The organism is Lentzea alba (assembly GCF_047445655.1).
Taxonomy (GTDB): domain Bacteria; phylum Actinomycetota; class Actinomycetes; order Mycobacteriales; family Pseudonocardiaceae; genus Lentzea; species Lentzea alba_A.
On the sequence record NZ_JAJAEG010000001.1, the window covers coordinates 458,240 to 514,939 of the forward strand.

At 68.4% G+C, this 56,700-nt stretch carries 54 protein-coding genes and 1 tRNA gene (1 of these 55 running past the window's edge); 23 read left to right on the top strand and 32 right to left on the bottom strand.

Annotated features, from left to right (window positions below; translation table 11 throughout):
* Positions 1-62 precede the first annotated feature (62 nt).
* From LFM09_RS02220 to LFM09_RS02250, 7 genes are all read right to left on the bottom strand, one after another.
* The gene (locus LFM09_RS02220) at positions 63-731 is read right to left on the bottom strand and encodes a DUF4383 domain-containing protein (protein ID WP_414094508.1); all 669 of its coding nucleotides are present in this window, start codon (positions 729-731) and stop codon (positions 63-65) included.
* A gap of 66 nt (positions 732-797) precedes the next feature.
* The gene (locus LFM09_RS02225; protein WP_414094509.1) at positions 798-1,085 is read right to left on the bottom strand and encodes a hypothetical protein; all 288 of its coding nucleotides are present in this window, start codon (positions 1,083-1,085) and stop codon (positions 798-800) included.
* 71 nt (positions 1,086-1,156) lie between these two features.
* On the bottom strand, positions 1,157-1,588 hold the full coding sequence (locus LFM09_RS02230; RefSeq protein WP_414094510.1) for a hypothetical protein: 432 nt from the start codon (positions 1,586-1,588) through the stop codon (positions 1,157-1,159).
* A 78-nt stretch (positions 1,589-1,666) separates the two neighbouring features.
* On the bottom strand, positions 1,667-3,127 hold the full coding sequence (locus LFM09_RS02235; RefSeq protein WP_414094511.1) for a LuxR C-terminal-related transcriptional regulator: 1,461 nt from the start codon (positions 3,125-3,127) through the stop codon (positions 1,667-1,669).
* Positions 3,128-3,152: 25 nt separating this feature from the next.
* Positions 3,153-3,818 (bottom strand): SAM-dependent methyltransferase, encoded by a 666-nt coding sequence (locus LFM09_RS02240; protein ID WP_414094512.1) that lies wholly within the window; start codon positions 3,816-3,818, stop codon positions 3,153-3,155.
* 119 nt (positions 3,819-3,937) lie between these two features.
* Positions 3,938-4,009, bottom strand: a tRNA-Glu gene (locus LFM09_RS02245).
* 143 nt (positions 4,010-4,152) lie between these two features.
* Entirely contained in the window at positions 4,153-5,583 is a 1,431-nt protein-coding gene (locus LFM09_RS02250) for a PucR family transcriptional regulator (RefSeq protein ID WP_414094513.1), read from the bottom strand.
* An 82-nt stretch (positions 5,584-5,665) separates the two neighbouring features.
* On the opposite strand from LFM09_RS02250, the gene LFM09_RS02255 reads away from it, so the two are divergent.
* The 4 genes from LFM09_RS02255 to LFM09_RS02270 all read left to right on the top strand — a co-directional run bounded on the left by LFM09_RS02255 (position 5,666) and on the right by LFM09_RS02270 (position 11,138).
* The gene (locus LFM09_RS02255; protein WP_414094514.1) at positions 5,666-7,108 is read left to right on the top strand and encodes a sodium:solute symporter; all 1,443 of its coding nucleotides are present in this window, start codon (positions 5,666-5,668) and stop codon (positions 7,106-7,108) included.
* Positions 7,105-8,043: an agmatinase gene (gene speB, locus LFM09_RS02260; protein ID WP_414094515.1), complete on the top strand. Its 939-nt coding sequence runs from the start codon at positions 7,105-7,107 to the stop codon at positions 8,041-8,043. The genes LFM09_RS02255 and speB overlap by 4 nt, the downstream gene beginning before the upstream one ends.
* A gap of 93 nt (positions 8,044-8,136) precedes the next feature.
* Complete coding sequence (locus LFM09_RS02265) at positions 8,137-9,753, top strand: thiamine pyrophosphate-binding protein (RefSeq protein WP_414094516.1); 1,617 nt, start codon at positions 8,137-8,139, stop codon at positions 9,751-9,753.
* Complete coding sequence (locus tag LFM09_RS02270) at positions 9,750-11,138, top strand: aminobutyraldehyde dehydrogenase (RefSeq protein ID WP_414094517.1); 1,389 nt, start codon at positions 9,750-9,752, stop codon at positions 11,136-11,138. The genes LFM09_RS02265 and LFM09_RS02270 overlap by 4 nt, the downstream gene beginning before the upstream one ends.
* A gap of 49 nt (positions 11,139-11,187) precedes the next feature.
* Here the strand turns inward: LFM09_RS02270 and LFM09_RS02275 are convergent, their stop codons facing one another.
* Positions 11,188-13,011: a penicillin acylase family protein gene (locus LFM09_RS02275; protein ID WP_414094518.1), complete on the bottom strand. Its 1,824-nt coding sequence runs from the start codon at positions 13,009-13,011 to the stop codon at positions 11,188-11,190.
* A gap of 98 nt (positions 13,012-13,109) precedes the next feature.
* Here LFM09_RS02275 and LFM09_RS02280 point away from each other — a divergent pair, with 98 nt between their 5' ends.
* Positions 13,110-14,054, top strand: coding sequence for a zinc-binding dehydrogenase (locus LFM09_RS02280; protein WP_414094519.1), 945 nt, complete (start codon positions 13,110-13,112; stop codon positions 14,052-14,054).
* On the opposite strand, the gene LFM09_RS02285 is transcribed toward LFM09_RS02280, so the two are convergent.
* The 5 genes from LFM09_RS02285 to LFM09_RS02305 form a co-directional block, all read right to left on the bottom strand.
* Entirely contained in the window at positions 14,043-14,660 is a 618-nt protein-coding gene (locus LFM09_RS02285; RefSeq protein ID WP_414094520.1) for a hypothetical protein, read from the bottom strand. The genes LFM09_RS02280 and LFM09_RS02285 overlap by 12 nt on opposite strands.
* 13 nt (positions 14,661-14,673) lie before the next feature.
* A complete protein-coding gene (locus LFM09_RS02290) occupies positions 14,674-15,006 on the bottom strand; it encodes a hypothetical protein (RefSeq protein ID WP_414094521.1) in 333 nt (110 codons plus the stop codon).
* Between the two features lie 51 nt (positions 15,007-15,057).
* Positions 15,058-15,765, bottom strand: coding sequence for an anti-sigma factor family protein (locus LFM09_RS02295; protein ID WP_414094522.1), 708 nt, complete (start codon positions 15,763-15,765; stop codon positions 15,058-15,060).
* On the bottom strand, positions 15,762-16,313 hold the full coding sequence (locus tag LFM09_RS02300) for a sigma-70 family RNA polymerase sigma factor (protein ID WP_109637237.1): 552 nt from the start codon (positions 16,311-16,313) through the stop codon (positions 15,762-15,764). Before LFM09_RS02300 ends, LFM09_RS02295 begins: the two co-directional genes overlap by 4 nt.
* 123 nt (positions 16,314-16,436) lie before the next feature.
* Entirely contained in the window at positions 16,437-17,360 is a 924-nt protein-coding gene (locus LFM09_RS02305; RefSeq protein WP_414094523.1) for a DUF1996 domain-containing protein, read from the bottom strand.
* A gap of 206 nt (positions 17,361-17,566) precedes the next feature.
* Here LFM09_RS02305 and LFM09_RS02310 point away from each other — a divergent pair, with 206 nt between their 5' ends.
* Positions 17,567-17,992, top strand: coding sequence for a VOC family protein (locus LFM09_RS02310; RefSeq protein ID WP_414094524.1), 426 nt, complete (start codon positions 17,567-17,569; stop codon positions 17,990-17,992).
* Here the strand turns inward: LFM09_RS02310 and LFM09_RS02315 are convergent.
* Positions 17,985-18,884 carry an RICIN domain-containing protein gene (locus LFM09_RS02315; RefSeq protein WP_414094525.1) on the bottom strand — a complete coding sequence of 300 codons (900 nt, stop codon included), beginning with the start codon at positions 18,882-18,884 and terminating at the stop codon, positions 17,985-17,987. The genes LFM09_RS02310 and LFM09_RS02315 overlap by 8 nt on opposite strands.
* An 80-nt stretch (positions 18,885-18,964) precedes the next feature.
* The gene (locus tag LFM09_RS02320) at positions 18,965-19,474 is read right to left on the bottom strand and encodes a hypothetical protein (RefSeq protein WP_414094526.1); all 510 of its coding nucleotides are present in this window, start codon (positions 19,472-19,474) and stop codon (positions 18,965-18,967) included.
* Positions 19,475-19,721: 247 nt separating this feature from the next.
* On the opposite strand from LFM09_RS02320, the gene LFM09_RS02325 reads away from it, so the two are divergent.
* From LFM09_RS02325 to araD, 3 genes are read left to right on the top strand one after another with little or no spacing between them, the layout of a single operon-like run.
* Positions 19,722-20,369, top strand: a complete 648-nt coding sequence (locus tag LFM09_RS02325) for a GntR family transcriptional regulator (protein ID WP_414094527.1) — start codon at positions 19,722-19,724, stop codon at positions 20,367-20,369.
* Positions 20,356-21,261, top strand: a complete 906-nt coding sequence (locus LFM09_RS02330; protein WP_414094528.1) for a dihydrodipicolinate synthase family protein — start codon at positions 20,356-20,358, stop codon at positions 21,259-21,261. Before LFM09_RS02325 ends, LFM09_RS02330 begins: the two co-directional genes overlap by 14 nt.
* Positions 21,258-22,979 (top strand): L-arabinonate dehydratase, encoded by a 1,722-nt coding sequence (gene araD, locus LFM09_RS02335; protein ID WP_414094529.1) that lies wholly within the window; start codon positions 21,258-21,260, stop codon positions 22,977-22,979. Before LFM09_RS02330 ends, araD begins: the two co-directional genes overlap by 4 nt.
* Here araD and LFM09_RS02340 read toward each other — a convergent pair.
* Complete coding sequence (locus tag LFM09_RS02340; RefSeq protein ID WP_414094530.1) at positions 22,941-23,816, bottom strand: alpha/beta hydrolase family protein; 876 nt, start codon at positions 23,814-23,816, stop codon at positions 22,941-22,943. The genes araD and LFM09_RS02340 overlap by 39 nt on opposite strands.
* 104 nt (positions 23,817-23,920) lie before the next feature.
* Here LFM09_RS02340 and LFM09_RS02345 point away from each other — a divergent pair, with 104 nt between their 5' ends.
* A complete protein-coding gene (locus LFM09_RS02345; RefSeq protein WP_414094531.1) occupies positions 23,921-24,460 on the top strand; it encodes a TetR/AcrR family transcriptional regulator in 540 nt (179 codons plus the stop codon).
* Here LFM09_RS02345 and LFM09_RS02350 read toward each other — a convergent pair.
* Both LFM09_RS02350 and LFM09_RS02355 read right to left on the bottom strand, forming a co-directional pair.
* Positions 24,434-25,633, bottom strand: a complete 1,200-nt coding sequence (locus LFM09_RS02350) for a glycosyltransferase (protein WP_414094532.1) — start codon at positions 25,631-25,633, stop codon at positions 24,434-24,436. The two genes, LFM09_RS02345 and LFM09_RS02350, sit on opposite strands and share 27 nt — an antisense overlap.
* 405 nt (positions 25,634-26,038) lie before the next feature.
* Positions 26,039-28,114: a PQQ-dependent sugar dehydrogenase gene (locus tag LFM09_RS02355; RefSeq protein ID WP_414094533.1), complete on the bottom strand. Its 2,076-nt coding sequence runs from the start codon at positions 28,112-28,114 to the stop codon at positions 26,039-26,041.
* A gap of 206 nt (positions 28,115-28,320) precedes the next feature.
* On the opposite strand from LFM09_RS02355, the gene LFM09_RS02360 reads away from it, so the two are divergent.
* Genes LFM09_RS02360 through LFM09_RS02380 form a run of 5 tightly spaced genes read left to right on the top strand, consistent with a single transcriptional unit; the run spans position 28,321 to position 33,323 of the window.
* On the top strand, positions 28,321-29,514 hold the full coding sequence (locus LFM09_RS02360) for an ABC transporter substrate-binding protein (protein WP_414094534.1): 1,194 nt from the start codon (positions 28,321-28,323) through the stop codon (positions 29,512-29,514).
* The gene (locus LFM09_RS02365; RefSeq protein ID WP_414094535.1) at positions 29,511-30,581 is read left to right on the top strand and encodes an ABC transporter ATP-binding protein; all 1,071 of its coding nucleotides are present in this window, start codon (positions 29,511-29,513) and stop codon (positions 30,579-30,581) included. The genes LFM09_RS02360 and LFM09_RS02365 overlap by 4 nt, the downstream gene beginning before the upstream one ends.
* Positions 30,578-31,468 carry an ABC transporter permease gene (locus LFM09_RS02370; RefSeq protein ID WP_414094536.1) on the top strand — a complete coding sequence of 297 codons (891 nt, stop codon included), beginning with the start codon at positions 30,578-30,580 and terminating at the stop codon, positions 31,466-31,468. The genes LFM09_RS02365 and LFM09_RS02370 overlap by 4 nt, the downstream gene beginning before the upstream one ends.
* The gene (locus tag LFM09_RS02375) at positions 31,465-32,289 is read left to right on the top strand and encodes an ABC transporter permease (RefSeq protein WP_414094537.1); all 825 of its coding nucleotides are present in this window, start codon (positions 31,465-31,467) and stop codon (positions 32,287-32,289) included. The genes LFM09_RS02370 and LFM09_RS02375 overlap by 4 nt, the downstream gene beginning before the upstream one ends.
* Before the next feature lie 50 nt (positions 32,290-32,339).
* The gene (locus LFM09_RS02380; protein WP_414094538.1) at positions 32,340-33,323 is read left to right on the top strand and encodes a LacI family DNA-binding transcriptional regulator; all 984 of its coding nucleotides are present in this window, start codon (positions 32,340-32,342) and stop codon (positions 33,321-33,323) included.
* A 227-nt stretch (positions 33,324-33,550) separates the two neighbouring features.
* On the opposite strand, the gene LFM09_RS02385 is transcribed toward LFM09_RS02380, so the two are convergent.
* From LFM09_RS02385 to LFM09_RS02405, 5 genes are read right to left on the bottom strand one after another with little or no spacing between them, the layout of a single operon-like run.
* Positions 33,551-35,332: an AMP-dependent synthetase/ligase gene (locus LFM09_RS02385; RefSeq protein WP_414094539.1), complete on the bottom strand. Its 1,782-nt coding sequence runs from the start codon at positions 35,330-35,332 to the stop codon at positions 33,551-33,553.
* A 31-nt stretch (positions 35,333-35,363) separates the two neighbouring features.
* Complete coding sequence (locus LFM09_RS02390; protein ID WP_414094540.1) at positions 35,364-37,502, bottom strand: molybdopterin oxidoreductase family protein; 2,139 nt, start codon at positions 37,500-37,502, stop codon at positions 35,364-35,366.
* 33 nt (positions 37,503-37,535) lie between these two features.
* A complete protein-coding gene (locus LFM09_RS02395; RefSeq protein WP_414094541.1) occupies positions 37,536-38,183 on the bottom strand; it encodes a quinone oxidoreductase family protein in 648 nt (215 codons plus the stop codon).
* A 54-nt stretch (positions 38,184-38,237) separates the two neighbouring features.
* Positions 38,238-39,194 carry a polyprenyl synthetase family protein gene (locus LFM09_RS02400; protein WP_414094542.1) on the bottom strand — a complete coding sequence of 319 codons (957 nt, stop codon included), beginning with the start codon at positions 39,192-39,194 and terminating at the stop codon, positions 38,238-38,240.
* The gene (locus tag LFM09_RS02405) at positions 39,191-40,183 is read right to left on the bottom strand and encodes a polyprenyl synthetase family protein (RefSeq protein ID WP_414094543.1); all 993 of its coding nucleotides are present in this window, start codon (positions 40,181-40,183) and stop codon (positions 39,191-39,193) included. Before LFM09_RS02405 ends, LFM09_RS02400 begins: the two co-directional genes overlap by 4 nt.
* A gap of 23 nt (positions 40,184-40,206) precedes the next feature.
* On the opposite strand from LFM09_RS02405, the gene LFM09_RS02410 reads away from it, so the two are divergent.
* Both LFM09_RS02410 and LFM09_RS02415 read left to right on the top strand, forming a co-directional pair.
* The gene (locus tag LFM09_RS02410) at positions 40,207-41,040 is read left to right on the top strand and encodes a terpene synthase family protein (protein WP_414094544.1); all 834 of its coding nucleotides are present in this window, start codon (positions 40,207-40,209) and stop codon (positions 41,038-41,040) included.
* Positions 41,041-41,105: 65 nt separating this feature from the next.
* On the top strand, positions 41,106-42,089 hold the full coding sequence (locus tag LFM09_RS02415; protein ID WP_414094545.1) for an MASE1 domain-containing protein: 984 nt from the start codon (positions 41,106-41,108) through the stop codon (positions 42,087-42,089).
* On the opposite strand, the gene LFM09_RS02420 is transcribed toward LFM09_RS02415, so the two are convergent.
* Positions 42,086-44,902 carry an AAA family ATPase gene (locus tag LFM09_RS02420; RefSeq protein ID WP_414094546.1) on the bottom strand — a complete coding sequence of 939 codons (2,817 nt, stop codon included), beginning with the start codon at positions 44,900-44,902 and terminating at the stop codon, positions 42,086-42,088. The two genes, LFM09_RS02415 and LFM09_RS02420, sit on opposite strands and share 4 nt — an antisense overlap.
* A 176-nt stretch (positions 44,903-45,078) precedes the next feature.
* On the opposite strand from LFM09_RS02420, the gene LFM09_RS02425 reads away from it, so the two are divergent.
* The gene (locus tag LFM09_RS02425; RefSeq protein ID WP_414094547.1) at positions 45,079-46,299 is read left to right on the top strand and encodes a serine hydrolase domain-containing protein; all 1,221 of its coding nucleotides are present in this window, start codon (positions 45,079-45,081) and stop codon (positions 46,297-46,299) included.
* Here LFM09_RS02425 and LFM09_RS02430 read toward each other — a convergent pair whose 3' ends face one another.
* Entirely contained in the window at positions 46,300-46,944 is a 645-nt protein-coding gene (locus LFM09_RS02430) for a TetR/AcrR family transcriptional regulator (RefSeq protein ID WP_414094548.1), read from the bottom strand.
* 95 nt (positions 46,945-47,039) lie between these two features.
* On the opposite strand from LFM09_RS02430, the gene LFM09_RS02435 reads away from it, so the two are divergent.
* Positions 47,040-47,411, top strand: coding sequence for a DoxX family protein (locus LFM09_RS02435; RefSeq protein WP_414094549.1), 372 nt, complete (start codon positions 47,040-47,042; stop codon positions 47,409-47,411).
* 43 nt (positions 47,412-47,454) lie between these two features.
* On the opposite strand, the gene LFM09_RS02440 is transcribed toward LFM09_RS02435, so the two are convergent.
* The 4 genes from LFM09_RS02440 to LFM09_RS02455 all read right to left on the bottom strand — a co-directional run bounded on the left by LFM09_RS02440 (position 47,455) and on the right by LFM09_RS02455 (position 50,996).
* Positions 47,455-49,026: an alpha/beta fold hydrolase gene (locus LFM09_RS02440; RefSeq protein ID WP_414094550.1), complete on the bottom strand. Its 1,572-nt coding sequence runs from the start codon at positions 49,024-49,026 to the stop codon at positions 47,455-47,457.
* A gap of 84 nt (positions 49,027-49,110) precedes the next feature.
* Positions 49,111-49,524: a DUF3237 domain-containing protein gene (locus LFM09_RS02445; protein ID WP_414094551.1), complete on the bottom strand. Its 414-nt coding sequence runs from the start codon at positions 49,522-49,524 to the stop codon at positions 49,111-49,113.
* Entirely contained in the window at positions 49,524-50,291 is a 768-nt protein-coding gene (locus tag LFM09_RS02450) for an SDR family NAD(P)-dependent oxidoreductase (RefSeq protein WP_414094552.1), read from the bottom strand. The genes LFM09_RS02445 and LFM09_RS02450 overlap by 1 nt, the downstream gene beginning before the upstream one ends.
* A gap of 51 nt (positions 50,292-50,342) precedes the next feature.
* A complete protein-coding gene (locus tag LFM09_RS02455) occupies positions 50,343-50,996 on the bottom strand; it encodes a TetR/AcrR family transcriptional regulator (RefSeq protein WP_414094553.1) in 654 nt (217 codons plus the stop codon).
* Positions 50,997-51,070: 74 nt separating this feature from the next.
* On the opposite strand from LFM09_RS02455, the gene LFM09_RS02460 reads away from it, so the two are divergent.
* The gene (locus tag LFM09_RS02460) at positions 51,071-52,057 is read left to right on the top strand and encodes a PHP domain-containing protein (RefSeq protein WP_414094554.1); all 987 of its coding nucleotides are present in this window, start codon (positions 51,071-51,073) and stop codon (positions 52,055-52,057) included.
* Here LFM09_RS02460 and LFM09_RS02465 read toward each other — a convergent pair.
* The gene (locus tag LFM09_RS02465; protein ID WP_414094555.1) at positions 52,020-52,610 is read right to left on the bottom strand and encodes a hypothetical protein; all 591 of its coding nucleotides are present in this window, start codon (positions 52,608-52,610) and stop codon (positions 52,020-52,022) included. The genes LFM09_RS02460 and LFM09_RS02465 overlap by 38 nt on opposite strands.
* A 400-nt stretch (positions 52,611-53,010) precedes the next feature.
* On the opposite strand from LFM09_RS02465, the gene LFM09_RS02470 reads away from it, so the two are divergent.
* The 3 genes from LFM09_RS02470 to LFM09_RS02480 all read left to right on the top strand — a co-directional run bounded on the left by LFM09_RS02470 (position 53,011) and on the right by LFM09_RS02480 (position 54,979).
* On the top strand, positions 53,011-53,649 hold the full coding sequence (locus tag LFM09_RS02470) for a sensor histidine kinase (RefSeq protein WP_414094556.1): 639 nt from the start codon (positions 53,011-53,013) through the stop codon (positions 53,647-53,649).
* On the top strand, positions 53,646-54,272 hold the full coding sequence (locus tag LFM09_RS02475; protein ID WP_414094557.1) for a response regulator: 627 nt from the start codon (positions 53,646-53,648) through the stop codon (positions 54,270-54,272). Before LFM09_RS02470 ends, LFM09_RS02475 begins: the two co-directional genes overlap by 4 nt.
* A gap of 80 nt (positions 54,273-54,352) precedes the next feature.
* Positions 54,353-54,979, top strand: a complete 627-nt coding sequence (locus LFM09_RS02480; RefSeq protein ID WP_414094558.1) for a response regulator transcription factor — start codon at positions 54,353-54,355, stop codon at positions 54,977-54,979.
* A gap of 13 nt (positions 54,980-54,992) precedes the next feature.
* Here LFM09_RS02480 and LFM09_RS02485 read toward each other — a convergent pair whose 3' ends face one another.
* Positions 54,993-56,288 carry a hypothetical protein gene (locus LFM09_RS02485; RefSeq protein WP_414094559.1) on the bottom strand — a complete coding sequence of 432 codons (1,296 nt, stop codon included), beginning with the start codon at positions 56,286-56,288 and terminating at the stop codon, positions 54,993-54,995.
* Between the two features lie 81 nt (positions 56,289-56,369).
* Positions 56,370-56,700, bottom strand: the end of a protein-coding gene (locus tag LFM09_RS02490) for a VWA domain-containing protein (protein ID WP_414094560.1). The gene runs 2,630 nt beyond the window's last position; only the last 331 of its 2,961 coding nucleotides appear in the window; the start codon falls outside the window, past its right edge; the stop codon is at positions 56,370-56,372.

Here is a 56,700-nt window from a genome sequence, read left to right on the forward strand (position 1 = left end):
GAGAGCCGCATGTGGGCTCTCACGGCGCGTCTGTTCCGGACAGGGCTCTCAGCGCTTGACGCTCAGTGCTTGATCTTGTCCTTGTCGACGCGGTCCGTCTTCGGATCAACGGCCGCCTTCTCGTTGGTGATCGGCTCCCGCTCGCGCGGGCTGACCGTCGGATCTGTCTCCTCGATCCGGTGCTCGCGGGTGGTGGGCTCGTCGATCCGGCGCTCACGAGCGGGCTCGTCAGCGTCCCGGAACGCGGCCGACCTCTGCTGAGGCAGCTCCGGCTCCTCCTCGTCCAGCCCCTCCTCGATCAGCTTGCGGCGCGCGGGCAGAACCGCGAGCAGCAGACCGAACAGGGCCAGGCCGAGGTGCAGCCAGTTGTCGTTCGTGTTGAGCGCCAACGGGTTGCCGAACTCCGACGCCGGGTTCTGCGCGAGGATGCCGGTGATCATCAGCCCCCACACGAAGAGCGCGGCATAGCCGAGGAACAGCAGCCACCCGTACAACCGGGCCGTCCCAGACCCGAGGGCCATGAGCAGGCCGAGCACGCCGACGACGACGTGCACCAGGTTGTGCAGGGGGTTCACGGCGAACCCGAGCACGAACGAGTGAGTGGACCAGTCGCCCACCCCGGTCCGGGTGAAGCCCACGACGCCGAACACGATGAACGCGATACCGGCCAGGGCGGCCAGCATCTGCACCGGTTGCAGACCGGCGACCTTGACAGTGACGCGGTGGGTCATGACGCCCTCCAGGCTCCGTACTTGTCGCCGGACGGCTACCCGACCTCACGCTCCGTCAAACGCAGCTCACCCGGCCCGGACCACCGACACGTCCGGCATGCCGTTGCGCGGCACGACCACGTTCCGCTTGCCGATGTGCACCACACGCGCACGCGCGGGGTTCACCAGCACGGTGATCTCGGCGTTCTGCTCGTTGTAAGCGCGGACCTCGACCTGCGTTCCCCGCGCGGCCGCGTTGCGCAAGGCGGCTGCGAGCGTGTCCAGGTTCCACGGCTTGACCAGCCGGAACTGGAACTCGTCGACGTGCAGCACGGCCCAGAGCTCGTGGTTGGTGGGTGGTTCGGTCGGATTCATGGCGAAATCCCCCTCGACAGGTGGTGGGCTCCGGGCGCCGCGCCCACCGTGCGGCGCCCGGAATTCTGTGGTTACGGCAGCTGGGTCACGACGTACGAGACCCGGTAGAACGCCCCGGCACCGGCCACGTCACGCTCGACCGAGGCAGGGCGGCACGGCACGCGGAACGAGCCGATGACGGTGTCCACCAGCGCGTCGTCCTCCACGACGGACACCGGTACGAAGCCTCCCGGCGCGATGAACTCCGTGATCTGGTCCGGGTTTCCGAGCTCGGAAGCCTCGCGTGTCTGGCCTTCGGTGAACGTGCGGGCGCCGGTTCTCTCGTCTCCGACCCGCAGGTAGATCTCGTCGGTGGGCGTCTCCTGCAGGTCCAGTGCCCGCACCTCGGTGATGCGCAGCTCGCACCCACCGGCCATGGCGGCCTGCGCGTGCGACGTTCCCGCAGTGGCGGCGGCGATTCCGCCTGCGAGAGACAACACGGCTCCGATGCGCTTCAGGTTCATGGAACTTCTCCTGGGTCGGGGTTTTGTTGCCCCTCAAGGAGAACTCAGGTCGTGTGTCCGCCACATCCAGAGCAATACCTACGTTTGGTCGCGGGCGATCCGCGCCGCCTCCGACCGGTTGCTCGCGCCGAGCTTGGCCAGCACGTGCGACACGTGCAGCCCGACGGTCCGCACGCTCAGCACGAGCTCCGCGGCGATCTCCTTGTTGGTGCGGCCCCATCCCAGCAGCTCCAGCACCTCGCGCTCGCGCGGCGTCAACGTGCCGAGCTTCGGCTTGTCCTGACGCAGCAACGGGATGCGCTGCCGCCGCGCCTGACGGTCGATCATCTTCACCAGCGGCAAGGCGCGCAAGCGTTGCGCGACCCGGTCGGCTTGCCGCAGCGCTTCCGGTTCACCACAACGGGTTCGCGCGTACGCGGCCGGGTACGGCATCTTCAGCCGGTCCCACGCAACAGCGATCTCCGCCCACGAGTCACGACCGGCCTCCGCGAACGCGACCCGCCGCCACACCTCGTCCTCCGGCCCGCACGGCACCGGCAGACGAGAAAGCAACTCCCGCTCTGTCGCCTCCGGATCGTCCAGCTTCGTGACGCGCCCACCAGCCGCCTGCAGATCCCGCGCCGCGCCGAGGCCTTCCACGCACAGCCTCAAAATCTCACCGTGGGTCAACGCTTCCGGCGGATCAGCAACGGTCTCGCGGCAGAGTTCCACCGCCGCCCGGAACCGCCCCTGAGCCCTGGCCGCGACGGCGCGAACATAAGCGCACTGGGCTGTGAACAGCGCATCCGGCCCGTCGATGGCCTTCTCGGCCTCCTCGATCAGGTCGTCCGGGTCCTGCCCCTGCAACGCCACCGCTTCCGCCTGACACAGCAGGATCCGCGCGGCCTTGTTGCCGGGAATGCTGTCCGGCACCTCCAGCGCGGCCAGCTCCGGCCACCGCCCGAGCGCGAGCAGGCTGGACGCGAGGTTGTAGCGGAGCACGCCGCTGAACGTCGGCGCCAAACCCTGAATCCCCAAGCGCGTCAAGGCTTCCTTGCCGATGCGCGCACTGCGTTCATGCTGCCCGGAGCTGCCGAGCACGTAGGTCAGGTTGCCGACAGCACGGGTCAGCTCACGGATGCAGCCGCTGCGATGCGCGGCCGTGCGCGCGTCCTCCAGAGTGGCGACACCACGTTCCACATCACCCAGAAACGCCTCGCACACACCCCGAACGCTCAACGCGTGGGCAAGAACAGCCTGATCGTCAGTCTCGACCGAGGCCCTGGCCAGCGCATCGACGTACGAACCCTGCGACATCAGCCAACTGGCTTCGGCGACGGCAACCCGCGCGACCATCGGCCCCGAGGCCAACCCCTTGGCCTCCAGCAGGGTCTCGTGCGCCGCGGCCCGGTCGCCGAGCACGAACTGGCAGTCCCACAACAGGTACAGCAGCTCACACCGGTCGTCGGCGGTGGCGAGTGCCTTGCGCAGCTCCAAAGCCGCGTCTGCCGGCCGTCCCGCCCACCGCAACGCCTTCGCCCGCTCCAGCGCTTCCCGCACGTTGGTAGGAGCGGCGACAACGCTGTCAGATACGGCCAGGTTTGCGCCCGATCCCCGCATAAGCCCCGGGAACGACACTCGGCGCCTCGATCGACAGGCCTTCCATCAGCTGCTCGACCGGAGCCGGGTGCGACACGACGAGGAACCCTCCCGCGGGCAACGCGTGCCGATACCGGCGCACGACCCGTCCAGGCCCGGTCGCGTCGTCCACGTACCTCAGGACGTCGACCATCAACACCGCGTAAGGCTCACGCAGGTCGAGATGAGACAGCACGCCCGGATGCCTCAGCACCTGCTCGGGCCGGCGCAGGTCGGCTTCGACCGCGCACGCCCGTGGCTCGCCACGCAGCAGACCGCGCCCGAACGCGACGGTCACCGGGTCCGAGTCGACGTACACGACACGCGCGTCGGGCAACGTCTGGTGCGTCGCACCGCACGTCGGGATGCCCGAGCCGAGGTCGAGGAACTGACGCACACCGGCCGCCCAGCAGTGCCGGACGGCCTGCCTGAGGAACACCCGGTGCGCGCGGGTCACGAGCGGCAGCTCCGGGTCGATCCGGACGGCCTGCTTGGCGAACGCCCGGTCGGCGGCGTAGTTGTGCGCGCCACCCAGATAGAAGTCGTGGATCCGCGCGGCGTTCGGCCGACGTACGTCGACCTCGTAGCGTGCGAAGGCGGGGACCGCAGCCATTCGCAGAGCGTAACTGGCGCCTAGACCATTCGGGCGATGTTTTCGAAGATTCTTTGGGTCCGTCTGACATGGACCCGGCCGAGGGCGGGCCCGGTCCACCCCACTGAGACCGGGCCACGTAGCGCGTACGGGGATCGAACCCGTGTTTCCGGATTGAGAGTCCAGCGTCCTGACCACTAGACGAACACGCCAAGGACGAGCATTGAAAACAAATGCTCGCAGAGATTAGAAGGAATAAAACTGGCTGGTCACAGCCTTGAGGGCGCTCCGGCCCATTCCTCTGCGGTGAACATGGAACAATGATGACCGAGAACACGGCCCGGCCGCAAAGGAATTAATCGAGCCACGTCAGCGCGAGCCACAGCGAGGCCCGCGCGTCGGCCGAACCAAGATCACGACCGAGCAGCCGTTCGACGTGCGAGATTCGGTGCCGAACGCTGTTGCGGTGCACGCCGAGGGCCGCCGCGGCCCTGTCCCAGCTGCCGTGCTGCCCCAGCCAGGCCCGCAGCGTCTCGACCAGTTCGGGGCGTCCGAGGAGGGCCGCGAGCTCGCGGCGGGCGAACTCGCGGGCCGCCACGGGGTCGACCAGGGAGGACAAATCGGACGCCGGGAACGCAGGTTCGCCGGTGGCCTTGGCCCGCGCCAGCAACGCTTCGGCCTCCGCCGCCGCCCGCTCGATCGCGGCTGCGGACATGGCGTGGGAGCTGGGGGCGAGAGCGGGGCCGGGGTGAGGGCCGGGGCGGGGTGCGGTGGAGGGTTCGACGATCGGCGAAGACACCCCGACCGGCCCCGACACCTCGACCCCCGCCGGCACCAGCGCCAGAAACCCGTCCTCCACCTTCGACACCAGCGGCCCGTACCTCTGTGCCAACACGTCGTAGTCGGCCCGCGACTCCCCCGCCACCACCCGGTACGGCCCCGGCCCCAGCACGCCGGCCAACCCCGACACCAATCCGCCGACCAGCCCCGACACCTGCGAGCGCAGCAACGCCGAGGCAGCGAGCCGAGCCAGCCGCCCGCGTTCGCTCTCCACATCCCGCCGCAGCAACCCCAACAACGCCAGCGCAACCGCGACCACAGCCCGTTCGGCCGCCGACAACGGAACCGGGCGCCGCACCACCAGCACCGCGGCCTCGACAGGATCCAGCGTCACGTGGTCTTCACCCACGTGGGCGGAAGCCGAACGAGGCCCCGACCCCGACGCCACCCTCCCCACGAGAGAAGCGACGTCGTCAGGCGCCGACGCAAGGTCCACAAGATCAGCGCGACAGTTCAGCACCACGGCGAGAGTCGTCAACACGGACTCCACGGGACGCACGCGCGTAGCCGCACGGGTCAGAGCGCGCTGGCTGTCCGCGAGCATCCGCTGCTCCCGCACCGCGATCTCCGCGAGCAACGCCCCCAAGGCCTGCGACACCGCGAGGAACGGCGTCGAAGGCGGCACCTCCAGCAACGGCATGCCCAACGCCTCACACGCCTCCACCAGCGACAACGGCACCGTGGGGAACTCCGGCTCGACCCCGAACCCGATCGCCGAGACCCCGGACGACACCAGCCCGGCGACGTACGCGGGCACGTCGGAGGGGAACCGCACGCCGGCCGTGAGCAGCAGCTCCTCGCCGACCAGGTAAGGCGTCGGGTCCTCGAGCTCGGACACGTGCGCCCAGCGGATCGGCCGGTCCAGCGCGCCGGCTCCACACAGGACGGTCAGCCCGAGATCGACTCGCGCGACCAGATCAGCGAGTGGGACGGTTTGCACAACCATGGTCCGACGATTGTGCAGAACGACCACTTATCAGCGCCAGCCCGCGTTCCTACTGTGACCTGCAACCCAAGGAGGTCCAACAGTGGCTCTCGACTACGCGGTGATCGCCGCCTACGTGCTCGGCATGATCGGCATGGGCTGGTGGGGCATGAGGCGCGCCACCAGCAAGAGCGAGTACCTGGTCGCCGGACGCAGGCTCGGCTTCAGCATGTACTCCGGCACCATGTCCGCCGTCGTGCTCGGCGGCGCGTCGACCATCGGCGGCGTCGGACTCGGCTACAAGTACGGCATCTCCGGCGCCTGGATGGTGTTCGCCATCGGCCTCGGAATCCTGTTGCTGAGCGCACTTTTCGCGCGCAGGATCGTCAAGCTGAAGGTCTACACCGTCAGCCAGATGCTCGATCTGCGCTACGGCGGCAACTCCAGCATGATCTCCGGCCTGGTGATGGCCGCGTACACGTTGATGCTGACCGTCACCTCCACGATCGCCTACTCCACGATCTTCAACGTCCTCTTCGGACTGCCGAAGAGCATCGGCGTGATCATCGGCGGCAGCATCGTGGTGCTGTACAGCGTGCTCGGCGGCATGTGGTCGATCACGCTCACCGACATCGTGCAGTTCATCGTGAAGACCGTCGGCATCCTGTTCCTGCTGCTGCCGATCAGCCTGATCACCGCGGGCGGGTTCGACGGCATCCAGCAACGCCTGAACGACCCGGCGATGTTCGAGGTCGGCAACATCGGCACCGGCACGATCATCACCTACCTGCTGATCTACGTCTTCGGCCTGCTGATCGGCCAGGACATCTGGCAGCGCGTGTTCACCGCCAAGTCGCCGAAGGTCGCGACCTGGGGTGGCATCACCTCCGGCCTGTACTGCCTCGTCTACGCCGTCGCGGGCGCGCTCATCGGCCTCGCGGGCAAGGCGCTGTACCCGGACATCGCGAACAAGGACGAGGCGTTCGCGACGATCGTGGAGAACCTGCTGCCGACGGGTGTCCGCGGGCTCGTGCTCGCCGCCGCGCTGGCCGCGATGATGTCCACGTCCTCCGGCGCCCTCATCGCGTGCGCCACCGTGGCGTCCAACGACATCTGGCGCCGCAAAGCCAAGAATGACGACACCGCTGCCTCCGACGTGCACAACAACCGGATGTTCACGCTGGTGATCGGTGTCGTCGCGATCGCCATCGCCGTCGCGCTCAACGACGTCGTGGCCGCGCTGACCGTCGCCTACAACATCCTCGTCGGCGGCCTGCTGGTCGCGATCATCGGCGGCCTGGTCTGGAAGCGCGGAACGCGCGTCGGTGCCATGGTGTCGATGGCGCTCGGCTCGCTGACCGCGATCGGGTTCATGGTCTTCGTCGACGTGTACGCCAACGAGGCCATCTACTACAGCCTCGGCGCGTCGTTGGTGTCGTACGTCGTCGTCAGCCTGTTCACGCCGCCCACGGACTACGCGGTGCTGGCGAACTGGGAACGCCGGGTGGCAGGGAACGCAACCGAAGAGGAACTGGTGAACGCATGATCGGCCCCGTCGACTCCTCGCAGGTCCCGCGCTACGCGGGCCCGGCGACCTTCGCCCGGCTGCCGCGCCTGGACCAGGTGGCGCACGCGGACGTCGCGGTGGTGGGAGTCCCGTTCGACACGGGCGTCTCGTACCGGCCGGGAGCGCGGTTCGCGCCCTCGGCCGTGCGGGAGGCCTCCCGGCTGCTGCGTCCCTACAACCCCGGCTTGGACGTGGCGCCGTTCGAACGCGTCCAGGTCGCGGACGGCGGGGACATCGCGGTCAACCCGTTCCACATCGGCGAGGCCATCGAGACGATCGAGCAGGCCGCTTCCGATCTGCAGCGCGAGGGCACGAAGCTGGTCACGATCGGCGGTGACCACACGATCGCTTTGCCTTTGCTGCGAGCGGTTTCGCGGATCCACGGGCCGGTGGCGCTGCTGCACTTCGACGCGCACCTCGACACGTGGGACACGTACTTCGGCGAGCCGTACACGCACGGGACGCCGTTCCGGCGCGCGGTCGAGGACGGAATCCTGGACACGGAAGCGATCTCGCACGTCGGCACGCGGGGTCCGTTGTACGGCAAGAAGGATCTCGAAGACGACCGGCGGCTCGGGTTCGGGATCGTGACGTCGTCCGACGTGATGCGCCGCGGGGTCGACGAGACCGTCGACGCGTTGCGGCAGCGGATCGGCGACCGGCCGTTGTACGTGTCGATCGACATCGACGTGCTGGATCCCGCGCACGCGCCCGGTACCGGGACACCTGAGGCCGGTGGCATGACCTCGCGGGAGCTGCTGGAGATCGTTCGCGGGCTGCGGGGGCTGAACCTCGTGGGTGCGGATGTGGTCGAAGTGGCCCCCGCCTACGACCACGCGGACATCACTTCTGTGGCAGCGTCGCACTTGGCATACGACTTGGTGAGTTTGTTGGCGCTCAAGGAGGGGCAGTGAGCAGCGCGGTGGACGGCCTCGTGAGCCTGCAGGCATCTGGGGAGGGGCAGTGAGCGTCGACGTCGTGAGCCTGCCGGCCGCTGGGGAGGGCAGGTGAGCGAGCGCAACGGCGGTGACGTCGTCGTCGAAACCCTCGAAGCCCTCGGCGCCCACACCGTCTTCGGCATCCCCGGCCAGCACGCACTCGGCCTCTTCGACGCGCTTCGCCGCTCCGACCTGCGTTACGTCGGCTCGCGGACCGAGGTCAACGCCGCCTTCGCCGCCGACGGCCACGCGCGGATCACCGGCTCGGTGACGCCGTTGCTCGTGTCGACCGGGCCTGGCGCGCTGCAAACCCTGGCCGGACTGCAGGAATCCGCCGCCGCCTCGGCACCGGTGCTGGGCATCTCGTCGCAGATCCCTTCAGCCGGACTTGGTGGCGTGCGCGGCGGGTACCTGCACGAGCTGACCGACCAGCTGGCGTCGTTCCGCGACGTCGTCAAGCACGCGTGGGTGGTGCGGCACGCGTCGCAGATCCCGTCGGCCCTGGCCGAGGCGTGGGAGATCGCGCTGACCGCGCCGTTCGGGCCGGTGTGGGTGGAGATCCCGCAGGACGTGCTGCTCGGCCCGGCTTCCGTGCCACCGGTGACGTCGATGTCCTGGTCCGCCCGCGAGCTGCACCCGCGGCCGGAGCTGGTCGCCGAGGCCGTGCGGTTGCTGGACGGCGCTGCCCGGCCGGTGATCCTGGCCGGCGGCGGCGCCCTGCACGCGCGGGACGAGCTGCTGGAGCTGGCCGAGAAGCTGCGGGCGCCGGTCGTGACGACGTTCGGCGGCAAGGGAAACTTCCCCTGGGACCACCCGCTTTCCGCGCAGTCGTGGCTGGAGGACTGGCACACCACGGAGTTCCTCGCCTCCGCGGACGTGCTGCTCGTGGTCGGTTCCGGGCTGGGCGAGCTGTCCAGCAACTACCGGACGTTCCGCCCCACCGGGCAGGTCGTCCAGATCGAGGCCGATCTGGGCAAGCTGGAGTCGAACTACCCCGCGCTCGGCATTCACGCCGACGCCCGGCACACGTTGCGCACCTTGAGTTCCGGCGTGACGGCACGGACCGAGGACGGCATCTCCGAGTCGCTCGTCAGCCGGCTGCTGGAGCAGGTGCGGACCCGGCTCGCCGAGCAGGAGCTCGACCTGGAGTGGCAGGTGCTCACCGCGCTGCGCTCTGCCGTTCCGGAGGGCACGCCGACCTGCTGGGACATGACGATCCTGGCCTACTGGGCCTGGTCGGCGTGGGATCCACGGGGTGGCGCGCAGTTCTCGGCGCAGGGTGCGGGCGGCCTCGGCTACGGGTTCCCGGCGGCGCTGGGCGTCGCGGCGGCCGTCGACGGACCGGTGCTGGCGGTGTCCGGTGACGGCGGCGCCATGTACGGCCTCTCGGAGCTGGCGGTCGCCGCGCAGCACGGCTCGCGGGTGGTGTGGCTGATCGTCGACGACGGCGGCTACGGCATCCTGCGCGAGTACATGACCGACACGTTCGGCCAGGCCACCGCCACCGAACTGACCCGCCCCGACTTCGTGGCGCTCGCCGAGGCCTTCGGCGTGCCCGCCACCCGCAGCACTCCCGAGACGCTGCGCGAAGATCTCGCCAAGGCGTTCGCCGGGGACGGTCCGCACGTGGTGGTCCTGCCCGCGGTGTTGCGCATGTTCGCCCCCACGCACCTGGAGCACACGTGATCGTCGCGAACTTCATCAACGGCACCACGGTTTCCGCTGACGACACGTCGGCGCTGGTCGACCCCGCGACCGGCGAGGAGTTCGGCCGCGCGGTCATCTCCCGCTCCGCCGAGGTCGACGCGGCGGTGCGCGCGGCCGAGGCGGCCTTCCCCGCGTGGTCCCGCACCACCCCGGGCGAGCGTCAGCTGGCGCTGCTCAGGCTCGCGGACCTCCTGGAGGCCAACGCTTCCGCGGTCGCCGACGCCGAGATCCGGGAGACCGGCAAGATCCGCTCGGTCGTGCTCGACGAGGAGATCCCGCAGTGCACCGACCAGATCCGGTTCTTCGCCGGAGCCGCCCGCGCCCTCGGCACGGCCGCCGCCGGTGAGTACATCCCCGGCGCCACCTCGTACCAGCGGCGTGAGGCGGTGGGCGTGATCGCGCAGATCACGCCGTGGAACTACCCGCTGATGATGGCCGTGTGGAAGATCGCCCCGGCGCTGGCCGCCGGCAACACGGTCGTGCTGAAGCCGGCCGACACCACGCCGTCGTCCAGCGTGCTGCTGGCCTCGTTGGCTGCTCAGGTGCTGCCCGCGGGCGTGTTCAACGTCGTGCTGGGCGACCGCGACACCGGCCGGGCGCTGGTCGAACACCCCGTTCCCGCCATGGTCTCGTTGACCGGCTCCACCCGCGCCGGCATCGAGGTGGCCCGCAGCGCCGCCGCGACTGTGAAGCGCACGCACCTCGAACTCGGTGGCAACGCGCCGGTCCTGGTGTTCGACGACGTGGACGTCGCTGCCGCGGCCGAAGGCATCGTGGGCGCCGCCTTCTACAACGCCGGCCAGGACTGCACCGCTGCCACCCGCGTGCTGGTGCACTCGGCGGTGCACGACGAGTTCGTTGCGGCGCTGACGAAAGCGGCGTCCGCGCAGGTTCCCGGTGCGGACTTCGGCCCGTTGAACAGCAAGGCTCAGCTGGACCGTGTGCTCGGGCTGCTGTCCCGGTCGTCCGCGACCATCCACTGTGGAGGGAAGCAGCACGGTGCCGCCGGCTTCTTCCTGGAGCCCACCGTGATCTCGGGACTCGCCCAGGACGACGAGCTCGTCCAAGAGGAAGCGTTCGCGCCGGTGATCACCGTGCAGTCGTTCGGCAGCGACGACGAGGCGATCGCGCTGGCCAACGGTGTGCCGCAAGGGCTCGCGTCCTCGATCTGGACCCGTGACACGGGTCGAGCCGCGTCGCTGACGGCGCGGCTCGACTTCGGCATCGTGTGGGTCAACACGCACGGCCTTGTCGCGTCCGAGATGCCGCACGGCGGGTTCGGCGCGTCGGGCTACGGCAAGGACCTGTCCATGCACGGCCTTGAGGACTACACGCGCGTCAAGCACGTGATGATCGCCCACTAGACCTGGGCCCTTGAGGCTCGCGCCCCCGACGACGCGAGCCTCAAGGGCTCTAGCGGCAGAGAGCCCCCTTCTGCCACTTCTTTGCGGAGTAGAGATCCGGGCGGGCGGGCGCCATCAGCGTGTACGCGGTCGGGCACGCCTTGTCCGTGTACTCGACGGCGAAGATGAAGCTCGACCCGTCGCTGACGTCCTGCTTCTGCCAATCCATGTTGATCAGGTTGTACACGCCGGATGAGCCCGGTCCGCCGTGCAGCGGGATCTTCCTGCCGTCCCGCACGAGGTACTGGTTCTCCCCCAACGGCTGATAGATCTTCGGCCCGAGCTCCGCGACCACCTCGTCGAACGCCGCCTCCGTACCGCCCGCGGCGAACCAGCGGTCGAACAGCAACGCCCCCACGCTGCCGATCTCGTTGCGGCGGTCCCACTTCTTCAAGACGTCGCACTCCTCGCGCGTGCACGGCATCTTGTCGAGGTACTTCTCCGCAGCGGTGTTCCTGTTCTCCAGCACCAGCTTCTGCATGGTCGCCGCGTCGTACCGGCCGAGGTGGCGCGGGATCTCGTTCAGCCCGAACTCGGTGCGCATGTTCATGACGGTCTCGTTCCCGAACACCGGCGGCAGCCCGGTCAGCGGCTTGTCCGCCCGCACGAACGCGTGCGAGGAGTTGGAGTTCGTCGCGTAGGTGTCGCTCTCGATCCACGGCATCCTGTCCATGCCCAGCAACCCGGGCTTGCACGCCGACCGGGTGCCGTCGACGATCGCGACGCTGTTGCGGCGCAGGAACTCCCGGTCCACCACGCACTCGTCGGCGACGTCCGGCACGACCTGGATGCCCGCGTACAACGTCTTGCCGCGCTTGTCGGCGGCGACGATGTTCGTGCGCACCGTGCCACCATGCTTGACCAGACTGGCCTTCAGGTCACCGGTGGTCCGCGCCTCCAGGAACCCGGCCGCCGAGTTCACGGCCGCGAGCCGGTCCGCCGCGTTGTCGGTGACCGCGTACGCCTCCGTTTCGGTCCACGGCAACGGAGTCAGCTCGTACCCGGTCAGGTGCGGGTTGGTCCGCAACGCCCGCGTCACCGGCCCGAAGCGGGTGTCCCAGTGCGTGCCGCGGTCGATCATCTTCTCCGGCTTGCCGTCCACCAGGTACGTGTACCGGTCGACCAGCTTCAGCTTCGTCAGCGAATAGCTCGCCGCCGTGGAGATGGTCGCGGACCACGCGACACCGCGGTTGTACCCGTTGTAGACCATCGGAATGCCGAGGAGTGTGGTGCCCTCGACGTCCACCTTGCCTGGAATGGTCAGCCGCGCGTGCCAGAACGACACCATGCCGTACCACGGCACGTGCGGGTTCCCCAGCAGCACACCCTTACCTCCGTTGGTACCCCTAGAACCAACGGCGATGGAGTTGCTGCCCCGCTCCTTCTGCTCCTTCGGTGGCGACGGCCAGATCCCTTCGTACGCCCGGAAAATCCCCTCGTTGGACGACACGTAGTTGAACCGGTAGAGCTCGGCCTCGCTGATCGGCCTCGCGCCGCATCCGGGATGCGCTGCCGCATAACGGTTGTAGCCCCGCACATAGCCCGAGAACAGGTCACGAACCTGCTGCGTGGGCCCGATGGGCGGCGGCTGGGCGACTATCCGTTCGACCACCTGCCGTTCTTCGAGGTCCCGGAACTGCGGATCGGAGGCGAGGTCGTTGAACATCTTGGCGAGATCACACAGGTGAGCCTTGGCCTGCCCGAACCCGATGCCGTCCCCCAGGCCGCGGTAGTTGGACGCGACGACGTGCGGCACCTGCTCCGGACCGGCCACGGCGGGCGCAACGGGCGCCGACGTGACCAGGAGCAGGCTCGCGATGACGGTTTTTAGCACAGTTGTGTTTTTAGCACACTCGTGCCACGACCCGCCACCGGATTGCCTCAGATCGCCTGTTGACCTCCAGTTAGGTCGAGCTCATAGCGTCCTGGAGCATGTTCGCGATTCGGCAGTACGAGTTCGGTCCGGCGGAGAACCTGCTGTTCGAGGAGGTGCCCGACCCGGAGCCCACCACCGGCCAGGTCCGCATCACGGTCGCGGCCGCAGGTGTCCACCTCGTCGACACCACGATCCGCAAGGGCGGGTTCGGGCCCGTCGAGTTCCCGATGACGCCTGGTCGCGAGGTCGCGGGTGTCGTCACGGCACTGGGTCCGGACGTCTCCCCCGACTGGCTCGGACGGCGAGTCGTCGCACACCTCGGGCAGGCCAACGGCGGTTACGCGGAACTGGCCGTGGCCAACGTGAGCGCGCTGCACGAGTTGACGGACAACGTGTCGTTCGAGGCGGCGGTGGCGATGATCGGCACCGGGCGCACGGTGGTCGGCGTGCTCGGCGCGGCCAAGCTCACCGCGGACGACGTGGTGCTGGTGACGTCGGCGGCGGGCGGCATGGGGACGCTCTTCGTGCAGGAGGCGCGCAACGTCGGCGCGCGGGTCGTCGGGCTGGCCAGCGCCTCGAAACTCGACCTCGTCATGGACAACGGCGCCGACGCGGCGATCGACTACACCCGGCCGGGGTGGGCGGACGGGCTCAAGGACATGACCGTGGTGCTCGACGGGGTCGGGGGCGACGTCGGCGAGCAGGCGTTGAAGACGCTGGGGCCGGGCGGCCGGCAGATCATCTACGGCTGGGCGTCCAGGAAGTCGACGCCGATCAGCACGGAGGCGTTGTTCGCCAACAGCCTCACGGCGACGGTGGCTCTGGGACCCGGGCTGATGCGGCGCGGGCTGCGAACGCTCGAAGACGAGTCGATGGCGGGGCTGGCCAGCGGGCGGTTCGTGCCGCTGGTCAACCCGCCGTTCGCGCTGAAGGACGCCGCGCAGGCCCACACGGCGCTGGAGTCGCGCGCCACCGTCGGGAAGGTCGTTCTAAGGCCGTGACACCGCGTCCCACTCGGCGGCCAGGTCGGCCAGCGCGGGCAGGGACTCGTGCTCGGCCAGGATCACCGCGAGCATCTCGTCCACCTCGTCGTCGCTGAACTCCTTGAAGGAAAGCCAGTCGGGGGCCTTCAACGGATGTGCGGCCAGCTTGGTGGCGAGCGCGGGGGAAGCGACGTGGCGGGAAAGAACACCGCGCACCCAGTCCACGTCGGCGGCGGTGGCGTCCCACTGCGGGACGTCATCCCGCTTCCCTCCCGGACGATCCAGGCGCACCGTCGCGGACACGAGCGTGCCGGAGGTCCAGCGGTCAGCGATGGCCACGAGGTCGTCGACGATCTCCCGCAGCCCGGCGTCCGCGGCGGACCGGAGCTCCTCGCGGATCACGCGCACGATCTCGGTGGCCTGCTCCGGGGTGTAGCAGGTCAGCGCGAGCCAGCCGTACCCGCCGGCCAGGAACTCCCGCAGCAGAGCGGCGAGCTCCTCGTCGCGCACGCGTTCGGCGATGGTCTCGACGGCCCAGAAGAACACACCGCGCGGCGCGTCCCACATCTCGGCCTCGGCGCCCCACGGGCCGTCCTCGCGGTCGATCACGAAAATTCCGGACACAGGTGCTCCTGCCTCAGCCGGCCTCGACCTCGAAGCCGCGCCAACGCTCCGCCATCTCAACCAGCTCGTCGACGATCGGCACCAGGTACTCGCGCACCTCCGGCTTCTCCTCGGCCAGCGCCGCCGGGCGGAGCTTCGTGCGGATGACCTGCACGATCTCCTCGGCCGCCGCAGCGCCGTGGGTCCGGCCGAAGTCCTCCACGAAGATCAGCCCGCTGGAGAACTCCCTGAGCTCGGCCGCGACCGCGGGGTTCGTGACGTTGTCGGCGATGGTCTCGAGCGCCCAGCCCACAGTGCCGCTGGAGCAGTTCCAGCAGTCCTCGCCGATGAACAGATGTGACGACACCGGGCAAAGATAATGGGGCCGTCCACAAGGGACGACCCCATTTCCCCTCGGTCAGGCCTGAATCGGGACCTCGACGAACTTCTTGCCCGCGAAGTTCTCCACCACAACGGACTTGACGTCGGCCGGTGCCACGAGTGCGGAGCCGTCCAGGTTCGTGCCCTCGGCGGCGCCCTTCTTCGACACCACCCAGGAACCTGCCTCCTGGCGGCTGCCGTCCTTCGCCACAACGAAGATCCGGCACTTCTCGCCCTCGGGGATGCCGTTGATCGCCATGTTCGTGCGCACCCAACCGGCGGCGGGAACGACCTTCACGGCCATCGACGCCTTGGTCACCGGGTCGGTGAAGCTGGCGAGCTTGGTACCGGACGGATCCGGTGCCACGGTCTGGGTCGGCGCCGCCACGTTGTCACCGGGCGACGTCGCCTTGCCGACGAAGACGCCGGCTCCGAGAACCACGGCCGCCACCACGGCAGCCGCGGCACCGAGGGTGATCTGACGACGCCGTGCGACGCCGCCTCGTTCGGAACGCACCTGACGCAAGGTGCGCTGCAACAACAGGTCGCCGCCCTCCGGCGGCCCGTCGAGCATGGCCTCCGGCGGCACCTCGCCGAGGTAGGCCTCCATCGCACGGAGGTCCTCGAGCTCACGCGTGCAGTCCGGGCAGGACGCCAAGTGCTCGTCCATGGCGCGCACCTCCTGCTCGTCCAGTGCTCCTAGAACGTAGGCACCGAGCAGCTGCGGGTCGTGCTGCGTGGTCATCCGGCCACCCCCTTCAGTGCGACCTGTTGACCGACGAACGTCTCCCTCAGGGCTCGCAACGCGTAATACGATCTCGATTTGACCGTGCCCGGTGGCACCCCTAGCGCTTCCGCCGCCTCCGTCACACTGCGACCGCGGAAGTAGATCTCCATCAGCACGTCGCGGTGGTCCGAGGACAACCGGTCCAGTGCCTCCAGCACCACCACGGAGTCGACGACCTGGTCAGCGTGGTCGCGCTCGATCGGTGGCGTCGCCGGTGACTCGGCCACCTCCTGCGGGCGCGCAGCCTTCGCACGCACGCGGTCGGTGACGATGTTGCGCGCCACGGTCAGCAACCAGCCGCGCACCGATCCCTTGCCGTTCACGAGGGCGTCGGGGTGGCGCCACGCGCGGACGAGGGTCTCCTGGACCACGTCCTCGGCCGCCGCCCGATCGCCGGTCAACCGCGTCGCGTACGCCAGCAGTGCCCGACCGTGCTCCTCGTAGAGCGACCGGATCAGTGCCTCGTCGGCCGCGGTCTCCCGTTTGCGGGAGAACAAAGCCGCCATCCACCCACTCCTCCCCGCCCGCGAACACCTCGTGCGGGCGTTCTCTTCACAGACCTCAGCCGACACACGAGTGGATCCGAGGATCGGTTCAACGAGGTTTGGACTAAAGAATTCTCGCGGATGTTAGCGGGATCCGTTGAGGTGCCCGACCAACTCGTTCATCAACGCCTCCGGCATCACGTTGATGAACATCGCGTGGTCGGTCGCCGGGTCGCGCATCTCCTCGGGGAAGCTGTCGATCGCGAACGGCCGGCCCGCCGGGATGTCGTAACCGACGGTGACGCGCAGCCGCGGGATCGGGAACGTCCGGGGCGGGCACGCGCCGCCGACCAGCGGAAACACCACGTGGGTGCGATGTGACGCGCTGTCGGTGTTGTTGCCGTCCCAGCAGCTGGCGAAGTCGTAGCTGCGCAACGTGGTCGCGCTTGCGCACAGCGGGTACTTCGTCGTGAAGCGACCAGGTTTGTCCGAACAGCCCCACTGGGCTCGCACTTTTGGCCCATAGTTGTTGGTGAACGCCATCGGATCGCCGGTGATCATGCGCAGAAAACGCGGCATCGGCAGGACGTTGCTGACCGCGCTGCCCTCGTACCGGATCTCCACGGTCTTCGGCTGCAACACCTCACCGGTGTTGCCGTGAACGCCGCCGCCCTCGGCGTGCGCGTCGTGTCCCGTGCCGTCCGTCAGGCGCAGCACCGGCCAGTAGTACGTCGACAGGTCGTCCCTCTCGCACGTGCTGGACGCGGCCGCGAGAGAGGCATTCGTCGACTTCGCGTCAGCCGACCTGTTGCCCACGTACTCGTGTGTGTGGTGCGCGCCGAACGGGATGCCCGGCGAGACCACCGGGTTGTCCGCGTTGAGGTGCCGTTCGGTGTTCGTCCCACACCGGATGACGACGTTCGGCGTCTCCGGCTCGGTCCGCACCTGGTCGAGCTCGCTGACGTACTGGTCCGCGCTGGACGTTCCGCACAGCACGACGACGGAGGCCACCAGCACGAGTACCGCGACCGCCGCCACTGCGAAGGTCATCGGTTTGGTCGGGGCCACGGCTACAGCTTGCCAAGCGCGCCAGCGAGACGACAGGCCGCTGTCTCACTTCGGACGTTCACCGTTGCTCCACCGGCTCCGTGCAGGGCCCGCGCAGGTGTTCTTCCGCCGTCCTCAACGTGAACAGCTCGTCGATGTCCGAATGTTGACATTGCGGCAAGCGCAGGGTTCAAATTCCTCCGTCGAGCGGAAGGAACGTCATCACCATGACCCCCACCATCCCTCGCTTCCACCTCGCGGTGCCGGTCACGGACCTGGCCAAGGCCCGCGCGTTCTACGGAGGCGTGCTCGGTTGCCCCGAGGGCAGGTCGAGCGAGCGCTGGATCGACTGGAACCTCTACGGCCACCAGTTCGTGACGCACCTGGTCGACGGCCCGCGCCCGCAGGCCGCGCACAACCCGGTGGACGGCCACGACGTGCCGGTGCCGCACTTCGGCGTGCTGCTCACCGTCGAAGCGTTTCTCCTGCTCGCCGACAAGCTGCAGGCGGCGGGCACGGAGTTCGTGATCGCGCCCTACCGCCGGTTCGCCGGGGAGCCCGGTGAGCAGTGGACGATGTTCTTCCGCGACCCGTCGGGGAACGCCATCGAGGTGAAGGCGTTCGCCGACGACTCGCAGGTGTTCGCTACCTAGTCCCGGCGAGGGTGAAGACCCAGCGCTGCACCTGCGCGCCAGGGCCGCCGAATCCCTTGTAGAAGTGGCCGAGGTCGGTGGCGAGCGGCGTCAGGTACGTGCCCCTGTCGACGTTGCGCACCAGGTGCCCGCCGAACAGGTCGGACGTCAGCTGCCACTGCTGCGCCCTGTCGGTCACGGTGCAGTCCCCGAGCAGGTCCACGACGTTGTCGTGCCGCTGATCCGGTTTGGCGCGCAAGCAGCCGGTCTCGGTGCGCAGCTGGACCACACCGCCGCCGAGCTCGACCCGCTGGAACGGCGAACCGGGACAAGCGACCATCGCGATGCCGTCGGCGCACCGGCCCGGCCGACCGGAGCTCTCCATCGAGATCGCGGCGCCGGTGGTGTCCGGCCTGGCCGGCGCGGTGCCGACCTCGGTGACCTCCCACCGCTGGTCGTCGGTGTCCTGCGGTTCCTCGGTCGTGATACCGATGTGGAACTCGCCGCCGTACCAAGCGGTGCTGGCGTACCAACCGAAGCTCACCCTGAGCTTCCGCGCTCCGGAGGCGTCGGTCTCCAGCCGCCAGCGCTGGACCTGGTCGGTCTCGTCGCACTGGTCGCCGGCCACGGCGAACTCCGCGTCGAGGCACTTCCTGTCGGCGATGTTGCGCAGGTAGGAGTTGCCGTCCGGCGCCGCGACCTCCTCCCAGCGCTGGTTCGGCGCGCCGGTGCAGTCGGCCAGCTCGACGAGGAAGTGATCGGTGGTGGTCGCCGTCATGCACTGACCCTTGGCGACGCTCTTCAGCTCGATGATCGGGTTCCCGGCGGGCTCGGCGCTCGCGGGAACTGTGGTCATGGCCCCCAGGGTGAACGCGGCCGCGATGGCGGCGACACCCAATGATCTACCAGTCATGCTCCCGCAGGGTAACGGAGAAACCGCTGATGAAGGGCCGCTTCTAAACAAGAGTTTACGAAAGTGACCCAGCTCATCAACTAGTTCGCGGTCACCAGCGGCTGGTGATCGTGGTTCACGACGCTGACCCCGGCCACGTCCTCTGCCCGCACCATCGCGGAGCCGGCCAGCGTCACCTCACCGTCGTGCGCTCTCCAGGAGCCGGCGGTGAACGTCCGTCCGTCCTTCGTGTGCACGACCAGCCAGCAGGCTTCCCCGTCCTGCATGCCGTCGACGGTGGCGACGAGCCGCAGCCCGCCCTCGGTGTCGGTGACCTTCACGGCCAGGTGGGCGCCGGCCGACGAGGTCCCCTGCAAGATCTCGCCCGCGTCGCCGGTACCGCCCACACCCAGTCCCTGGCCCAGCCAGACGCCACCGGCGAGCACGCCGGCGACCATGAAGGTCGAGGTCAGGGCCGTGATGCGCCCACGGCGTCGCACGGCCAGATGTCTCTGTTCGCGGACCGTGCCCAGCGTTCGCCGCAGCAGGTGGTCCGCGTTCTGCGGAGGGCCGTCCAGCGCGGCCTCCGGTGGCAGTTCTTCCATCAGCATGTGTCGATCTCGTTCAACTCGTTGGTGCCCAGGACGTTCGGTGCCATGCGCTGGCGGACGCGGCAATGGACACTGGCTACGCGGAACGACTCACTCATTTTCCCCTTCTCCAGTCCCGCGTACTTGCGGTGACCGACACCTTCAAAACGAGCCCACGAGTGAGTTGGTTCAACTCAGATACGTCTACGTTGTGCAGCCCACACAAGACGGTTGACCTGGGCCTCCGGGGGCTCGTAGGGTCTCATATATGATGTATGACCGGGTGGACGCGCCTCCCGCGTCTCGAACGGACTTCGTTCTGGAATCGATCAAAGAAGCGATTCTCAACGGAAACCTGAAGCCCGGTCAGGCGCTCGTGGAAACAGATCTCGCCGCCACGCTGAACGTCTCGAAGACGCCCGTGCGCGAGGCGCTCAAGACACTCGCCGGATCCGGTCTCGTCGTGATGAGCCCGTACAAGGGCGCCGCGGTGCGCACGGTCGACGCCGCCATGGCCAACTCGGTCTACGACGTGCGGATGCTGATGGAGCCGGAAGCTCTCCGGCGCGCGGTGCTGCTCGGAGCTTCCTTCGACGATGCCGCGCTGGCGTTGGAGGACGTGTCCGACCTCGCGCGGCGAAGCTTGGCCAACCGCCGCTTCCACCGCGCGTTGTACGCCGGGTGCGGCAACCCGTTGATGATCCAGATCCTGGACGGCCTGCGCGACCAGGCCGCGTTGATCACCGTCGCCGGCTGGGGCATCTGCCCGACCTGGGACGACGAGGCCGCCGAGCACCGCGCGATCCTGGCCGCCGCCGTGCAGGGCAAGGGCGACCTCGCCTTCGAACTCCTCCGCCGCCACATCCAGACCTTCGCCGACCGAGTAGTTGAGGAGCTTCCCGATGGCGTTCGATGACCTCTCCGAACGGCTCGCGTCCGTCGTGGCGATCACGGTGACGCCGTTCACCGAGGACGGCGGGATCGACGAGAAGAACTACGCCGCGATCGTGGACCGGATGGTGGAGGGCGGCGTCTCGGTCGTCACGCCGAACGGCAACACGAGCGAGTTCTACACGCTGTCGTCCGCCGAGACCGAGCGTGCTTTGCAGATCACCGTGGACGCGGTCAGCGACCGGGCCGCGATCGTCGCCGGGGTCGGGCACGATCTCGACACCGCGACCAAGGCCGCGCGGTTCGCGGATCGGGCCGGCGCTCAGGGCATCATGATCCACCAGCCGGTGCACCCGTACGTGTCGCTGGACGGGTGGGTGGACTACCACCGCGCGATCGCTTCCGCCGTGCCCGAGCTGAGCGTGATCCTCTACGTGCGGAACCCGCGGATCGGGGGTGCGCAGATCGCTGCATTGGCGGATGCGTGCCCGAACGTCGTGGGCGTCAAGTACGCCGTGCCGGATCCCGTTCGCTTTGCTTCGGTGGCAAGGGATGCCGGGCTGGAGCGGCTGACCTGGGTGGCAGGGCTGGCCGAGCTGTCGGCGCCGGGCTACTTCGCCGTGGGGGCAACGGGATTCACGTCCGGGCTCGCGAACGTCGCCCCGCAGTTGTCGGTGCAGATGTTCCGCGCGTTGCAGGTCGGCGAGTTCGGTGCGGCGATGGAGTTCTGGGAGTTCATCCGCAAGTTCGAAGAGCTGCGGGCGTTGAACGAGTCCGCGAACAACGTGTCCGTGGTGAAGGAAGCCTTGGCGCAGCTGGGGTTGTGCCGTCGTGACGTGCGGCCGCCGGCTTCCTTGCTGGCGGAGGCCGACCGTTCCGCCGTGGGTGTGCTGCTCAACTCGTGGAGCATGCTGTGACGTTGCCCGAAAAAGGACTGCGCAGCGCGGAGTGGTTCGACGGCGAGGGGCTGCGAGCGTTCTCGCACAACGCCCGCATGCGTCAGCTCGGCATGAACCCTGCTGAGCATCTGGGCAAGCCGGTCATCGCGATCTTGAACACGTGGAGCGGCATCAACCCGTGCCACATGCACTTGCGCGAACGGGCGAAGCAGGTCGAGCGCGGCGTCTGGGAGGCGGGCGGATATCCGCTGGAGTTCCCGGTTTCCACGCTGTCGGAGACGTACCAGAAGCCGACGCCCATGCTGTACCGGAACATGCTGTCGATGGAGACGGAGGAGATCCTCCGCTCCTACCCCGTGGACGGCTGCGTTCTGATGGGCGGCTGCGACAAGACCACGCCCGCGTTGCTGATGGGTGCGGCTTCCGCTGGGCTGCCAACGGTTTTCGTGCCCGCCGGGCCGATGCTGCGCGGCAACTGGCGCGGCGAGAAGCTCGCTTCCGGCACGGACATGTGGCGGTTCTGGGACGAGAAGCGGGCGGGGACGATTTCCGGCTCCGACTGGGCGGAGATCCAGTCCGGGCTGGCCCGCTCCCCCGGCACGTGCATGACGATGGGCACGGCGTCGACCATGACGGCCGCCGCCGAGGCGCTGGGGCTGACTTTGCCCGGTGCGTCGTCGATCCCGGCCGTCGACTCGGCGCACTACCGGATGGCGGCGGCGTCCGGGACGCGGGTCGTCGAGATGGTGCGCGAGGGGCTGACGATCGGTGACGTGCTGTCGGCCGAGGCGTACGAGGACGCCATCCGGACCGTGCTGGCGCTGGGCGGCTCGACGAACTCCTACATCCACCTGATCGCGATGGCCGGTCGATCGCAGATCTCGTTGTCGCTGGACGACTTCGACCGGCTGTCACGTGAGGTGCCGGTGCTGGCGTCCGTTCAGCCGGCGGGTGCTCATCTGATGGAGGACTTCTACTACGCGGGCGGTCTGCGCGGACTGCTGTCGCGGCTGCGGGATTCGTTGCACCTCAAGCGGATCACGGTGACCGGGCGGACGTTCGGCGAGGACCTGGAAGGTGCCGAGGTGTACGACTCCTCGGTGATCAGGCCGGTGGACGACCCCATTTCCGCCGAGGGTGGACTGGCGGTGCTGCGCGGCAACCTGGCACCGGACGGCGCGGTGATCAAGTACGTCGCGGCTGAACCTTCGTTGTGGAAGCACACCGGGCCCGCCGTGGTCTTCCACGGGTACAAGGACTTGCAGGCACGGATCAACTCGCCGGCACTGGAGGTGACGCGCGACTCGGTGATCGTGCTCGCGGGTGGCGGCCCGAAAGGCGGGCCCGGCATGCCGGAATACGGGATGCTGCCGATCCCGGACAAGCTGCTGAAGGAGGGCGTCCGGGACATGGTGCGCGTGTCGGACGCGCGGATGTCAGGAACTTCTTACGGCGCTTGCGTTCTGCACGTCGCACCGGAGGCGCACGTCGGTGGTCCGCTGGCGCTGGTGCAGGACGGCGACCTCGTGACGTTGGACGTCGAGGCGCGCGTGTTGCGCGTGGAGATCTCCGACGAGGAGATGGAACGGCGTCGCGCCGAGTGGACCGCGCCGCCGCCGAAGTTCGAACGCGGGTACGGCGCTCTGTACTACGAGCACATCACGCAGGCCAACGAGGGCTGCGACTTCGAGTTCCTGTCACGGCCGGGAGTGAACCCGGAACCCAACGCCCACTAGCGCTTCCTGCCAGTCGTTGGTGTTGTTCAGCCTCGTGTGCAGGTAGGCGGTGGTGAGCCGCTGCACCGTGGCGACCCGTTCGGGGCTCTCGTCCGTGGTCTCGGCGACGTCGTACCCGGAGACGCCGCCGAGCCCGTGCTCGCCGCCTTCGAGCACGAGGAGGTCCTTCGGGCCGGGCGACAGGTGGAACGGGTCCATGTGCCACTCGGGGCCGTTGACCGTGAGGTGCTCGGACGCGTCCTTGTCGCCGGCCACGACGAGCGCCGGGGTGGTCATGTCGCTGAAGTCCGCACTGAGCATGAACGAGTAGTTCTCCTTGACGACGTCGGTGAGCCCTTCGCCGCGACCGGTCGAGCCGAGCAGCACTCCGGCTTTGACCCTCTTGTCTTTGAGGCTCGTGTTCTCGGTCTTCATGCCGAGGAGCAGGCTCGCGGTGTGGCCGCCCATCGAGTGGCCGGCGACCGCGATCTTGCTGCGGTCCAGGCGGTTTTGCAGCTGTGGCACGGCTTTCTCGATCTCGTCGAGCCGGTCGATGATGTGCGACATGTCCTCGGCGCGTTCCTTCCAGAACATCGGCGCGCCGGGGGCGTCGGGCAGGCTCAGGGTCCTGCTGCTCAGGTGCGTCGGCTGCAGGACGACGAAGCCCTGCTCGGCCCAGTGGTTCGCGAGCGGGGCGTAGCCGTTCAGTGAGGACAGGTGGTTCGAATAGCCCTGCCCGTGCGACAGCAGGATGATCGGGTGGCTTTCCCCTTCGGTCGGGGCGGAGACCTTGAGCTGCAGGTCAACGGGCCTGCCGGGGATTTCGAGCACGACAGGGCTCACCGTGAAGACGGCCATGGGGTTCCCTTCGAGTAGCCTGTCACCCATAAGTGGAGCGACGTTCCGGAACGATACGGAGCGCTGTTCCGCTTTGTCAACCTTGCGGGAAGGGAGCACGTGTGGTGGCACGCAGCAGGCGGTCCGACGCCGTGCGCAACGAGCAGACGCTGCTGGCGGCCGCGGCCGAGGTGTTCGTCAGGTCCGGCGTCGACGCACCGATCCGGGAGATCGCGGCCGAGGCGGGCGTCGGGATGGGCACGATCTACCGCCACTTCCCCACCCGAGCGGACCTCGTGGTCGCGGTGTACCGGCACCAGGTCGAGGCGTGCGCGGAGGCGGGGCCTGCCTTGCTGTCCACTTCGGACACACCGTTCGCGGCGCTGCGAGCTTGGGTCGACCTGTTCGTGGACTTCCTGGTGACCAAGCACGGGCTGGCTCAGGCGTTGCAGTCGGACAGCGGCGGGTTCGAGCAGCTGCACGCGTACTTCATCGAACGGCTCGGGCCGGTGTGCGGCTCGTTGCTGGAGGCGAGCGGGATCGAGGACATCCAGCCGTACGAGTTGATGCGCGGGATCGGCAACCTCTGCATCGGCAGGGATGACGACCCGCGCTACAACCCTCGGCGGTTGATCGGGCTACTGCTCGACGGCCTGGCCCGCTAGCAACTTCGCGGCCACAGCCGCCCCGTCCGCACGGACCTTGCTGGCGATTTCGCTTGCACGAGCCTGGGTTTCGGGAGCCAGTGCCGTCTTCAGCGCGGCCGACAACGACTCGAACGTCGGCGCCGGACCGTCGTGTGCCGCACCGATGCCCAGGTCCTCGACGCGGCGCGCCCAGTACGGCTGGTCCACGATCTGCGGCACGATCACCTGCGGCGCACCGGCCCTCGCTGCGGTCGTCGTCGTACCGCCGCCACCGTGGTGCACGACGGCAGCGACCTTCTGGAACAACGCCTGCTGGTTGACCTCGCCGACGACGAAGCAGTCGTCACCGCTGTGCGCCAGATCGGCCCAGCCACTGGCCAGGAGCACGCGGCGACCTTGGGCGCGGACCGCGTCGACGGCGACCCGGCCGACGTCGTTGGAGGTGTGCATCGGCATGCTGCCGAAGCCGACGTACACCGGCGGTTCGCCCGCTTCGAGGAACGCCTGCAGCTCGGGCGCCGGCGGGCGGGTGTCCGGCAGGATCCACGCGCCGGTCTGGGTGACGTCGAGGTTGATCAGCTCCTCCGACGGCCAGAGCAACGGGTCCGACGCCAGCAACAGCTCGCCGGTGTAGACGTGGTCTCGGACGTCGTCCACCGGTGGCAGGCCGAGCGCCGCCCGGTTGGAGTTGAGCGCCGGGCCGTACATCGCCTGGACGTTCTCCGCGTCGATGGCCCACAGCACCCGGTTGTCGGTCTCCTCCGGCGGCAACGGCTTGCCCGGTCGCCCCGACGGCCTGCGGTGCGGCGACGGCAGGCTGATGGTGTGGAACATCGCGAGCACGTAACGCAGGCCCAGGTGCTCGGCCACCGTCCGCGCACCCGCCGGCATCAGGCCGGTCGCCACCAGCACGTCAGCCCCCTCAGCCGCCTGCGCGACCGGGCCGAACCACTCGTCGACCAGCGCGGCCGCCACCTTGGGCGGATCCACCCGGCCACTGGTCACCAGGTCGCGCACCGACTGTCCGAACGGGACGAACGGCACGCCGAACTCGTCAAGCCTGGAAACGAACTCCTCGTCCGGTGGCACGCACACCACCGCTTCCGCACCCGCTGCCTGCAAGGCCACCGCGAGGGCGATCAGCGGTTCGACATCTCCACGCGATCCGTATCCGGCCAGCACAACACGCACTTCGCGACTCCCCAGTCCTCACTGATTCCTGCTGAGGCCGGTGAGTTTGCGGCATCACCGGGGTCTTGCCGCAAGACCCCCTGTGCGCTATACGTTGAAGTGGGGAGAGAGCTGGTCCTCACGGTCAGGACAGCCAGCGCGCCGTAGTCGCCACAGGCGCCCCGTTCCCGTCCTACAGCACCAACACGATCGTGCCCATCGCGACCATCACCGCCACCAGCAGCCCGGTCACCCCGAGCACGCGCCGCCACGACATCGCCGATCACCTCCTCAGCTCGATCCTCTCCAGATCACCGGGCACAGGGGAAGCCCCCGGACGAGATGTCCGGGGGCTTCCGTTTTCCTTCCGACTCAGGCGCGGCCCGGCCTAGCGCCGCCGCATGTCGGACCGCACCGAGCCGAAACCTAGTTCAGCGCCACCTTCAGCAACCTGGTGTTGCTGTTGCCCGCGGTGGAGTCCTTGTCACCGTTGGACGTGGTGACCCACAGCGAGCCGTCCGGGGCGGGTTCGGGCGTCCGCAGACGGCCGTAGGTGCCCTGGAAGTGGGACGTGGTGGCGCCGATCGACGAGCCGTTGATCTGCATGCGGTACAGGCGTTCGCCGCGCAGGGCGGCGAGGAACAGCACGTCGTTCACGATCGCGAGACCCGACGGCGAGGCGGAGCTCACCGAGAAGGTCTTCTTCGGCGCGATGAAGCCACCGCACGAACCGCCGGTGCCCTCGCAGCTGGGCCAGCCGTAGTTGCCGCCCTTCTGCAGCAGGTTGACCTCGTCCTGGCTGCCGTCACCGAGCTCGGCCTGCCACATGCGGCCCTGTGAGTCCACGGCGAGGCCCTGGACGTTGCGGTGGCCGAGAGTCCAGACGTAGCGGGCGTTGCCGCCCTCGCTGAAGAACGGGTTGTCCGACGGCGCGGTGCCGTCCGGGTTCAGGCGCAGCACCTTGCCGCCGAACGACTGCTTGTTCTGGGCGAGGGGCTTGTTCTGACCGTCGCCGGTGCCCGCGTAGAGCTTGCCGTCGGCACCGAAGCGCAGGCGGCCGCCGTTGTGGAACTTGTTGCGCGGGATGCCGGTGAGCAGGGTCTGCCAGTTGACCAGCGAGTTGCCCTCGATCTTGGCACGCACGATCCGGTTGTCCGAAGAGGACGTGTGGTAGACGTAGATCAGGCCGTCCGCCGCGAACGTCGGCGAGAGCTCGATGCCGAGCAGTCCGCCTTCGCCGTTGGTGCCGGAGACGCCCGGAACCTTGCCCAGCGAAGTCTTCTGACCGGACGGCGTGATCTTCACGATGTCCTGCGCGTCGCGACGCGAGTAGATGCCGTCACCGTTGGGCAGGAACGCGAGGCCCCACGGCACGTCGTTGTCGGTCGCGATCTGCGTGACGGCACCGACCTGGTCGCCACCGCCCTTGGTGCGCGCGGTGATCTCGTTCGACGCGGGCGAGGCGTTCCCGACGGCGTCGAAGGCCTTGACGGTGAACTTGTACTCGGTGTTCGCCTTCAGCCCGCCGATGGTCGCCGACGTCGTGGTCGAGTCACCGACCTTGACGCCACCGCTGTAGACCTCGTACCGGGTCACGCCGATGTTGTCGGTCGCCGGGTCCCAGTTCAGCGTGACGCTGTTCGCGGTCTGCGACGGTGAACGCAGGTTCTTCGGCGCGGTCGGCGGGATCGGGTCGTCCTGCGCCGGCGGCGTCTTGAACTCCGCGGTGTTGGACGCCTGCGAGACGTTGCCCGCCGCGTCACGCGCGTTGACGTAGAAGCCGTAGTTGACGTTCGGCTTCAGGCCGGTCATCACGGTGCTGAGCGTGTTGCCGGGCACCGTCTTCTGGAACTGGCCGAGGTTGTAGATGTCGTACGCGGTGACGGCGACGTTGTCCGTCGCGGCCTTCCACGTCAGCTTCGCCGAGTCGTGCTTGATCTCCGAGGCGACGAGGTCCGACGGCGGCGTCGGCGGCTCGGGATCGACGACGCCGGTGTTGCCGAAGACCTGGAACTCCTGCAGGGAGTAGCCGTAGGACGTGCCGGTGCGGCAGCGCGTGGTGCCGTAGACGCGGACATAACGGCCCCGCCCGGTGACAGTCAGGTCCTCGACACCGCCCTTGCCGTCCGCGGTGGTGTAGATCGACGTCCAGGCCGAGTCGTTCTCAGAGGTCTCGACCCGGTACGCCTTGGCGCACGAGAGGTCCCACTGCAGCCGGACCCGGCTGATGTTCGCGGACGCGCCGAGGTCGACGCGGATCCAGGCCGGATCGGTGTTCGACTTGCTGGCCCAGCGCGTGGCCGAGTTGCCGTCGACGGCGTTCTTCGGCGCGTAGTTCGCGCCGCCGGACGCCGACTCGGTCGTGGGCTTGCCTTGGGACAGCAGGACATCAGCTGCAACTGCCGCGGGTGCGGCGGAAACGAGCGAGGTCACCGCCACTGCGAACGCAGTGGCCAGGATGCCGGTTCTGGAAACCGGCAACCGCCGTGAACGGGGTGCCACAGGAGCCTCCCACTTTCGTCGGGGGATGGGTTGTGCGGCGGCATTGCGTTCGACCGGGCGGCGGGCCAGTCATCGGAGGAGTACCTGCTCTGACTCGGGCTGAGCTGTTGACTCGCCGTGGAGATCAGGTGTAGGCATTCGACCGTTACAGAAAAACCGTAAACGTTTTCGAGCGCCAGGTCCAGAGTCAGTTAGGGAGCCACGAGATGCGCTGGACAAGGAAGTTACAGCTCGTCATCCCCACCCTGTTGATCGTCACGGCGTGTGGAGCGCCGGAGGCCCCGCAGGCGCAGAACGCACCCACGACAGTCCCGGACAAGCCGTCGAAACCGGTCGAGCTCAACGTGCTCGACGTGGCCGGCAACCTGCAGCTCACCCAGGGCATGATCGACGAGTTCGTCAAGGCCAACCCCGACTTCGTCAGCAAGGTCAACTACACCAAGGCGACCGCGCCGGACATGCCGGGCAAGCTCAAGGCCGAGCAGAACTCCGGCACCTCCCAGACCCACCTCGTGCTGACCGGTACCGATGGATTGTCGTCGGTCATCGAGCAAAAACTGGTCTACGAACTGCTCCCCGGATATTCGGCGAAGCTGCCCGACCTCGAGAAGACCTACCTCCCGCCCGCGTGGGAGATGCAGAAGCTCGCGCAGGGCCAGGGCGTCGCGGTCACCTACTACCCCGCGGGCCCGCTGCTGGAGTACGACCCGGCCAAGGTGCCCACCCCTCCGACGTCTCCTGAGGAACTGCTCGCGTGGGCGAAGGCCAACCCCGGCAAGTTCCAGTACGCGCGGCCCGCGAACTCCGGTCCCGGCCGGACGTTCCTCATGGGACTGCCGTACCTGCTCGGCGACTCCGACCCCATGGACCCGGAGAAGGGCTGGGAGAAGACCTGGGCCTACCTCAAGGACCTCGGTCAGTACGTCGACAACTACCCCGGCGGCACGACCGACGTCATGAAGAACCTCGCGAACGGCACGTCTTGGATGGTCGCCTCCACCACCGGCTGGGACATCAACCCGCGCGTGCTCGGTTCCGTTCCGGCGGGCATGAAGATCTCCACGTTCAAGGGCTTCCACTGGGTGACCGACGCGCACTACGCGGTGGTGCCGAAGGGCGTGTCCGGTGACGTGCTGTCGGCGAACCTGGCGCTGATCAAGTTCATGCTGGAGCCCAAGCAGCAGGCCAAGGCGTTCGACAAGGGCTACTTCTACCCCGGCCCGGCGGTCAAGGACGTCACGCTGCAGATGGCGCCGCAGGAGTCGCAGGACGCCATCGCGAAGTTCGGGCGCGCGGAGTACGACAAGCTGATCGCCGACAACCCCAAGGAGACCTCGCTGCCGGCCGCGCAGCAGGTGAAGGCGTTCCAGCGCTGGGACAGGGAGATCGGCAAGAAATGAGCCCTCACATCTCCGGGCAACGGTTTGCCGAGCTGCACCTGGACCACGTGCAGCGGGCGTTCGGGGACACCGTTGCCCTCAGGGGCATGGACCTGACGATCAAGGGCGGCGAGTTCGTCGCCCTGCTCGGGCCGTCGGGCTGCGGGAAGTCAACGGCGCTGAACTGCCTGGCGGGTCTTCTGCCGCTCACCGGCGGGCGGATCACGTTGGACGGCAAGCGGATCGACGACCTGCCGCCGGAGAAGCGCGGGTTCGGCATGGTGTTCCAGAACTACGCGCTGTTCCCGCACATGTCGGTGCGGCGCAACATCGGGTTCGGCCTGTCCATGCGCAAGACGCCCAAGGCCGAGCTGAACCGCCGCGTCGACGAGGCGATCCGGCTCGTCCAGCTCGAGGAGCACCAGCACAAGTTCCCCGCGCAACTGAGTGGCGGCCAGCAGCAACGGGTGGCGATCGCGCGCGCGATCGTCCTTGAGCCACCACTGGTTCTGATGGACGAGCCGCTGTCCAACCTGGACGCGGCACTGCGGCTCGAAATGCGCACGGAGATCCGCAGGCTGCACCAGTCGCTCGGCCTCACGACCGTTTACGTGACGCACGACCAGGAGGAGGCGCTGGCCCTCGCCGACCGTCTCGTGGTTCTGCGGCTGGGCGAGGTGCAGCAGGTCGGCTCACCGGAGGAGGTCTACGCGCACCCGGTCAACCGGTACGTGGCCGGGTTCATGGGCTACCGCAACATGATCGCGGTGACCGTGACGTCACAGGACGGCGAACACACGACCGTCCGGACCGAGGACGGCGTCGAACTCGTTGGCGTCAAACGGGAAGAACTCGGGTCTCAAGCCGTGGCGGCGGTGCGGCCCGAGGACTTCACGGTGGTGAACGAGTCCGGCGGGAACACGCTCGAAGCGGTGGTGGAGATCGTCGAATACCACGGCCGTGAGCAGGCCGTGGAAGCTCGGCTGCGGGACGGTTCGCAGCTGCACGTCCGCACCAACTCGCGGTTGGCCCCTGGCGACACCATCAGGTTGAAGGTGCCGACGGAACGCGTGCTGGTGTTCTCATGACGGCCACTCTCGAAAGAGCGTCGATCAAGCACCGGCTCGCCGAGAAGGGCGTCGACCGCGTCCTCTGGCTGCTGGTGCCCGGCGCGGTGTTCGTGGTGCTGCTGTTCGTCTACCCGTTCCTGTACGGGCTGCAGCTGTCGTTCCAGCCCAAGGGCGGCGGCAGCCCGTTCCAGAACTACATCACCTTCTTCTCCGACGAGTACCTGGCCGAGACCATCTGGATCACGCTGCGGCTCGGCCTGCCGGCGGCGCTGTTCAACGTGCTGGCGTCCATCCCGATCGCGTTCCGGATGCGCGGGAGGTTCCGCGGCAAGAGAGCGCTCACCACGCTGCTGGTCATCCCGATCACGCTCGGCACCGTGCTGACCGCGGAGGGCCTGCTCGCGTTCTTCGGGCCGACGGGCTGGTTCAACCGCATCTGGATGGCACTCGGCGCGGACGAGCCGGCCAAGCTCACCCACAACTACTGGGGTGTGCTGTTCAGCCTGATCATCACCGGGTTCCCGTTCGCGTTCCTGCTGACGCTGTCGTACCTCTCCGGCATCGACCCGACGCTGGAACAGGCGGCGGCGACTCTCGGCGCCTCGAAACGGCAGCGGTTCCGCACGATCACCATGCCGCTGCTTGCCCCCGGTCTCGCGGTCACGTTCTGCCTGTCGTTCGTGCTCGCGTTCTCGGTGTTCCCCAGTGCGGTCATGGTCGGCAACCCGGCCGGTGAGACGCACGTGATGTCGATCGCCGCGTACGAGACGGCGTTGCGGGACAACGACTTCGCGATGGGTTCGGCGATCGCGATGCTGATGGCGCTGGTGATGCTGATCGTGATCGGCGTGGTGCTGATCTGGCGCACGACGCTCTACCGCGGCGCGACAGGAGGCAAGGGATGAGGCTCACTGCTCGCCCAGTTGTATGGCTGACGTGGGGCGCTCTGGCGTTTTTCATGCTGAACCTCGTCGGCATCGTCGGCGCGGTCGTCACGAACTCGTTCGCCGAGTCCTGGTTCGGCACCTGGCTGCCCAACGGCTACACGGGCAAGTGGTACGGCGAGGCGTGGCGTGACTACCGGCTGCTGGACGTGCTGGTCGTGACGTTCCAGGTCGCGATCGCGGTCGTCGTCATCTCCGTCCTAATCGGAGTTCCTACGGCCTACGCACTGGCACGCCGCAACTTCCCCGGCAAGAAGTTGCTCAACGTGCTGTTCCTGCTGCCGATCCTGATGCCGCCGATGACGTACGGCATCCCGCTCGCCACCGTGCTGTACAAGTTCCAGCTGGCGGGCAGCATGTTCGGCGTGATCGCGGCGAACCTCGTGCCGGCCGTGCCGTTCGTCGTGCTGACGATGACGCCGTTCATCGAGCAGATCGACACGAAGATCGAGTCGGCGGCCCGGATGTGCGGCGCGAACACGTTCGCGATCTTCACGCGGGTGCTGGCGCCGTTGCTCGTACCAGGCATTCTGGCGGCGTCGATCCTGGTGCTGGTACGTACTGTCGGCATGTTCGAGCTGACGTTCCTCACCGCGGGCCCGACCAGTCAGACCCTGGTCGTGTCGCTGTACGAGGCGATGTCGTCGGCCGGCATCCGGCCACAGCAGATGGTCGACTCGATGGCGGTGATCTACACGGGGTCGATGCTGCTTCTGCTCGTGATAGCGCTTAGGTTCGTGAACCCGACCCAGCTCGTCACGAGACTCAAAGAACCGTCTTAGCGCCTGACCCGTCATGATTGTTTCAACCGGCAGTTGAGGGTGAGGTACCAGTGGCAGTCACCATCCGCGACGTGGCTCGCAGGGCGCACGTATCGGTCGCCACCGTTTCGCGTGCGCTGACATCCCCCGAGCTGGTGCGCCCGGAGACCAGATCACGGGTGCTGGCTGCCGCGACGGAGCTGGGCTACCAGCCCAACCGCGCGGCCAGGGGGCTGATCACCGGCAAGACCGGCAACATCGGCATCGTCGTGCCCGACCTCGACAACCCGTTCTTCACGGGCGTGCTCAAGGCCGTGCAGGCGCGGGCGATGCAGGCGGACTACGCGGTGTTCGTGGCGGACAGCGACGAGGACCCGGTGGCCGAGGCGAAGCTCGTGCACGCGATGGCCAAGCAGGTCGACGGGGTGGTGCTGTGTGCGCCGGGCCTGGAGGACTCGCAGGTCTACGAGGTGGCGGGCGCGACGTCGCTGGTGCTGCTGAACCGGCGGCTGCCCGGTGTGCCGGCGGCGTTGATGGACTCGGCGGGAGGAATGCACGCGATCGTCGACCATCTTGTCGCTTTGGGACATCGGCGGATCGCTTACCTGAACGGGCCGCGCACGTCGTGGTCCAACCAGGAGCGTCGGCGCGGTCTGATGTCGGCGGTTGCCCAGCACGGCGTGGACCTGGTGGATCTCGGACCGTTCGCGCCGCGCTACGAGGGTGGCCTGCAGGCCGCGGATCTCGCTGTGGCGGCCGATACGACCGCGATCATCGCCTACAACGACATCATGGCGCTGGGCGTGCTGGCGCGGCTCAGGGACCGTGGAATCTCGGTTCCTGGCGACGTGTCGGTGACCGGGTTCGACGACCTGACGTACGCGGCGCTGTGCTCGCCCGCGTTGACAACGGTGGCAATGCCGGTGGCGCAGGCTGGGCGCACAGCGGTGAACCTCTTGCTGGACTGGCTGGACAGCGACAACACCGAGGTGCCGCAGATCGTGGCCGAAACCCAACTGATCGTGCGCGGAACCACCACCCCACCCCGCAAATAACTGCCATGAGGGTGACCTTCATGAACCTCAGGTTCATGAAGGTCACCCTCATGGCAAAAAGGCGGCCCCGGCAAGGCGTCTGGGGGAGTACGCCATGAGCCGGGGCCGCGAAGCGGCTGGGCCCGAGGGGGGAGGGGGCCAAGCGCCGCTGGTGTTCCACTCTGCCCTGAGTGGGCCGAATCCGCCAGGGTGGATGTACCTGTTTTTGGATTTCTCGTACGTACGGGTTACTCGTAGAGCCCTTCGTACAACCCAGAGTGAAGGCGGTGCACCACGGTGCGCTTGACCTTCAACGTCGGGGTGAGCTCACCTTCCTCCTGGGACAGATCACGGCTGAGCAGCACGAACTTCTTCACCTGGGAAACACTGGCGAAGTGCGAGTTCGCTTCGTCGACAACTCCCTGCACGAGGGCTCGCACATCCGGGTGACCCACCAAAGATTCGATGTCGGACGGCAAGCCACGCTGGGCAGCCCACGGAACGATCTCATCGGCGTCGAGTGTGAGCAGCGCCACACAGTAGGGCTTGCGGTCCCCGAACAGGACCGCGTGCGAGATCCACCGGGACTGCCGCAGGACGTTCTCCACGTTCGCCGGCGCGATGTTCTTGCCGCCCGCGGTGATGATGATGTCCTTCTTGCGGCCCGTGATCGTCACGAAACCGTCCGCGTCGATCTCGCCCAGGTCGCCGGTGTGCAGCCAGCCGTCCTGGATCGTGGCGGCCGTCGCCTCGTCGTTGCGCCAGTAGCCGGCGAAGACGTGCGGGCCGCGCATGAGCAGCTCGCCGTCCTCCCCCAGCGACATCTCCAGGCCCGCCACGCCGGACGCGCCCACCGAGCCGAGCTTGAAACGATCCAACGTGTTGATCGTGCCGACCGCCGTGGACTCGGTCATGCCGTAGCCCTCCAGCACCGGCACACCCGCCGCGTGGAAGAACTGCAGCACCTCGCGTGAGATCGGCGCGGCACCGGACAACGCCTGCACGAGCTGTCCGCCGAACACCGCCCGCACCTTGGCGAACAGCGCGTCGACCTGCTCGAACGCCCCGGCCATCTCCGGTGGCACCGGCTCGCCGGCCGCACGGCGTCGCCGCACCTCCAGGCCCAGGGTCACCGCCTGGCCCAGCTGCTCCGGCGGCACCGCGGACGTGACGAACGTGTAGATCTTCTCGAAAATGCGCGGCACGGACGGCAAGAAGGTCGGCTTGACCTCCGCCAGCTCCGGCACGATCGCCGTCATGTCACCGCCGAAGTACGCCAGCGCGCCGCCGCGGTACATGGTGCCGAACATGACGATCTGCGCGAAGACGTGCGCCAGCGGCAGGAACAGGTAGACGGTGCCGGTCATCGCGTCGATGCGGGCTTCCTCGGCGACCCGGCACAGCGCGACCCAGTTCGCGTTGGTCAGGATGCAGCCCTTGGGCGGCCCGGTGGTGCCCGAGGTGTAGATGATCAGACTCGGGTCCTCGGGCTTGATCGCCGCACGACGGGTGTCCAACTCGGCGGCCAACGGCGACGTGCGGCCGGTGTCCTGCAGCTCGGCGATGGTCGGCCGGTCACCGGCGGGGTCGATCGCGAAGACCGTTCGCAGCTCGGGGAGTTCCGAGCGGACAACGTCCACTTTGACGCACTGGGCCTCGTTCTCGGCCACCACGATCGACGCACCGGAGTTGCCCACCACCCACGCGATCTCCTCCGCCGTGCTCGACGGGTAGATCGGCACGACGATGCCACCCGCCGCGAGCACGGCCAGCTCGACCGCCGTCCACTCAGGACGCGTGTTGGCGAGCACGCAGACCCGGTCGCCCGCCTTCAGTCCGGCGTGGACGAAGCCGGACGCCAGGTCCAGCACCAGCTCGGAGACCTCGGCGTAGGTCTGCTCGCGCCACTCCCCGTTCTGCTTGAACCGCCACGCCACCGCGTCGCCGTAGGCCTGCTCCGCGAGGAACGGCAGGTCGGCTATCCGGCGGACGGCTTGCACCGCGTTGGGGCTGGCGACTCCGGCGGTCATGGCGGCTCCTGTGGCGTCGGGGGGGACGGAGTTACGCGGGCACGACCTGCACGCGGGTGCCGTTGAGAACGGCGGTGCCCGAGAGCGGGTCGATGCGGAGGTCGTCGGTGAGGAGGTTGACGTTCACGCCGGCGTGCTCACTGGCGACGGTGAGCTGCGTGCCGGGCTGGTCGTGGCCCCAGCCGTGCGGCATCGAGACGACGCCGGGCGCGATGTCGGCGGTGACCTCGACCAGCACCTCGATCTTGCCGACGCGCGAGGTGACCTGGGCGGTCGCGCCGTCGACGAGGCCGATCCTGGTGGCGTCACCGGGGTTCACGAGCAGCGTGCACAACGGCTTGCCCTTCACCAGCGCGGGGACGTTGTGCATCCAGGAGTTGTTGGTGCGCAGGTGCCTGCGGCCGACGAGCACCATGTCGATCTCGGGGGTTCCCAACGCCGTCAGCACACGCGGCAGGTCGTCCACGATCGGCTGCGGGGTCAGCTCGATCTGCCCGGACGTCGTGCGCAGGATCTCCGGCAGGCGCGAGGTGAGCGGGCCGAGGTCGATGCCGTGCGGGTTGTCGAGCAGCTGCTGCAACGAAACCCCGTACGGACCGGTGCGGAGTTTCAGGTCCAGCAACCGTTCCTCGCGCGTCTCGCCCTCGGGTTCGAAGTCGACGCCGAGCTGCTGCTTGAGACCGGCGAGCTGCATCGCGGCGATGGCGTCGAGATCGGCTGCCGGGCCCAGGCCGCTGAAGATCGTGGCGAGCCGGAAGAAGATGTCCGTCTCGTCGACCCTGCCTTCCTCCAACGGAATCGCCGCGCGCGAGTACTTCACGACGTTGCGGACCGAGTTGTTGAGGAACGCGATGTCGTAGTGATCGCGGCGCGACGGCGGCGGCGTCGGGAGGATGACGTCCGCGTGCCGGGTGGTCTCGTTCAGGTACGGATCAACGCTGACCATGAAGTCCAACGAGGACAGTGCGTCGTTCACGCGCGTCGAGTTCGGCAACGACAGCGCGGGGTTGCCGCCGATCGTGAACAGCGCCCGCACCTGGCCCTCGCCGGGCGTCTCGATCTCGTCGACCATCGTGACGGCCGGGTACTCCCCCATCACCTCGGGGTGACCCTTCACCCGGCTGTGCCAGCGGCCGATGCCGAAACCCTTGCCACGGCCCGGTCCGCGCTTGCTGTGCGCGGGCAGCGGCCACATCACGCCGCCGGGGCGGTCGAGGTTGCCGGTGAGGATGTTGAGCGTGTCGACCGCCCACGAGGCGACCGTGCCGAACTCCACGGTCGTCGTGCCGATGCGGCCGTACACAGCAGCGCGTTCGGCTTCTGCCAACTGTCCTGCCAGCGCACGGATCATCTCGGCGGCGATCCCGGTCCGTTCGGAGACGGCCTCGGGGCTGAACGCGGCCACGTGCGAACGGATCACCGTGTGGTCGGTGACGTGCTCGGCGAGGTCCTTCAGATCGACCAGGTCCTGCGCGAACAGCTCGTGGATCAACGACAGCAGGAAGAACACGTCCGTGCCCGGCCGGATCACGACGTGCTGGTCGGCGGCCTGGGCGGTGCGACTGCGGCGTGGATCGACGACGACGAACTTCCCGCCGCGCTTCTGCAGGTCCTTGAACCGGCCCGGCGCGTCCGGGACCGTCCACAGGCTGCCGTTGGACGAGAACGGGTCCGCGCCCAGCACCAGCATGAAGTCGGTGCGGTCGATGTCGGGCACCGGGATCGAGAAGATGCTGCCGTACATGTGGCCGACCTGGACGTGCTTGGGCATCTGGTCGACCGTGCTGGCGGTGAAGACGTTGCGGCTGCCCAGCGCCTTGCGCAGCGGTCCGGCGTAGAGACCGCCGGCCAGCGAGTGCACGACCGGGTTGCCCAGGTACATCGCGATCGAGTTGCGGTCCGGGAAGTCCTTCAGGCGTTCGTCGATGTGGCGGAAGGCCTCGTCCCAGGTCGCCTCCTGGAACTCGCCGTCGCGCTTGATCAGCGGGGTGCTGAGACGGTCCGGGTCGGCGTCGAGCGTGCCGAGTGAGGCGCCCTTGGGGCAGATGAACCCCTTGCTGAAGTCGTCCTCGCGGTCGCCGCGCACCTTCGTGATGCGGTCGCCCTCGACCGTCAGCTCCAGCCCGCACGTCGCCTCGCAGAGCGGGCAGGTCGTGAATACGGTCCTCATGCGTCCCCTTATACGGCTTCCTACCAACGGGTACTAGTCGCCTGCCACCGGGCGCAATCGCCCAGCCGAGGTCAACCCGAACAGCTCACTGACAGCCCTCGCGATCATGTCCGGCCGGTCGAGGGTGTGTTCGAAGCGGAACCCGATGACCGCCCTGGAGCCGCCGAGCAGACCGGTCAGCTTGATGGATTCGTCCTGGTCAGCGCCATAGCAGACGATCCGGCCGAACGGTGCGAGGGCGTCCAGTGAGGCCTTGAGCGTGCCGCCTGGATCGAGCACCACGTCGACCTGTTTGCCCTCGTTCGCCTGTACCAAACGCTGGGCGAGGTCGTCCTGATCGGACTCGATGGCCACATCGGCGCCGAGTTTCAAGGCCTTGCGGCGGCGGGCCTGGCTGGAGTCGGTCGCGATGACCCGGCCGGCGGCGAAACTCCGGGCCAGCTGGACCGCGATCGCACCGACCTCGCTCGCGCCGTCGTGCACGACGATCGACTCGTCCGGCCTGAGGTGCGCGCACGTGCGGAGGAGGTGCCAGGCCGTGGTGCCGGCTCTGGCCAGCGTCAGCGCCTGGTCGTCGGTGACACCCGCGGAGACCGGGAGGTGGAGGCGCCCGGCGACCACCACCACGCGACGCCCGCCGTCCTCGACCCGGATCTCGTCGACCGCCTCGGCTGTGCGCATGTAGTCCATCTCACGTTCTGCGCGCGCCGGCCAGTAGTGCGGCTTCCACGACAACTAAGAATCGGCGCTGCTCAGAGAGCTGTAGTACACGAATGCGAGCTTGGCGAGCGCAGTCAGCTCCGGCGATCCGGTCTTCTCGACGAACGAGAGCGCGAGGTCGACACGGCGGTGGATCTCGGCCTCCGCCCACTCCCTGGCGCCGGTCCTCGCCACCAGTGCCTGAGCGCGACGAGTCTGGTCCTCGTCGAGCTCGACGCCCTGCGCGTAGAGCTCGACGAGCTGCGCGCCCGCCTCGGTCCCCGACTGCAGGGCGCGGATGATCGGCAGGGTCTTCTTGAGGCGGGCCAGGTCGGAGCCGGTGGGCTTGCCGGTCGCCTGCTCGTCGCCCCAGATGCCGAGCAGGTCGTTGGCGAACTGGAAGGCGATGCCGAGCTCGACGCCGAACCTGTCGAAGGCCCTCACGACCTCGTCGTCCGCGCCGGCGTTGAGCGCGGTCAGGGCGCACGCGCAGCCGAGCAGGACGCCGGTCTTGCCCGCGGACATCCGCAGGCACTCGTCGAGGCTCACCTCGGCGCGTTGCTCGAAGGCGATGTCCAGACTCTGGCCTTCGCACAGGTCCGTGACGCAGCGCGCGAGCCGTCCGACGCCCTTCAGACCGTCGAGTGTCTCCAGGCCGAGCGCACACACAGCGTTGCCGACGAGCAGCGCCTCCGAGGTGCCGTAGACCGTCCACAACGCCGCACGGCCGTGGCGAGTCGTGTCCTGGTCGTGCACGTCATCGTGGATCAACGTGAAGTTGTGCACCAGCTCGACAGCGGTCGCGACCGTGAGCGCCGTGTCGTGGTCGGCGTCGAGAGCGCGGGCGGTCGCGAGCACAAAGGCCGGCCGGACAGCCTTGCCGCCGCCGGCGAAGTGATGGGCGGCGCGCTGCCGCAACGTCGTGGGCAGGGTGTCGAGGCGGCTCTTCAGAAGCGGCTGGACGGCCTCGCGGGCTTCGTCGAGGAGCTTCACCACGTGCTCACGCCCGGAAGTGCGAGATCGGTCAGCACGTTCAGGGCTTCCACACCGGTGCCGTGGAACGGCGCGTCGGTCAGCACGTCGAGCGCCTGCCGCCTTCTGGTCACGATCATCTGCCGCACTTCGCTCACCGCACCAGTCTCCGCGATCAGCTTCTGGGCCGTGCGCAGACCGTCGTCGTCGAGATGCCGGTCTCCCACCAGGTGCATGAGCTGGTCTCGTTGGGACGGCGTGGCGAGCTCGATCGCGAGCTTGAGGACCACGGTCGGCTTGCCCTCCCTCAGGTCTCCCACGCGGGTCCGCGGGTGCCGGGACGGGATCACGTCCTCCAGGTCGTCGAGCAGCTGGAAGGCCTCCCCCAGCGGCTCGGCGTAGGCGGTGCACGCGGCCAGCACGTCGTCGTCCGCGCCCGCCATCGCCGCGCCGATCCGCAACGGCCGGTGCACGGTGTACTGGGTGGTCTTGTAGTGGATCACCTCGAACGGCTCCGCGGCGCCGCACAGGTCGAGCAACTGGCCGATCAGCACGTCCTCGCGCATCTGGTGGACCTGCTCCAACGCCGCCGCGCCCAGTCCGCCGAGGAGCTCCGCCGACCACGCCTCGCAGAGGTCGCCGAGCAGGATCGCGGTGCTGACCGCCGCCCAGTCGTCGTCCGGGGCGATGAGCCGGTGCAACGTCGGGCGGTCGCGGCGGACGTCCGAGCGGTCGATCACGTCGTCGTGGATCAGGACGTAGGAGTGGAACAGCTCCAGCCCCACCGCGAGGTCGAGCAGCCGCGGGTCGGGGTCGTCGCGAACGGTGTGCCAGCCCGCTCTCGCGAACAGCGGCCGGATGCGTTTCCCGGGTCCGTCGAGAAAGGCGCGGAGTGCCCTGAGCGGCGCGGTGACGTGAATGCCTGCAACGTCGTACTTGCGGTCGAGAATGAATCGCTTCAGCGCCTGCTCGACGTCCTGACGCACGGCGCGCAAATCGAGTGAGGACACGATCGGGAGTGTAACTTTTACTTATGCCTGATTTCCAGATCGAGTTGCAATTTCCCTGCCGACAGCATTCCGACATGAAACGAATAGAGCATTCGGCGCAGGAGTGGGCGCTCCGGTTCGGACTTTCGGAGCACGCGCGCCAGTTCGGCACCTACGCCGCGATGACGTGCCCGAGCGCTCCGGTCGAGGGCGCCGAGCTGATGGCCGACGTGCTGACCTGGCTGTTCGTGATCGACGACCACTACGAGTGCGCGGCAGGCCTGGCCGCCGACGCACCACTGATCGCCGCACTCACCGATATTTCCATGCGACTGGGAAACCTGTCGTCATCACAATGGAGAGACCGCTTCCACACCCACTTCGCCGCCATGCTGGCCGCCGCGACGAAGGAAATAGAATTACGTGACGACGGCTCACCTCCCCCGTTCGGCGACTATGTGACACTTCGTCGCAATTCCGGTGCCATGCTCGTCGTCTTCGACGTTCTGGAGGTGTGTTTTGGGGCCGAACTTTTGCCCGAGGTGTATCAATCGAGCGTCTATCAGGAAATCGTGCTCGCCGGAGCGGACATCGTGACGTGGACCAACGACCTGCATTCATATGAGAAGGAAATGGCGGGTGGACTGATGACCAACATGGTCCTCGTGCTGCGCCACCACTCGGAGCTGGATCTCGCGGACGCCGTCGACGCCACGGTGAGGTTGATCCACGACCGCGCGGCGGCCTTGCAGGCGGCTGCCGGGGAGTTGACGGAGGACGGTCCGGCGTTTCGTTGCGCCACAGCGGTGTGCGAGTGGGTGGCGGGCTCGAACCGCTGGCACACCGACGGAACCGACCGGTACCGGCATACGGGGTGAGTCCGAGTGGGTACGCCCTGTTGCGAGGTCTGGCGGACAGGTGTGCACAGGTGGAGCATGTGCCGGTGAACGCCGCACTGCGTCCGACTCCGCGCCCGACTCTGCGTCCGACTCTGCGCCCGATCCTCACGATGCTCGCGGTCGCGGTCGCCTATTACGCGACGGCGAAGGTGGGGCTGGTCCTGGCCTTGGTCAAGGGGCAGGTCACTCCACTGTGGCTGCCCACGGGGATCTCGGTCGCGGCACTGCTGATGTCGGGCCGCAGGATCTGGCCGGGCATCGCCCTCGGCGCGCTGACCGCCAACCTCGCGCTGGGTGCGGGTCCCGGCGCGATCGTGATGATCACCATCGGCAACACCGCCGCGCCTCTGGCGGCCTGGTACCTGCTGACCCGCTTCGGGTTCCGGCCGCAGCTCGACCGGTTGAAGGACGCGCTGCTGCTGGTCTTCGCGGGCGCGCTGGGCGCGATGCTGATCAGCGCGGTCGTCGGCGCGGCGGCGTTGAAGATCGACGGCCTCATCCCGTGGAGCGAGGTGCCGGCCGTGCTGTCGGTGTGGTGGACCGGTGACGCGATGGGCGTGCTGGTGTTCACGCCGCTGCTGCTGACGCTGCCCCGGCACTGGAACGCCCCGCCGCGCCGGATCGCGGAGGCCGTGGGGTTGCTGATCGTCACCGTCGCCCTCGCGTCGTTCGTCACGACGAGCGAGTCGCGCGTGCTGTTCCTGGTGTTCCCGATGCTGATCTGGGCGGCTTTGCGGTTCCAGCTCGCGATCGCCGCACCGTGCGCCGCGATCATCTCGGTGGCCGCCGTGATGTCGGCCGCGAGCGGTCACTTCGCGGACGCCGATCTGCTCGCCACGATGATCGTGCTGCAGGCGTTCAACGGGTCGGTGGCGCTGACCGGGCTGATCCTGAGCGCGATCACGAGCGAGCGCAATCAGGCCAGGCAGGCCATCGAGCGGGCGTGCGAGCAGCTGGCCGAAACCGTTACGCGGTACCAGCAAGAGGGCGTGCGCAAACGCCTCGGTCGCATGACGCCGCCAGCCTAACGTTGCTGCATCGCGTCCAGCACACGCGCGAGCTCCAGCCGTGAGGACACGTGCAGCTTGGCGTAGATCCGCGACAGGTAGACCTCGATCGTCCGCGGGCTGTAGTGCAAGGCCGCGGCGATGTCCCTGTTCCTCATGCCCTGCTGCACCAGCCGAGCGACGTTCTCCTCGGCCTCGGTGAGCAAGCCGGGCGCCTTCGAACGGGCCCGCGGCACCTTGGCGCCCAACGTGCGCAAACGGTTGCCCGCCTGGCGCCGCAACCCGTGCGCGCCGAGCCGTTGGAAGGTCGTGTAGGCCTCGACCAGCACCGGAACCTCGTCGGCGGAGACCTCGCCAAGCGCGAGCTGAGCGCGGGCCTTCTCGAACTCCAGCCCGCCCAACGCGGCCTCGGACACCGCTTCTCGCAGGAGGTCGGCGTCCTGGCGGACCACGCCGGTGACCCGCCGGATTGTCGTGCGCGACCACGGCGAGACCCTCGTCGAGGACACCGCGGACAGTCGTTGAAGCGCTTCGACGGCTCGTTCGGAGCGTCCCTGCTCCAGGTCGATCTCGATCATCCGCGCGACCAGCACGCAGGAGTACGCGGCTTCCAGCTGCGCGCCGACCGCGTCGCTCAACAGCGCGTACGCCTCGTCAACCTCTCCGCGCGCGATGAGGTACTCGGCGAGGGCGACGGCGTGCAGTTTGGAGATGTTCACCGACTGCGGTGCGGGCAGGGCGGCGAGCCGGGCGGCGACGTCGAGTTCGCCGCGCCAGGTGCGGATGGAGAGCTCGATCGCTTGCAGGACACCGAGAGCCTGGTCGGCCTGGGACGCCTCGACGTCGGGGAGCCAGCGGCCGATGCCGTCCAGCGCCGCGTCCCAGCGGCCACCCAGCCAGTCCAGCGCGATCAGGGAGGCGGCCCGCTCGGCACGGAAACCGTGTGAACCGACCTGGTCGACGAGTTCTTCCGCTCTTCTGACCCGCCACGAGGCGTCGTGGACGAGACCGGCCAGCGCGGTGATCGAGGCGCACACCGACAGCGCCTGGAGTTCGAGCATCGGCTGACCGTCGCTGTAGGACAGTGCCCGGTTGGCGTACTCGACGGTGCGGTCGTGCTGGAAGAGCAACGAGCTCAGCATGGCGAGGTGTTCGAAGACGATCACGCCTTCGGCGGGCGAGCTGATCGGAAGCGCTTCGATTCGCGCGACTTCACCGAGTGCGTCGTCGTGGCGGTTGTTGTAGACGAGGAGCACGGCGCGTTGGGCTTCCAACGACGCGGGGACCTCTCCGCGCGCGACTTCGATGTCTGCAAGTTCCATGGCTTCTGCCGTGCGACCGACCGAGAAGAGCGACGAGATCACGGCCGTGGCGACACGGGCGCGTTCCGGGCCCTCTTTCAGGGTTTCCAGCGCAGCCAGGCCCGGTTCGATCGCGAGTGCCGGCCGGGAGGCTCTCGCCAGCACGCGGCACTGCAGCGCCAGCAGGTCGGCGCGTTCAGGAGCGTTGCGCGGCAACAGTTGCAGAGCGCGGGCGCACAGCGCGGCGGCGGTTTCGGGGGCGGACGCGCGGGCCTGGCTCGCGGCCTCGGCCAGGATGTCGACGGCCACGCGGTCGCCGGGCGCGGCGGACTCGGCGAGGTGCCAGGCGAGCTGCAGCAGGTCGACCGGCAGGCCCTGGGCCCGATCTTCCAACAGGCGTGCGGAGATCAACGAGTGCAGGTGACGGCGTTGGGCGGGGCCGACCTCGTGGTAGAGCGCCTCGCCGACGAGAGCGTGCGAGAAGCGGTAGCCGCGTTCGTCGTCGTGCAACACGATCTGCGCGCGCAGCAGTTCGTCGAACGCCGCAACGACCGTCTCCTCGGGCAGGTTCGCGACGCGGGCCAGGAGCGAGATCTGGTCGAGTCTGACGCGGCGGAACACCGCGACGGCTCGTGCCACGAGCCGGGTGTCGTTCTCCAGCGGCGCGACTCGCCTGAGCACGGCCTCGCGGCGGGTGAGCCGGATGGCGTCCGGAGAGACCGCGAGGCGGGCGCGGTTGCCGTCGACCGTCACCAGATCGAGTTCTCTCAGCGAGCGCGCGATCTCGGTGACGAAGAAGGGGTTGCCGTCGGATCGTTGCTGGACCTCGCGGGCGAGCCCCTCGTCGACGGGGGTCTGGAGAACCGCTTCGACGATGCGCGCGACGTCCGCGCCTGACAGCGGGGCGAGGTCGATGCGCATAACCTCGGCGTGCTGCTCGACGCGGTCCAGCAGGCTCTCCGCGCCGCTGGTCTGCGGGCGGCTCGCGGTGATCAGCACGAGAGGCGCGGCACTCACGCGCCGCAGCACCAAGGTCAGCAGGGCGAGGGAGTCGTCGTCGACATGGTCGAGGTCGTCGATCAGCAACGCCGCCGGGCGCGTCGCCGTGAGCTCGGTCAGCAGCCGCACGACCCGGTCGCAGGCGCGGCCGAACCACGCGCCGGAGTCCTCGGTCACCGAGATCTCCAACGCCGCCAACGCATCCGTGCGGAGCTTGTCCAACGGCGGCGGGACGCTCGCGGACCGGATCAAGGCGACCACAGCGCCGTACGGGATGCGCTTGCCCAACACGTCCGACGCCGACGTCAGCACCCCGCAGTGGCGCTCTTTGAGGCGTCGGGTGAGTTCGCTCAGCAGGCTAGTTTTGCCGATGCCCGGCTCTCCGCTGACCTGGACCACGACCAGCCCGGTGGCGGGCGCGGCGTCGACGCTGTCGAGCACGGCGCGCAGTTCCGGTTCCCGGCCCACGATGGGCGCACGGGTGTCGACGATGACGGCCTCCCGGCTTCGGCGGAGCTTCGCAGAGTCTTCCATGTGGGTGTGTTGGGACGGCAAGGACCGCTTTCCGTGCGCGATCAGTCACTCTCGGTAGGACAGTTGCTCCGTGTGAGGCTGAACACGTTAGCCGCTAAGTGTTCCCTACTAATCCGTGGTTCCTCTCAGTGATGCCCTTGGGGCAACCCCGCCGCTCCCCCCTACGAGGAGGGTCAATGTCGATCCAGGGAACCTGCACCCCGCAGTTCGAAGAGGTCCGCGCCGAGTTCGAACGCAACTTCGCCGAGCGCGGTGAAGTAGGCGCCTCCGTGCACGTGACCCTCGACGGCGAGCCCGTCGTCGACCTCTGGGGCGGCGTCGCGGACCCCGTCACGGGTCAGGAGTGGTCCGAGGAGACCATCGTGCACGTCTTCTCGTGCACCAAGGCCGCGACCGCACTGTGCGCGCACATCCTCGCCTCGCGCGGTGTGCTCGACCTCAACGCGCCGGTCGCCAAGTACTGGCCCGAGTACGGCGTCGAGGGCAAGGAAAACACTCTGGTCCGGCACGTGCTGTCGCACCAGGCCGGCCTGCCCGCGCTGACCGATTGGCTGCCCGCCGGCGCGTTCTACGACTGGGAGCTGGTCACCTCGGCGCTGGCCGCGCAGAAGCCGTTGTGGCAGCCCGGCACCCAGCACGGCTACCACGGCCTGACGTTCGGCTTCCTGGTCGGCGAGATCGTCCGCCGCGTCACAGGTCTTTCTCTCGGCCAGTTCTTCGAGAAGGAGGTCTCCGGGCCTCTGGGCCTCGACTTCTGGATGGGCCTGCCCGAGGACCTCGAACCCCACGTCGCGCACACGATCCCGGTCGACCCGACGCAGCCGGGCATCCTGCTGCCGTCGCTGTTCATCACCGCCATGACCCAGCCCGAGTCGTTGCCCGGCCTGATGCTGCTCAACAACGGCGGCTACATGGCGCCAGGCGAGTCCGACTCCCGCGCCGCCCACGCGGCGGAGATGGGCGCGGTCGGCGGCATCTCCAACGCCCGCGGCCTCGCCGGCCTGTACCGCCCGCTCGCGCTGGGCGGCTCCTACAACGGCGTGCGCCTGGTCGAGGAGTCCCAGCTCCCGCAGATGTCCGATGTCGCGGTGTCGGGGTTCGACGCCGTGGTCGGGGTTCCGTCGCGGTTCGGTTTGGGCTTCCAGAAGCAGGTCGACAACACCTACCTGCCGCCCAACGACGCCGAGGGCCTGCTCATGCCCGAGGAGGCGTTCGGGCACACCGGGATGGGCGGCTCGCTCGGGTTCGCCGACCCGCGCGCGCGGCTGTCCTTCGGCTACGCGATGAACAAGCAGGGCCCCGGACTCGCGCTCAACTCGCGCGGACAGTCCCTTGTGGACGCCGTGTACTCGTCGCTGGGGTACCGGCAGACCGGCGGCGGCAGCTGGTTCGCCTGATCAACGTTCGCGGCACTGCCCGGCCCTGAGCATCGCGCGGTAGACAGCTTTGGGATCGGGTGCGTCGGGCAGCGGGCCGCGGCCAGGAGCCTGGAACGACTGGACCAGCAGGGCGACGACGCGCCGCCAGCTCTCGGGCGCGGCGTCGCCGGTCGCGTTGACCACGCCGGCGTTGGCCATGTGCACCAGCACGAGGTCCTCAGGCGTGAAGTCCTCGCGCAGGCTGCCCGCGGCCTTGGCCCTGTCGATCAGCCGCACGATGCCCTCGTACCCCTCGCGGCGGCGTTCCTCCAGGCCCTTGGCGGTCGGGAACGTCATGGTCAGCACGTCCGCGAACCCGTAGTCGCGGGCCTGCATCTCGCACACGGTCTCGATGTAGCCGACCAGCCCCTGCCACGGGTCTTCGTTCTTGAGAGCTTCTGCGACCGCGTCCGCGTAGGCGTCCATGCGGTCCGCGAAGACGGCCGCGACCAGCTCCTCCTTCGTGGCGAAGCGGCGGAACAACGTCGCGATGCCCACCGCCGCCTCACGCGCCACCGACGCCATGGAGGCGCCGAGGCCGTCGCGTTTGAACACCGTGCGCGCGGCCGCGACGATCCGGGCGCGGTTGCGTTCGGCATCGCTGCGCAGGCACGGGTCGTTCACGTTTGTGATCCTACCAACCGGAAAGGCCTATCCACTTCTGCTACGCTCGCCGCTGGCTGAAGTGGATAGACCTTTCCGGATAGGGGAGCTCGGACGTGAACATTGCTCTGTGGATCGTGCAAGGCTTGCTGGCCGCGATGTTCCTGATGGCCGGCATCACGAAGTCGACGCAGCCGCTGGAGAAGCTCTCCAAGCAGATGCCTTGGGTCGACGACTTCTCCACGCCGGTGGTGCGCCTGATCGGTGTCAGCGAGTTCTTGGCCGCGCTCGGGCTCGTGCTGCCCGCCGCCACCGGGATCGCTCCCGTGCTCACGCCGCTGGCCGCTGCCGGGCTGGTGGTGATCATGCTGGGTGCGATCGTCGTGCACGCCCGTCGCAAGGAAGTGCAGGGCATCGTGATCAACGTGGTGATTCTGCTCGCGGCGGCGTTCGTGGCGTGGGGCAGGTTCGGGCCGTACGCGCTCTGAAGCAGAGCGAGGGAGCCCCAGCAGGAGCTCCCTCGCAACGTGATCAGAACGGCTTCGTCTCCGAGGCGATCTCACCCAGGATGTCGCTCAACGGCCGAGAAGACTGCGCCGAAAGCGAAGCAGCCTGACCCGGAGGCACGTTCTCCGCGATGTCCGTCCCGGCACACGTGACCCGAGACGCCGGCAGAATCCCCGACACCAGGTACTTGTTGACCAGAGCGTCCACACAAGCGTTGCGGCGCAACGAGTAGTGCCCGTGCTGACCGTCGTTGGACACGTTGATCAACGGCACGTTGAGGTGCTCGGCCATGACCCGCCCGTTGGCCAGCGGCGTCTGCGTGTCACCGTCGGAGTTGATGACGATGCCGGCCGGGTACTTCCGCGTGATGGCAGGGATCTTCTCCGGCCGCTGGAACGCGCGGAACGTGCAGTTGGTCGGCGCCATGTAGTCGACGGTGCCGCCGTACGGGTTGGTGTCCCGCCAGCGCTTCATGTCGTTGTAGTAGGTGTTCACGTCGGTGAACCAGTCCCACTCGCACGTGACGGCCTGGTACGTGCCGGCCGAGGTCGGCTCGATGTCGCCCTTCTTGAGAGCCGCAACGATCGCGGAAGCCTCGGCAGGGTCCGCGGCGCCGGCCTTGATCGAGGCGATGTGGCGGGAGAACGCCGCCCACGAACGGCGGTAGCGGGTGGCGCCCGTCGCGTAGTCGAAGGACGAGACGTCCGCGTAACCGCCGTAAGGGCCGGTCTTCAGCTTCGCGGCGATCGCGTCCAGCTCACCACGCACAGCCGCAGCGGTGGTGCCCAAGCCGTAGGTGCTGTTGCGGGCCGCGGTCCACTCCGTCCACTTGCGAAGGTTGTCCACGATGGCGTCCACCACGTCGACGTCCTGCTCGTGCCACGTCTTCAGCGGGTCCAGAGCGGAGTCCAGCACGCTGCGGTCGAGAGACTTCGGGAACATCGAGCCGAAGACGGCGCCGAGCTGGGTACCGTAGGAGTAGCCGACGTAGGAGACCTTCTTCTCCCCCAACGCCCCGCGGATGACGTCCATGTCGCGCGCGGTGTTCATCGTCGAGACGAACCGGCGCATCTCACCGCCGCCGCGCTGGCAGTTCTCCTCGACGGACCGGGCGTACTCGGTCCAGTTCGAGAGCTGCGCGTCAGTCGGGCGCGACGGGAACTCGTCGTCAGAAGACGTGGCGATGCAACGCAGCTGCGTGGAACGGCCGACGCCGCGTGGGTCCATGCCGATCACGTCGTAGATCTTCAGAACCTCGGTCTGCGCGTTGAACCAGTGCACAGCGCCCAAACCGGACCCGCCAGGCCCGCCCGGGTTGGTCAGCAGCACACCTCTGCGGCGCGTTGGGTCCGTGGCTTTCTTGCGTGAGATCGCGATTTCCAGATTGCCGTTGTCCGGGTTCTTGTAGTCCATCGGCACGATGACCGTGGCGCACTCGACGCCGGTAGACGGGTTGACCCAGCCGGCCGGGCACTCGGCCCACGCGACGGTCTGGCTGTAGTACTCGTCCAACGGCCCGGGAGCCGCCTGGGCCGTTCCCACCAGGGACATGAACAGCGGGGCGACCAAAGTCGCCGCGCCCCAACGCTTCCTCACTGTGAAACCCCTCCGGTTGTTGGTCAGCGACAGACGCTTCCGCAGTCGCCGACCAGACCGGAACCCCCGAAGGTCTGGTGAAATTCACCGCACCTCGCACACCTCGTAGGTCAGGACCAGGCCGTCGAGCACGCCCTTCGCGACGGCCTGGACGCGGTTCAACCAGCGGTAGCGGTCGTCGCCGGTCTCGAACAGAGGGGCCGCGTAAAGCGGCGCACCGAAACCATTCGAGACGTCAACCCGTCCCGAGTAGTGCAGATAGACGTAAGCGCCGTCGTCGGTGAGCAGCACGGAACGCACGTCCAAGGTCGCGGTGCCGTCCGGGCCGATGGTCAGCCAGTCCGCGGTCGACGTGCCGTGCATGACGCCGGACAGCCGTTCACCGACGAACTTCCCCGACTCGACCTCGTAGATCAACCGGTCGCCGACGGGCGTTTTCGGCAACATATAAGGCTTTCGCAGGGTCGCGGTCATCGTTCCCAACGGCACGAGCTCCATCACGCCACCGTCCCGCCGTCGACCACGATGATCGAACCGGTGGTGTACGCGGCGGCCGAGGACGCCAGGTACGCCACGGCACCGGCGACCTCCGAGGCCTCACCCACACGTCCCAGCGCGGTCTTCGCGACCACCGAGGCGTGCATGTCCTTGTTGCCCACGATGGCCGCCGAAAAATCGGTGCGGATCACGCCTGGCGCCACCGCGTTGACTCGGATACCGGCCGGCCCGAGCTCGCGCGCCAGTGTCCTCGTGGCACTGATCATCGCCGCCTTGGCCGCCGAGTAGAGCCCCATGTACGGCTCGGCCTTCAGACCGGCGGCTGACACGATGTTGATGACGGACCCGCCACCGGAACCGAGACCCGCGGCGACAGCAGCGCGGGTCAACGACAGCGGCGCCCGCACGTTCACCGCCATGATCTTGTCGAAGGCCTTGGCGGACACGTCGATCAGCGGTCCGAACGGCGGCGCCGCACCGGCGTTGTTGACCAGCACGTCGATCCGGCCGAACCGGTCGACCACGGACGCCACGATGCCGGGGATCTCGTCGTCGTGGCCGATGTCGGCGACGACGGGCAGTGCCTCGACGTGGAACTCGCGTTCCAGCGCGGACGCGACGTCCTTGGTGGTCTCGGCTGTGCGCGCGACCACGGCAACGCTCGCCCCCGCACGGGCCAGCGCGCGCACCGACTCCAGGCCGATGCCGCGGGTGCCGCCGGTGACCAGCGCGACGTGTCCGATCAGCGAAAACGGGTTGCTCGACATGGTGGCGAAATTATTCGACACGGTGTCGAGCGAGCAACGACCACCGCTTATCTACTGCGGAACCCCATACACGGCCCGCAGCCACACAGCAGTCAGGGTCTCGACGACCTCACGGTCACGAGCGGCCGACTTCCGGGACAGCGACAGCGAGTAGCACATCGACTCGTTCATCGAGACCAGCACGGTCGCCAGAGCACGCGCGGTGGGCGGCCCCGGCACGGCGACACCCGCGTCCCGTTCGATCTCGATCTGCTGCGCGGTCGAGTCGATGAACTTGCGGGCGACCTCGGACCAGAACCCGCGGACGAGCTCGCTCGTGTCACGGGCGCGCACCGCCGCGCGCAACACCGGGCCATGGGCGCGCCACAACGAGACGGTGCCCGAGATCGCACGCCGGATCGAGTCCGCCGGCGGTTCACTGCCACGCCGCAACCACAGCGCGGCGGAGTCGTAGAGACCTTCCGCGACCCGTTCCGACAACGCGTAGAGCACGGCCTCGCGCGATTCGAAGTGGAAGTAGAACGTGGATCGGGAGATTCCCGCGCCCGAGGTCAGCTCGTCGACCGCGATCTCGTCGAGCGGCCTCGTTTCCAGCAGCTGCTCGGCGGTGTCGAGAATGGCCTGCGAGGTCAGGTCGCCCTTGCTCCGCTTGCGCCGCGAGCCGGCTCCGTTCGCCGGCGGGACACCGCCCGGACGTGGGGACATGCCGAACATCATTGTGGATTGATGCGATTACAACAACAGAAGGCACACCGGGAGTGGATGGGGTAGGAAGAGGTATGGATCCGGTCAAGGCGTTGAAGCAGGTGGCGTTCCACCTCGAACGAGCGGGCGAACCGACCTACCGCGTCCAGGCCTTCCGCAACGCGGCCGCCGTTCTCGCTGATCTGGACCCCGCCGACGTCGAGAAACGAGCGAAACTCGGCACGCTCACCGATCTGAAAGGCGTCGGGAAGTCGACCGCGGGCGTTGTCCTGGACGCCCTCGCGAACCGTGAACCGGCCTATCTGGCGAAACTCCGGCACGTCGACATCACCGGCGGCGAACAGATGCGCGCGAAGCTGAAAGGTGACTGCCACGTCCACTCCGACTGGTCCGACGGCGGCAGCCCGATCCGCGACATGGCAGAGGCCGCACGGGATCTCGGCCACGAGTGGATGGTGCTGACCGACCACTCGCCGCGCCTGACCGTCGCGAATGGACTGTCGCGCGACCGCCTGGAGAAGCAGCTGGAGGTGGTGGCCGAGCTGAACGTGGAGCTGGCACCGTTCCTGATCCTCACCGGCATCGAGGTCGACATCCTCGACGACGGCTCGCTCGACCAGGACGACGACCTGTTGGAACGGCTGGACGTCGTGGTCGCGAGTGTCCACTCGAAACTGAAGATGCCCAGGCCCGACATGACCAGGCGCATGGTCAACGCCGTGCAGAACCCGCACGTGGACATCCTCGGCCACTGCACCGGCCGCCTGGTCGTCGGCAAGGGCCGCCCGGAGTCGCAGTTCGACGCGGCGAAGGTCTTCGAGGCCTGCGCGGCCAGCGGCACCGCGGTGGAGATCAACTCACGACCGGAGCGCCTCGATCCCCCGCGCCGCCTGCTCAGCCTCGCCGTCGACGCGGGCTGCACGTTCTCGATCGACAGCGACGCGCACGCGCCGGGCCAGCTGGACTGGCTGAACTACGGCTGCGCGCGGGCCGAGGAGTGCGGCGTCACGCCCGACCTGGTGATCAACACGAGGCCCGCATCTCGGCTGCTGTCCGGGTGAGGTGCTCGTACCAGCACACCAGCGGCCCGGTGTCGGCCAGCGCCCGGCTCAGCGCGACCCGGCACAGGTCCCGGACCGGCTCGGGATCCCACGCCTCGACCAGCGCGTCGAACATTTCTGGGATGGTCCCCAACGACCCGAGTGCGTACCGCTCCAGCCCCTCGCAGATCGGCACGACCATCCCGTCGGGCTTCACCACGAGCGGATCGACCCGCACGAACGCCGCGGGATCCGCCCGCAGCAGCGCGGCCGACGTCACGTCGAACTGGACCTCGACGGCGTCGTCCTCGGCCACCCGGTTCAGCTCCACGGCGGCGTAGACGAGGTCGACCCGGTCCACACCGTGCGGCCGCACCCGCACCTTGCGCGCGCCCTCGCCCACCGCCTTCGCGGCTGTTCCACGCAGCAGTGACACGTTGTCCGGCACGAGGTCGATCAGCACGGTCACCCGGTGACCGGCCGCGGCGCATTCACCCACATCGTCCAACCCGACCACGAGCTCGGCACCCGGCACGGCGGTGAGCCAGCGAGGGTCGTGGACCTCGACTCCCATACCGGTTAGGAGCGTCCATTCGGCCCACAAATACCTCCGTACCGCTCACCGGGCCATTTGCTTTTTCCATCTGGCTGTATCAGGGCGGCCAACGCTTCCATCGGAGAGCAAAGAAACGCGTGGTGCGCCCCGGAACGTTGGCGGCGTGATTCACGCTCAGCAGGCCGCCTCGCGGCACCGCCCCACGCCCACGGCCAACCAGGATGAGGACGTGGGGGCGGCACCACGATGCACCCGTCTGACCGCGAATCACCCGGCAACGTTCCGGGCCGCACCACGCGTCACCCACGCACGCCGCAAGCCCGAATGGGCCGATCAGGGGACATGTCGTCACACCATCGGGAACCTCGGAAACGGGTGCCGGAGTCGAAGCGACGTCATCCTTGGGGAGGGAGGGAGCATGCGCCGCCAGTTCTTCGTGCCTGCGGAGACGTGCGCCGGAAGTGCGGCCGAGGCGCGCCGCACGGTGCTGCGCGACCTCCACGACGGTGTTGGACCATCGCTCGCCGCCGTGGCCCTCGGGCTGCGCTCGGCGCGGCAGCTGCTCACCTCCGACCCGGCCGGCGCGGCCAGGCTGCTCGCGGTCCTGGAGGACGAGATGCACTCGGCCATCGACGACATCAAGGCGCTGGTGGCGAACGAGAACCCGGCCTCGGTGGCGAAGCTCGGGCTGGTCGGCGCGGTCGAGCGGTTCGTCGGCGCGTTGCGGTCGCGGCTGCACGTCGTGATCGACGTCGTGGTGCTCGGCGAGATCCCGTCGCTGCCGGACGCGGTGAGCGTGGCGGCGTACCGGATCGTCCGCGAGGCATTGACGAACGTCGTGACGCACGCCGACGCGCGCACGTGCCAGGTACGGCTGTGGTTCGACTCCGAGCTGCACGTCGAGGTGGTCGACGACGGCAAAGGTGCCGCAGAACTCTCCACCGGCGTCGGGCTCGCGTCGATGCGCCAACGCGCCCGTGACCTCGGCGGCAACTTCCTGGTCGGGCCCGGTCTCGACGGTGGCACCAGACTCGCCGCGGCGCTACCCGTCTCATGACGCTGCGCGCGCTGGTCGTGGACGACCACCCGCTCTTCCGCCGCGGCGTGATGGCGGCTCTGATCGACAACGGCATCGACGTCGTCGGCGAGGCCTCCGGGGGCACCGCGGCCGTCGAGCTGGCAGGGCAGCTGCAGCCGGACGTGATCGTGATGGACCTCAACATGCCCGACCTCGGCGGGGTCGAGGCAACGCGCCGGATCGTCGCCGCGCAGCCGTCCACACGCGTGCTCGTGCTGACCATGTTCGACGACGACGAGTCGGTGTTCGCGGCGATGCGGGCGGGCGCGCGCGGTTATCTGGTGAAGTCCTCGCGACCGCAGCAGATCGTGGACGCGGTGCGCGCGGTCGGCGACGGTGAGGCGATCTTCAGCCCGGCCGTGGCGACCCGGTTGCTCGACTTCTTCGTCACCGCACCACGTCCGAGCACGTTGCCGGAGCTGACCGGGCGCGAACGCGAGGTCGCCCGGCTCATGGCCGCGGGCAAGGGCAACGCCGCGATCGCGCAGGAGTTGTTCCTGAGCACCAAAACCGTGCGCAACCACGTGTCCAACATCCTCCGCAAGCTGCAGGTCGCGGATCGTGCGCAGGCGATAAACCTCTTCCGGGACAACTCGGGATAACTGCCTCTGCCGGCCGGGACGTTCCCGGCTGGATGATTGCAGTGTTCGATTTTTCTGGGCCGACGTCAGAAGGGGAGCTGATGAACGCCGAACCGGTAACCGTTGTCCTGCACGCCACCGACTCGATCACCCGCACGGGAGTGACCGTCGCACTGCGGTCCCGCCCGGAGATCCGGCTGGTCGAGCCGGAGACCGCGGAGAGCTGCGTCGTGCTCGTCGTCGCGGAACGTCTCGACGAGAACGTCCTGCAACTGCTGAGAAAGCTGCAGTGCCAGCCCAACCCGGGCATCGTGCTCGTCGCGGGCGACGTGGCCGACTCCGAGCTGCTCGACGTGGTCGGCAGCGGGGTGTCCGCGGTGCTGCGCCGCTCCGAGGCCACGCCCGACACGCTGGTCCGGCTGATCCGCGCGGCGCACGCCGGCGAGGGTTCGCTGCCCGCGGACCTGCTCGGCCGGCTGCTGGGGCGTGTGTCGCAGCTGCAGCGCAACGTCCTGCGCCCCAACGGGCTCAACCTCGCCGGCATGTCCAGCCGGGAGACCGAGGTGCTGCGGATGATCGCCGACGGCCTGGAGACCAGGGAGATCGCGGAGCGGCTGTGCTACTCGCAGCGGACGGTGAAGTCGATCCTGCACGACATCACCAACCGCTTCCAGCTGCGCAACCGCGCCCACGCCGTGGCCTTCGCCCTGCGCGAAGGCCTGATCTAGGTCGCCGCGGATCTCACTCCGCACGGCCGTTGAGGACCACCGAGGGCGTGCAAGCGCCCTTCGGTTGCGGGTTCTGGCAGCTCACCCGGAACACGATCTTCTCGCCCGGCTGGAACCGCAGCGGTTCCTGGAAGTGCTCGTCGCGGTCCCGGAAGTTCCCGAGCCCGATGACCCGGATGGTGGTGCGCGTCCCGCCCGCGTCCCGGACGAGCTGGGCGGTGCCCAGGTCGCCCTTGGGGTTCTCGAAGAAGATGTCCTTGACGAGGATGGTCTTCTTGTCGTCCTGCGGGGTGAAGGTGACCTCGGTGAACGCACCGGTGTTGGTCACGATCGGCGAGGTGATGTCGAGCCGGAACGTCACCGGCTCGCCCCTCTCCGCGGGCTTGGGCAGCGTCGGCGTCGCGTTCGTGTCGCCCGGCTTGATGCCCAGCGCGTCAAGGGCCTGCCCGGCGTTCGCCGCCGCCTCCTTCGACTCCTCCTTGGCCGCACCGGCCGCGCTGGCCGCCTCGTCGGCCTTCTGCTGGATCGCCGCGCTCTCCTGCTTCATCGCCTCCCGTGCCGCGGACGTCACGGCAGGCCGCAGCACGGTCAGCCACAGCGCCACCAGGGCTCCCGCGAGCAGCAGCAGCGCGAGCAGGGCCGGCAGCAACCACTTGGGCAGCAACGGCTTCTGCACCATGGTGCCCTGGGCGACGATCGGCTCACCCTGCTCCGGGGTGATCTCGACCTGGAACGGGCGCCGCTGCGGTTCGCCGCGCAGGAACCGCTTGCGCGGCCGGGCCTGCAGCCGGACGAACGCGGTGGTGCCCGGTGGCAGCGCGATCTCGCCGCGGTCCAGCCGGAAGTCCAGCTCGTCCTCGGGATCGATCGCGCGCAGCCGCAACATCGCGGGCGCGTTGCCCACGTTGTCGACGGCCACCTCGAACTTGGCCTTCCTGGCGCCCTCCGCCTTGGCGGGTACCAGTTCCGCGGCCACGTCGGTGAACGCACCGACCACCACGACGCCCTCTTCGACGACGGAGCCGTTCGGGTCCTCGCGCGAGATGACCCGGACGCCGAACGGGACCGGGCCCGCGTAGACGCCCGCGTCGCGCGGTGGCGCGAACCGGATGAGCACCGGTGCGGACTCACCGGGGTTGAGGTTCACCACGGCCGGTTCGGCCTGGCTCCACGACGCGGCATCGCCGACGACGTCGATCGTGAACTGGTCCACCAGCTCGCCCGCGTTGCGCACCATCACCTGGCAGGTCACGTCCCCGCCAGGTGCGACGCCGAGGTCCGAAGTGGACAGTGTCGCTGTTGCTCCCATGACTAGCAGTCTCCTTCGTTCCCCGGCACCGCACAGCGGCGGTGAAGACGTGGGCGGGTGCGTCGATCGCTGCCCTTTTGGTCAGCCCCGCTCGACGAAGTCGGACGGTTGGACGGTGCTCGGGATCGCGAGGAAGTCCCCGGACTTCACCTCGCCGAACCTCGTGCCCTCGACCTGGTTGGCCGCGGCCTGCCGGATCCCCTCGGTGTCGTTGTGGAACACGAGCATCTGCGTGGTGAACGTGCCGTCGGTGGCGATGACCTCGCCCGGTGTCTCGGAAATCCCGATGACCCAGGTGAGGCGGACTTTCGCGCCAGGAGGGAAGTCCTTGCCCTGCACCGAGACGACGCCGCCGAGCGGGCCGGCCAGCTGGTCGAGGGTCAGCGTCGGCTGCTTGACGACGATCTGGGTC

Bases quoted from the DNA above. Each gene is read 5' to 3' on its own strand.
- LFM09_RS02220 (WP_414094508.1), bottom strand. From the start codon at position 731: ATGACCCACCGCGTCACTGTCAAGGTCGCCGGTCTGCAACCGGTGCAG.
- LFM09_RS02225 (WP_414094509.1), bottom strand. From the start codon at position 1,085: ATGAATCCGACCGAACCACCCACCAACCACGAGCTCTGGGCCGTGCTG.
- LFM09_RS02230 (WP_414094510.1), bottom strand. From the start codon at position 1,588: ATGAACCTGAAGCGCATCGGAGCCGTGTTGTCTCTCGCAGGCGGAATC.
- LFM09_RS02240 (WP_414094512.1), bottom strand. From the start codon at position 3,818: ATGGCTGCGGTCCCCGCCTTCGCACGCTACGAGGTCGACGTACGTCGG.
- LFM09_RS02250 (WP_414094513.1), bottom strand. From the start codon at position 5,583: ATGGTTGTGCAAACCGTCCCACTCGCTGATCTGGTCGCGCGAGTCGAT.
- speB (WP_414094515.1), top strand. From the start codon at position 7,105: ATGATCGGCCCCGTCGACTCCTCGCAGGTCCCGCGCTACGCGGGCCCG.
- LFM09_RS02280 (WP_414094519.1), top strand. From the start codon at position 13,110: ATGTTCGCGATTCGGCAGTACGAGTTCGGTCCGGCGGAGAACCTGCTG.
- LFM09_RS02295 (WP_414094522.1), bottom strand. From the start codon at position 15,765: ATGACCACGCAGCACGACCCGCAGCTGCTCGGTGCCTACGTTCTAGGA.
- LFM09_RS02300 (WP_109637237.1), bottom strand. From the start codon at position 16,313: ATGGCGGCTTTGTTCTCCCGCAAACGGGAGACCGCGGCCGACGAGGCA.
- LFM09_RS02310 (WP_414094524.1), top strand. From the start codon at position 17,567: ATGACCCCCACCATCCCTCGCTTCCACCTCGCGGTGCCGGTCACGGAC.
- LFM09_RS02315 (WP_414094525.1), bottom strand. From the start codon at position 18,884: ATGACTGGTAGATCATTGGGTGTCGCCGCCATCGCGGCCGCGTTCACC.
- LFM09_RS02320 (WP_414094526.1), bottom strand. From the start codon at position 19,474: ATGCTGATGGAAGAACTGCCACCGGAGGCCGCGCTGGACGGCCCTCCG.
- LFM09_RS02325 (WP_414094527.1), top strand. From the start codon at position 19,722: ATGATGTATGACCGGGTGGACGCGCCTCCCGCGTCTCGAACGGACTTC.
- LFM09_RS02330 (WP_414094528.1), top strand. From the start codon at position 20,356: ATGGCGTTCGATGACCTCTCCGAACGGCTCGCGTCCGTCGTGGCGATC.
- LFM09_RS02340 (WP_414094530.1), bottom strand. From the start codon at position 23,816: ATGGCCGTCTTCACGGTGAGCCCTGTCGTGCTCGAAATCCCCGGCAGG.
- LFM09_RS02360 (WP_414094534.1), top strand. From the start codon at position 28,321: ATGCGCTGGACAAGGAAGTTACAGCTCGTCATCCCCACCCTGTTGATC.
- LFM09_RS02365 (WP_414094535.1), top strand. From the start codon at position 29,511: ATGAGCCCTCACATCTCCGGGCAACGGTTTGCCGAGCTGCACCTGGAC.
- LFM09_RS02370 (WP_414094536.1), top strand. From the start codon at position 30,578: ATGACGGCCACTCTCGAAAGAGCGTCGATCAAGCACCGGCTCGCCGAG.
- LFM09_RS02375 (WP_414094537.1), top strand. From the start codon at position 31,465: ATGAGGCTCACTGCTCGCCCAGTTGTATGGCTGACGTGGGGCGCTCTG.
- LFM09_RS02385 (WP_414094539.1), bottom strand. From the start codon at position 35,332: ATGACCGCCGGAGTCGCCAGCCCCAACGCGGTGCAAGCCGTCCGCCGG.
- LFM09_RS02390 (WP_414094540.1), bottom strand. From the start codon at position 37,502: ATGAGGACCGTATTCACGACCTGCCCGCTCTGCGAGGCGACGTGCGGG.
- LFM09_RS02395 (WP_414094541.1), bottom strand. From the start codon at position 38,183: ATGCGCACAGCCGAGGCGGTCGACGAGATCCGGGTCGAGGACGGCGGG.
- LFM09_RS02410 (WP_414094544.1), top strand. From the start codon at position 40,207: ATGCCTGATTTCCAGATCGAGTTGCAATTTCCCTGCCGACAGCATTCC.
- LFM09_RS02420 (WP_414094546.1), bottom strand. From the start codon at position 44,902: ATGGAAGACTCTGCGAAGCTCCGCCGAAGCCGGGAGGCCGTCATCGTC.
- LFM09_RS02425 (WP_414094547.1), top strand. From the start codon at position 45,079: ATGTCGATCCAGGGAACCTGCACCCCGCAGTTCGAAGAGGTCCGCGCC.
- LFM09_RS02445 (WP_414094551.1), bottom strand. From the start codon at position 49,524: ATGGAGCTCGTGCCGTTGGGAACGATGACCGCGACCCTGCGAAAGCCT.
- LFM09_RS02450 (WP_414094552.1), bottom strand. From the start codon at position 50,291: ATGTCGAGCAACCCGTTTTCGCTGATCGGACACGTCGCGCTGGTCACC.
- LFM09_RS02455 (WP_414094553.1), bottom strand. From the start codon at position 50,996: ATGTCCCCACGTCCGGGCGGTGTCCCGCCGGCGAACGGAGCCGGCTCG.
- LFM09_RS02460 (WP_414094554.1), top strand. From the start codon at position 51,071: ATGGATCCGGTCAAGGCGTTGAAGCAGGTGGCGTTCCACCTCGAACGA.
- LFM09_RS02465 (WP_414094555.1), bottom strand. From the start codon at position 52,610: ATGGGAGTCGAGGTCCACGACCCTCGCTGGCTCACCGCCGTGCCGGGT.
- LFM09_RS02470 (WP_414094556.1), top strand. From the start codon at position 53,011: ATGCGCCGCCAGTTCTTCGTGCCTGCGGAGACGTGCGCCGGAAGTGCG.
- LFM09_RS02475 (WP_414094557.1), top strand. From the start codon at position 53,646: ATGACGCTGCGCGCGCTGGTCGTGGACGACCACCCGCTCTTCCGCCGC.
- LFM09_RS02480 (WP_414094558.1), top strand. From the start codon at position 54,353: ATGAACGCCGAACCGGTAACCGTTGTCCTGCACGCCACCGACTCGATC.
- LFM09_RS02485 (WP_414094559.1), bottom strand. From the start codon at position 56,288: ATGGGAGCAACAGCGACACTGTCCACTTCGGACCTCGGCGTCGCACCT.